The organism is Planomonospora sp. ID91781, assembly GCF_015711595.1.
GTDB classification, from domain to species: Bacteria; Actinomycetota; Actinomycetes; order Streptosporangiales; family Streptosporangiaceae; genus Planomonospora; species Planomonospora parontospora.
The window spans coordinates 3323621-3380652 of record NZ_JABTEY010000001.1 but is presented as its reverse complement, the minus strand read 5'-3'; the positions used below and the strand labels follow the sequence as shown (position 1 = coordinate 3380652).

Here is a 57032-nt window from a genome sequence, read left to right as displayed (position 1 = left end):
CCTGGACGGCCGCGCCCGCGGAGGACCCGCCCGCCGGGCCGCTGTCCTGCGTCTACGAGCTGACCGTGACGGGCCGGACCGTCGACGCCGTACGGCGTCCGCTCCCCGAGTCCGCGCAGGAGCGGGTCCTGCGCCGGATCCTCGACAACGCCCACGGCAAGCTCGCCAACACCTGGCGCGAGGCCCTCATCAGGGAGCGGGGCGACCTGACCAAGAAGCAGGCGAAGGCCGTCGTCGCGGAGGCCGCTCCCTGGTCCGCGGACGTCACCGTGCTGGAGCTGCCCGCCTGCCGCCTGGCCGGGCTGCCCGCCGCGGTGGCGGCCTCCCTCGCCGCGTCGGCCGCCGACGGACCAGCCCGGATGCCGCTGACGGACGACCCGCGCTGAGGCCGCCGACGGACCCGCAGGCGGGACGGCAGGATCACACCAGCCGCTGCTGGACCGCGAAGCCGAGGCCGTCGACGGCCAGTTGCGGGTGGGTCAGGTCCACTCCGGCCCCCGGTCCCGCGGGCGCGACCCAGCTCACCGTGACGTAGTGGCCCAGCGCCCTGGCCTGGGCCCAGCCCCGGGCGCCGTCGAACGCCTCGGGGAGGCCGGACGCCGGCCGGACGAAGCCGTCGCGGCCGAGCGCGGTGACGAGCCGGTCGGCGGCGGCGGAGTCGGCCAGGTTGAAGATGAGGAACTGCCCGGCGATCCGGCCGTCCGCCGAGGTGTAGCCGGCCCGCAGTGCCTGGGTGCATCCGGCGACGGCCGCCTCGGCGCTCCCCCACACGGCCGAGGCGCAGTCGGCCAGGGACTCGGGGCTCCCGCCCGTCAGCGTGATCCCGCCGGAGGCGACCTGCCCGGCGGCGAAGACCTCGGCGGCGGTCAGCGGCTCCGGGTCGAGCGCGCGGGTGGCGATCGGGGCGTAGTGGGCGGTGTTCAGCTCGCTCCGGAAGGTCGCCGGCCGCACGCCGTCCTCCTCACGCAGCAACCACCAGGACGCCGTCCCGGCGGCGGCGACGACGGCTGCGGCGGCCACGGCGATCCACTTGCGCATGGGCACCGAGCTTACCGGGGTGCGGGCGGCCTGCGGCGGCGGTCCTCGGACGCCTCCGGACCGGGCCGCCGGCGGGCCCGGCCGTTCGCCGTGCCCGCGAGAGGCCGGCGCCGCCGCGACCACTGCGGCGGCGAGAGACCGGAGTCACCACGACGACACGCCGTCGGGAAGCAGGAGCCACCGCGACCGCTGCGGCGGCGAGGGCCGGCCCACCGCGACGACGCGCCGTCAGGGAGTCGGCGCCACCGCGACGACGCGCCGGAACACGGCCTTCTCCGCACCCCTGACCGCCAGGGACAGGGAGACGAAGTCGTCCTTGGCGTCGGGTTCGGCGCCGTCCGCGCGCCCGATCCAGACCAGCCCGGCGTAGTGCCCCATCGCGTGGCCGCTGCCCTCGCTGTGCCCGTCCGCCGTGAAGAGCGGCCGGGCCGGATCCACCGGCCGGACCCAGCCGCCCCGGTGCAGGGTGGCCAGAGAGCTCACCAGCCCGTCGGCGGAGGCGGCGTCCCGGAGCTTGAACAGGGTGTACTGGGCGACGTAGCGCCGGTCCGCGCTGGTGTAGGTCCCCCGCAGGGCCTGGGTGCACCCCGCCTGGGCCAGCCGGTCCGTCAGGGTCCGTCCCCACACCGCCTCGGCGCAGGCGGCATCGAGCTTGGTGCCCGTCAGCCTCAGCGTGATCCGCCCCTCCGTCAGGGTCTTCTCGGCGAAGACGTCCTTCAGGGGCAGCAGCAGCGGGTCGGCCTTGCTCTGCGCGATCGGCGCGAACACCTTCGAGGAGGGCCAGCCCCGGTAGGCGGCGGGCCTGGGCTGGGACGCGGCGGTCCCGGTGTCGGCGGCGGGCGGCTCGGGCACGTAGTCGTTGCCGATGGCGGCGATGGCGAGCAGCAGTGCGCCGATGACCGCCGCCGCGGCCGCCGTCCAGGCACCGCCCAGCACCAGCTTCTGCTGGACGGGACTCAGGCCCCAGGCCTCCAGCCGGCCGAGGATCCCCTCCGGCTCCTCGGCGGAGTCGCGTCTCGGGGACGGCTTGGACGGCTTGGACGGCTTGGACGGCTTGGCGGACCGCTTCGCCGAGCGCCTCGCCGAGGAGCGCCGCCCGGAGGATCGTTCGGCGGTGCCCGGCTCGGCCGAGCCGGGCTCGGCGGGGGCGGGGGCGGGGTCCGCCGGGGCGTGTCCGGCGGCGGGGTACTGCTCCGCCGGATACGGCGCGGCCGGGGAGTACGGTCCCGCGGCGGGGAACCGCTCCCCTTGCGGGAACGGCGCGGCCGGAGGGCGCCGCTCCGCCGGAGGCGCCGCGGGAGGCCCTGCGGGACGCTGCCCGGCGGGGGGATGTGCGGCGGGGAGGTGCTCGGCAGGGGGGTGCTCGCCGGGGGCGCGGCGGCCGGAGGTGCGGCGGCGCTTGCGGCCGGGAGCCGGAGTCGTCACAGTGCCATCCCCCCCAGGAGGTTGCCCAGGCCGAACGTCAGCACCGCGGCGACCGAGCCCACCGCGAACTGGCGCAGCCCGCTGTACCACCAGCTGCGGGCGGTGACCCGCGAGACCAGGACGCCCGCGCCGAACAGGGCCAGGCAGGAGACCACCGCCGAGGCCACCAGGCTGGTGACCCCCAGGAGGTACGGCAGGAGCGGCAGGAGCGCGCCCACGGCGAAGGACAGGAACGACGAGACGGCGGCGACCCACGGTGACGGCAGGTCGTCCGGGACGACGCCCAGCTCGGCGCGGGTGTGCACCACCAGCGCCCTGCCGGGGTCGCGTGAGACCTGCCGGGCCACCTGTGCGGCGAGCTCGGGGTCGACCCCCTGCGCCTCGTACATCTGCGCGAGCTCCTCCTCCTCGGCCTCGGGATGGCGCTGGAGCTCGCGCCGCTCGACGTCGATCTCGGCGAGGGCGAGCTCCCGCTGGCTGGCTACGGAGACGTACTCCCCTCCCGCCATGGAGAACGCGCCCGCCGCCAGTCCGGCGATCCCGGCCAGGATGACGACCCCCGTGTCGTCGCTGCCGCCGGCCACCCCCGCGATGAGGGCGAAGTTGGAGACGAGCCCGTCCATCACGCCGAACACCGACGGCCGGAGCCAGCCGCCGTTGACGTCGCGGTGCTCGTGGTGGATCTCGGCGCGCTTGCGCGAGCCGTCGCCGCTCACGATTTCTCTTTCTCCCGGCCGACCTCCCCGCCGGGCTCCCCGGCCGCCTCCTCGGCGGTGCGGCCGGTGGCCGGCGCCTCCGGGGACCTCCCGGGCCCCTGCGTCCCGCCGCTCTCCTCGTCCTCATCGGCCTGGTCGGAGGGGTGCGCCGGGTCGACCGGATCCTCCGGGTCCTTCGGGTCCTCGGCCCCGTCCCGCGCTCCGGACGCCGTCGCGAGATCGGCCCGCTCCGCCGGATCGCCGGCGGAACCGCCGTCCTCGTCGTCCTCGTCGTCCTCGTCGTCCTCGTCGTCCTCGTCGGCCTGGTCGGACGGGTGCGCCGGGTCCGCCGGCTCCCCACCGGTCGCCGCGGCCTCCGCGTCCGCTCCGGCCCCGGTCCCCACCAGCTCCTCGTCGGTCCTGTTCCGGGCCCACCAGAAGTAGGCGAGCGCGGCGAGGAACAGGACGATCGAGGTCCACTGGTTGAGCCGCAGACCCAGGATGTGGTGGGCCGTGTCGACCCGCAGGCCCTCGATCCAGAAGCGGCCGACGGTGTAGCCCGCCACATAGAGCGCGAACACCCGGCCGTGCCGGAGGGCGAACCTCCGGCCCGCCCAGATCAGCACGAGGGCCAGGCCGAGGTCCCAGATCGACTCGTACAGGAACGTGGGGTGGTAGGTGTCCTCGCCCGGCACCGTGCCCGGCCGGTCGGGGTCGATCTCCAGGCCCCACGGCAGGTCGGTGGGGCTGCCGAACAGCTCCTGGTTGAAGTAGTTGCCCCAGCGCCCGATGGCCTGGGCCACCGCGATGCCGGGGGCGACGGTGTCGGCCACCGCGGTCAGGGAGATCCCCCGGCCGCGGCAGCCGAACCACACGCCCAGGGCGCCGAGCGCGACCGCGCCCCAGATGCCCAGCCCGCCGTTCCAGATGAACAGCGCCTCGATCGGCTCGTTGGGCGCGTCCGGCGCGAAGTAGAGCTGCCAGTCGGTGATGACGTGGTAGAGGCGCCCGCCGACCAGGCCGAACGGCACGGCCCAGACGGCGAGGTCCACCATCGTGCCGGGCTCGCCGCCACGGGCGCGCCAGCGGCGTTCACTCATGATGACGGCGACGATGACGCCGAGCACGATGCACAGTGCGTAGGCCCGGATCGGGATTACGCCGAGGTGCCAGACCCCCTGGGAGGGGCTGGGAATCGAGGCGAGGGGCATGTCAGGTGACGTTACCGTGTCACGCGCTACTTGGCGGCATCGAGGATCGCCTGGCGCAGCTGCGACGGGTTGAACGCCTCGTTGCCGAGCGCCGTCCCGTTGAGCTTCAGCGTCGGCGTCCCCTGGATCTGCGCGCTCTCGATCTGCGCGTTCGAGTAGTCGGCGTGCGCCTTGGCGTGCTGCTGCGAGGTGACGCACTGCTCGAAGCCCGGGGCGGTGACCCCGGCCTCCTTGCCCCACTCGACCAGTTCGCCGGTCTTGAAGCCCTCGACCGTCTCCGGGGGCTGCTCCTCGAAGAGCTTGTCGTGGTAGGCCATCCACTGCCTGCCGTCGGGCACGCAGCGGGCCGCGGCCCCGGCACGCACGGAGTTGTCCCGGACGACGCCCTCACCGAAGATCGTGATGGGGTGGTACACCACCTTGACCTTGCCCTCGGCGGCCAGGTTCTTGACGGTCGGGCCGCTGGTCTTGTCCAGCTCCCGGCAGATCGGGCACTGGAAGTCCTCGTAGACGTCCAGCACCGGCTCGTCCACGCCGGCCTTGGCCATGACGACCGATCCGTCGCTCTGGACGGTGATCGGAGCCAGCGCCGTCGTGGTCTCCTCGGACTGACCGCTCTGGATGGAGTACCACCAGCCCGCGCCGACGGCGGCCAGCGCGACGACCACCACGGTCGCGATGGTCGTCATGCGCTTGCGCTGCTCCTGCTTCCGCTCCGCCTCGCGCTGCGCCTTGATCCGGTCACGGGCCGACTGGTCCCGTGCGGCCTTGCCCATCAGTGGTTCTCCTTCTGCAGGGGTTCGCCGTCGTCGCCCTCGATGCCGTCGCCCTCGGCGTCGTCGGTGTCGTCGGTGTCATCGGTGTCATCGGTGTCGTACGGATCGGACTCCCGCGCGGAGGTGACCCCGAGCACGGAGTCCAGCGCGAACCGGCCCGGCGGGAACCAGGCGATGACCACGCCGAGCGCGAACAGGCCGAAGTCCCGCAGGATGTCGACGAGGTAGCTGGGCTCCACGCCGGCCGCGAGCTGGCCGCCGCCGCCGAAGCAGCCGCAGTCGATCCGCAGCCCGCGCGCCCAGGCGGAGGCGATGCCGATCACGAAGGCCAGCATGAGCAGCGCGGAGATGACTCCCGCGACCCGCGTGAGCAGCCCGACGACCAGCAGCACCCCGACGACGATCTCCATGATGGGCAGGCCGTAGCCGACCACCGTGGCGAGCGATTCAGGAAGCAGGTCGTACGCCTTGACCGCCTGGACCGACAGGACAGGCGTGCCGATCTTCCCCCAACCGGCGACGATCAGCACGCCTCCCAGCACCAGCCGCGAGGCGGTCGTCACCCAGGGTAGCGCCGAACGGACGGCACGCGGCCCTGGGGACGCGGTCTTGTCAGAAGTCACGAGCACCATCGTCTCCTATTCCGGGTTCCGCCGTGACGGTCCTCCACGGATCTTCCGGATGTCCCGAGAAAGCCCATCATGAGCTCCATAAGCACTGTATAAGTCCTGGACATCGCCTTGATCACGGGCCCTGCCCCGAGCGGCTCCGGTCCTGGGCGGACGATCGGGACCCGGTGGATCCAGACTCCCCGGTCTCCCGTCCGGGAGGCGCCGGACGCGCCGTGCCGGACCAGGAGGTTCGGAACACGCCGGTGCCGGACGAGCCACGCCGGATGCGGAAAAGCGGCCGTCCCGGCGGACGGCCGCTCTTGCGGGCCGGAGACTCCCGGACGGGTCAGCCGCGCACGCCCGCCGCGAGTTCGGCGCCGAGCTCGCGGACCGCCGCCAGACCCGAGGCCTCGTCGGCAGCGTCCAGGAGGCGGCGGATGAACGCCGAGCCCACGATCACGCCGTCGGCGTAGGCCGCGACCTCTGCGGCCTGCCGGCCGTTGCCGACCCCCAGCCCCACGCAGACCGGCAGGTCGGTGTGGGCGCGGGTCCGCTCGACCAGGCCCTGCGCCGACGAGCTGACCGACTCGCGGGCACCGGTGACGCCCATCAGCGAGGCCGCGTAGACGAAACCGGTGCAGCACTCGACGACGGCCTTGATGCGCTCGTCGGTGGAGCTGGGCGCGACCAGGAAGACGGTGTCGATCCCGGCGGCGGCACTGGCCTCCCGCCAGGGACCGGCCTCCTCCGGGGTCAGGTCCGGGGTGATGGTGCCCACGCCGCCCGCACTCGCCAGGTCACGGGCGAACCGCTCGGCCCCGTAGCGGTCGATCGGATTCCAGTAGGTCATGACGAGGGTGGCCGCGCCCGTCTTGGCCACGCCCTCGACCGTGCGCAGCACGTCGGCGATGCGGGTGCCGTTGCTCAGCGCCCGGTGCACCGCGTCCTGGATGGTCGGACCGTCCATGAGCGGGTCGGAGTAGGGCAGGCCGATCTCGATCACGTCGCAGCCCGCCTCCACCATGGCGGTGGCGGCCGCGATCGCGCCGTCCTTCGTCGGGAATCCGGCGGGGAGGTATCCGACGAGGGCTGCGCGGTCGTCCGCCTTCGCCTTGGCGAACACCGTCTGGAGAGTCGTCATGTTGGGTTCCGTTGCGGATCGGGGCCCTGGGCCCCCTCCGGACCGGGCCGGAGGGGAGGCGGGTCGGTCGTCAGAGGTCGAAGTACTTCATGGCGGTGCCCATGTCCTTGTCGCCGCGGCCCGAGAGGTTGACCAGGATGGTCGCCTCGGGGCCCAGCTCGCGGCCGAGCTTGAGGGCTCCGGCCAGGGCGTGGGAGGACTCGATCGCCGGGATGATGCCCTCGGTGCGGGCCAGGAGCGCGAAGGCCTCCATCGCCTCGGCGTCGGTGACGCCGTGGTAGACGGCGCGGCCGCTGTCCTTCAGCCAGGCGTGCTCGGGGCCGACACCCGGGTAGTCGAGCCCGGCGGAGATCGAGTGCGACTCGATCGTCTGCCCCTCCTCGTCCTGCAGGACGTAGGTGCGCGAGCCGTGCAGCACGCCGACCGAGCCCGCGGTGAGCGTGAGCGCGTGCTCGCCGGTCTCCAGGCCCCGGCCTCCGGCCTCGTAGCCGTGCAGCGCGACGCCGGAATCCTCGATGAAGGCGTGGAAGACGCCGATCGCGTTCGAGCCTCCGCCGACGGCCGCGCAGACGGCGTCCGGCAGTGCGCCGGTCAGCTCCAGCATCTGGCGGCGGGCCTCGACCCCGATGATGCGGGCGAAGTCGCGCACGATCTCGGGGAACGGGTGCGGCCCGGCGATCGTGCCGAACAGGTAGTGGGTGCGGTCGACGTTGGTGACCCAGTCGCGGAACGCCTCGTTGATGGCGTCCTTGAGGGTCTGGCTGCCGTTGGTGACCGGGACGACCGTGGCACCGAGCAGCTTCATCCGCGCCACGTTCAGCGCCTGGCGCTCGCAGTCGACGGCGCCCATGTAGATGACGCACTCCAGGCCCATCAGGGCGGCGGCGGTCGCGGTGGCGACGCCGTGCTGACCGGCGCCGGTCTCGGCGATCACCCGCGTCTTGCCCAGGCGCTTGGTGAGCAGGGCCTGGCCGAGCACATTGTTGATCTTGTGTGCGCCGGTGTGGGTCAGGTCCTCGCGCTTGAGGATGATCCGGGCGCCGCCCGCCTGCTCGGCGAAGCGCGGCACCTCGGTGAGGGTGGTCGGCCGGCCGGCGTAGGTGCGCAGCAGATGGTCGAACTCGCGCAGGAAGGCGGGGTCGTTCCTGGCCCGGTCGTACTCGGCGGCGACCTCGTCCAGCGCCGGGATGAGCGCCTCGGGCACGTAGCGGCCGCCGAAGATGCCGAACTTGCCCTGGGCGTCCGGGTCGTCGCCGTGGACGCCGTGGCCTGCCAGGTCCGCCGCGGTGAGGATGGGCTCTTGCGTCGCTGTCACTTGTCTTACTGCCCCTCGGGTCGGGATGCGGGGTGGGCTCCGGCGGTGACCAGGTCCACGACGGCGGCCCGGGGGTCCTTGCCGGTCACCAGGCTCTCCCCGACCAGGACGGCGTCGGCGCCGGCCCGGGCGTAGGCGAGCAGGTCGTGGGGGCCGCGCACACCCGATTCGGCGATCTTGATGATGCCGTCGGGGATCTCCGGCGCCAGCTTGGCGAACACCTCCCGGTCGACCTCGAGGGTCTTGAGGTTGCGCGCGTTGATGCCGATGATCCGGGCTCCGGCGTCCAGCGCCCGGTCGAGCTCCTCGGCGGTGTGCACCTCCACCAGCGGGGCCAGCCCGATCGACTCGGCCCGCTCGATGAGGGAGACCAGCGCGTTCTGGTCCAGCGCGGCCACGATCAGCAGCGCCAGGTCGGCGCCGTGGGCACGGGCCTCCCAGAGCTGGTAGGAGGTGACGATGAAGTCCTTGCGCAGCACCGGGATGTCGACGACGGCGCGCACGGCGGCCAGGTCGTCGAGGCTGCCGCCGAAGCGGCGCTTCTCGGTCAGCACGCTGATGACGTGCGCGCCGCCGGCCTCGTAGTCGGCGGCCAGGGCGGCCGGGTCGGCGATCGCGGCCAGCGCGCCCTTCGAGGGACTGGAGCGCTTCACCTCCGCGATGACGGCCACCTGGTCGCCGCCGAGCGCCTTGTAGGCGTCGCGGGGCGCCGGCGCCCGCTCGGCCCGCGCCTTGAGCTCGGACAGGGCCACGGCCTGCTGCCGCTCGGCCAGATCGGCGCGGACGCCGTCGATGATCTCGTCCAGAACGCTCATGAGGCCTCCCCGTGAGGCCCGGAGGCCACGTCCGTGATCATCCCCGCACCCGTGGTCCACTCGCTCACCGGGCCCCCTCCGTCGCCCTCGTTCGCAAGCTGCTGCGTCTGGTGGCTCGCTCGCTCCGCTCGCTCACGGGTCAGGTCCCTCCCGATCGATTGCCCTTGTCCTGCCGATGCTATCGGCCTTGCCGAGGTCACCCCGCCACCGGGTGACGGGCGTGGTCGCTATGGCGCCAGGAAGTCCCCGAAAGGTAGATTCCGTCCTATCCAAAAAACGATCATCACGCCGAGCAGCCACCACGCGTGCACGGGACGGAGCCCCGCCGCGTCGAACGGCAGGCCCCGCCAGGACCGCACCGCCCAGCGCGCCCAGAGCACCGCCAGGAGCGGCGCCGCGGCCACGAGGAGCGGATTGAGGCCGAGGGCCGCGGCGGGATCACCGTGGGCGAGCGCGTGCACGGCCCGCAGGCCGCCGCAGCCGGGGCAGTAGAGCCCCGTCAGCGTCAGGAAGGGGCAGGCGGGGTAGTGGCCGGGCTCGTTCGGGTCGACCGCGCCCACCAGGGCGACCGCGGCCCCCGCCGCCAGCGCCACGCCCAGGGGCGCCGCCAGGGCCCGCGCCCCGGACCGCCGCGCGCCCGCCGTCTCCTCCGTCACCCCGCCCCGGCCTCCCCGCCGTCCCGGCCCGCCCGGGTCCTCCGCCGGCGGCCGTCCGTCACCCGGTCACGATACTCAACGCGCGCGGGGACACCCGTCAGCACACGCGGGTGTCCGTGCACGAGGGTGTCCGTCAGAGGCCGTAACCCGAGGTGGCCGCGACTCCCAGCCCCCACCAGCCGAGCATCAGCGCGAAGACGAGCAGGAGGAGCCACCCGGCGATGCCGAAATAGGACAGGATCAGGCCGGCGATGCCCAGGCCGCGCCCCTCCTCTCCGGTCCGCTTGATCTGGTTCAGCGAGACGTGCCCGAGCACGATGCCCACCAGCGAGGTGACGCCGCAGGTGAAGAGCCCGATGATGCCCATGATCAGCGAGGCGATCGCCATGCCGTTGTTCCCGCGGGGCGGGGGCGGCCCGCCGTAGCCGTAGGGGTCGTAGCCGCCTCCGGGCGGCGGCCCGCCGTAGCCACCGGGAGGACCGTATCCTCCGGGAGGCCCGTAACCGCCCGACTGATTCCCGTAGCTCATGAATCACTCCCCTTTATCCGAGTTGCGGGCGGCAGCCTAGCGACAACGTACCTGTTCCAGGCGGGTACGGCCGCCCTGTGGGCAAGTTGTGATCCGGCGATCGGGACGATCCGGACGGCCCGGGTCAGCGCTCCCCGCGCACGGGCTCCTCGGCCGGGTCCCGGCCTGCGCCGGCGGACGATCCCGCGACCGGGTCTCCGGACGGATCACCGGCCCGGCCGGCCGGCCGCGCGCCGGCAGGGCCGTCGGTCGAACCGTCGGTCGAGCCGCCGGTCGGGCCGTCGGTCGGGTCGGTCCCGCGGTCGATCGCGTCCCACAGCGCCCGCTCGGTGACCGGGCCCGCGGCGGGGCCCGCCGTACCGGGCGCCGGACGGTCGTACCGGTCGGACATGCCGGGCCACCGGCGGCCCCGTAGCGCGGCCGCCGCTCCGGCGGCCACCAGGACCAGCCCGCCGGCCGCCGCCGTCAGCGGCCAGATCCAGTGGACGGTCCAGGAGGCCGAGGCGGCCAGGGCGCCGGCGCCCCCGCCGGTGACCGCCTTCCCCTCCGACGCGGCGGCCAGCGCCTCCTCCCCGGTCGCCAGCAGGGCGCCCGCGGCCGCGCCCGCCCCGCAGAGGGAGATGACCGCTCCGATGACCGCGCGCAGCGCGCCTCGCGTGGCGAGCACGGAGACCACCGCGGCGAGGGCGGCCAGCGCCACCGGGCTCAGGAAGTGCGCGAGTTCGCCACCCGGCAGGGCGAGCGTCCCGGGGCCGGCGCCCGGGACTCCGCCGACGTCCCGGGTGGCCCAGTCCTGCGCGGCGACCGGCAGGACCAGGCCCGCGGCCGCCGCGCTCACGGCCGCCCAGGTCCACAGCTCCCGTCTGGCATTCACGCCGGGGCCACCGTCAGCTCGTCCGCGTCGAAGCAGGTGCGGTCGCCGGTGTGGCACGCCGCGCCCACCTGGTCGACCTTGAGCAGGATCGTGTCCCCGTCGCAGTCCAGGGCCGCGGACTTGACATGCTGGACGTGGCCGGAGGTGTCGCCCTTGACCCAGTAGGAACCGCGGCTGCGCGACCAGTAGGTGGCCCGGCCGGTGGTGAGCGTGCGGTGCAGGGCCTCGTCGTCCATCCAGGCGAGCATCAGCACCTCGCCGGTGTCGTACTGCTGGACGATGGCGGGCACCAGCCCGTCGGCGGTGCGCTTCAGCCGGGCGGCGATGGCGGGGTCAAGGGACATGCGGCAATTGTGCCGCAGCCGGGAGCGTGCGGCGGCCCGCGCATCCCCGCCGGACGGCCCGTGCATCACCGCCGGACGCCGGACGGTCCGTCCGCCACCCCGGAACGGCCCGCCCGGCCCGACCGGAACGGCCGGCCGCCGTGCCGGAACGGCGGCCGGCCACCCGTCCACCGCACCGGGCGGCCGCCTAGCGCACGCGGTCGTCGTCCAGCACGTCGGCGGCCTTGACCACGATCTTCGGGTCAGGGGTCCCGACGATCTCGTGGTCCTTGTTCTCGTACTCGAACAGGCTCAGCACGTGCCGCATGGCCTCGATCCTGGCCCGCTTCTTGTCGTTGCTCTTGACCACCGTCCACGGCGCCTCGTCCGTGTCGGTGTGCAGGAACATGTCCTCCTTGGCCTCGGTGTACTCGTCCCACTTGTCCAGCGACTCCAGGTCCATCGGCGAGAGCTTCCACTGCCGCACCGGGTCGACCTGGCGGATCAGGAAGCGGGTCCGCTGCTCCTTGCGCGACACCGAGAACCAGAACTTCACCAGGTGGACGCCGTCGCGGACCAGCATGCGCTCCAGCTCGGGGGTCTGCCGCATGAACTCGAGGTACTGCTCCGGGCTCGCGAAGCCCATCACCCGCTCCACCCCGGCGCGGTTGTACCAGGAGCGGTCGAAGAAGACCATCTCCCCCGCGGCAGGCAGGTGGGCGACGTAGCGCTGGAAGTACCACTGGGTGCTCTCGCGCTCGCTGGGCTTCTCCAGCGCGACCACGCGCGCGCCGCGCGGGTTGAGGTGCTCCATGAACCTCTTGATCGTGCCGCCCTTGCCCGCCGCGTCGCGTCCCTCGAACAGGATCACCAGCCGACCGCCGGTGTCCTTGATCCAGTACTGCAGCTTGAGCAGCTCGATCTGGAGCAGCCGTTTGACCCGGTCGTACTCGTCCCGGGTCATGCGCTCGTCGTAGGGGTAGTGCTCCCGCCAGGTGTCCACGGGACTGCCGTCCCGCCGCCTCAGCACGGGATCGTCGTCGTCATCGTCGTCGACCAGGAAGTCGTCCAGGTCGTCCATCAGATCACTTTCGGCCACGGCCGAGCGCACTCCCGGGGGCAGCAGGTTCGCGTCCATACCCGCCCTCTGCCACCAGAAGCACGCTTTAACCCTGAGATATGTCCCTTTTATGGGGATTTATTTCGCTGGCCGCCCGCCGTGCGACCGCCCGTTCACGACCGGGCGGCCGACACCCAGGACGCGTGCAGGTCGGCGTAGACCCCGGGCCGCGCCACCAGCTCGGCGTGCGGCCCGCGCTGGACGATCCGGCCCCGGTCGAAGACCAGCACCTCGTCGGCCGCCTCCGCGGTGGACAGCCGGTGCGCGATGGAGACCGCGGTACGGCCCCGCGTGACGCCCTCCAGCGCGCGTGCCAGCCGTACCTCCGTCGCCGGGTCCACCGCGGAGGTGGCCTCGTCCAGCAGGAGCAGGTCGGGGTCGGCGAGGTAGGCGCGGGCCAGCGCGACGAGCTGGCGCTCGCCCGCCGAGAGCGACTCACCGCGCTGGCCGACCGGGGTGTCCAAGCCCGCGGGCAGCCCTTCCAGCCAGTCGGCCAGGCCCAGCTCGGTCAGGGCCAGCCCGATCTCCTCGTCGGTCGCCGGCGGGCGGCCGAAGCGGATGTTGTCGGCCAGCGTGCCGTCGAACAGGAAGCCGTCCTGCGGGACCATGACGATCCGCTCGCGCAGCGAGGAGAAGCGCACCCTCCGCAGGTCCTCGCCGTCCACGGTCACCCGTCCGGAGACGGGGTCCATCAGCCGGGTGAGCAGTTTGGCGAAGGTCGTCTTGCCGGAGCCGGTCTCCCCCACCACCGCGATCCGCGAGCGCGGCGGGATGTCGACCGATACGTCGCTCAGCACCGCGGGCCCGCCGGGGTAGGCGAAGCCGACCTCCTGGAAGGAGACGGAGATGGGCCCGCGCGGCAGGTCGACGCCGTCCTCTTCCGGGTCGGCGACGTCGGGCGGGGTGTCGAGCACGCCCAGGATCCGCCGCCAGCCGGCGATCGCGTTCTGCGCCTCGTTGAGCACCTCGGTCGCGATCTGCAGCGGGGAGATGAACAGCGTGATCAGGAAGAGGAAGGCGACCAGCCGCCCCTCGGAGATGTCGCCGTCCACGCCGAGCCGCACGCCGAGCAGCACCACTCCGGCCACCGCCACCGCGGCCACGATCTCGGTCAGCGGGAAGACGGTCGCGACGATCTTCTGGGTGCGGGCCTGGGCGGTCTTGTTGGCCTCGATCGCGGTGTCCAGCCGCTCGGACGTGCGGGCCTCGGCGCCGTAGGCGCGGATCACCGCCGCGCCGACGACCGACTCGCCGACCGCGGAGAGCATGTCGCCGGTCCGCTCGCGGACGCGGGTGTAGGCGGCCGACAGCCACCGCTGGAAGCGCGGCATCGCGGCCATGAGCGGCAGGAAGCAGAGCCAGACCAGCAGCCCGAGCTGCCAGGAGTAGACGAACATCAGCACGCTGGCCACGAGCAGCTGGCCCAGCGCGACGATGATCATCAGACCGCCCCACTGCATGAAGGCGCTGATCTGGTCGACGTCCCCGGTGACCCGCGAGACCAGCGCGCCGCGCCGCTCGGAGTTCTGGGTGAGCACCGACAGGTCGTGCACGTGCCGGAAGCCGCGCACCCGGAGCGTGGCCAGCGAGGACTCGGTCGCCTTGTAGAGGCGGACGTTCATGAGGTAACCGCAGAACGCGGTGAGCAGCACCGCCGCGGCGCAGACCGCCACGACGGCGCGGATGTACGCCACGTCGGGCACGGGGCCCTCCAGGCCCCTGTCCATGGTCTGCTGCACGGCGATCGGCACGATCACCTTGCCGACCGTGGCGAGCACCGCGAGCGCGAACGTGCCGGCCAGTCCCTTGCGGATCTCGGGGGTGAGGGACAGCCCGTGCCGCACGGTCGCGATCGCGGACCGCTCGACGCCCCGCAGGCCCTGGGTCCCGGGGGTCTCCTGGAGTGTCGTCACGCGCTGATCTCCTCGTCGGTGCTGATCTCGCCGGCGCCGAGGTCCCCGCCGGACCTCCCGGCGGCCTCCCCACCGGGAGGTCCGGCGGTCTCCTCGTCGGCGCCGAGCGCCTCCCGCTCGGCCTCCTCGCGCTCGTAGGCGGTGACCAGATTGCGGTATCCCGCGCAGCGGGCCAGCAGCTCGTCGTGCGGTCCGCGGTCGACGACGCGGCCGTGCTCGAGGTAGACGACCTCGTCGGCCAGGGCGATGGTGGCCATCCGGTAGGCCACGACCACCACGGTCGAGGCCGCCGGCGTGGCGGCGGCGTCCCGCAGGCCGTACAGGATCTTCGCCTCCACCTGGGGGTCGACACTGGAGGTCGCGTCGTCCAGGACGAGCAGCCTCGGGCGGCGGACCAGCGCGCGGGCCAGCGCCAGGCGCTGGCGCTGGCCGCCCGACAGGGTGGTGCCGCGCTCTCCGACCTTGGTGTCGAGCCCGGCCGGCAGGGCGCTGACGAAGCCCTCGGCCTGGGCCAGGCGCAGCGCCGCCCAGACCTCCTGGTCGTCGACCGGCAGCCCCAGGGTGATGTTGCCGCGGACCGTGTCGTCGAACAGGAACGTCTGCTGCGGCACCAGCGCCACCACGTCGCTGACCGCGCCGCGCGCCGCCTCGCGCAGGTCCGTGCCGTCGACGAGCACGGCCCCCTCCGCCGGGTCGACGAGCCGGACGAAGGTCTGCACGAGCGTGGACTTGCCGGAGCCGGTGGGCCCGACCAGTGCGGTCGTACGGCCCGGCTCGACCTCGAAGTCCACCCCCGACAGGACCGGGGCGTCCCCGTAGGCGTAGCCGAGGCCGCGCACCTCCAGCCGGGCCGGGGCGTCCCCGGCCAGGGCGGCGGTGCCGTACTCCATGGAACCGGTGGCCGACAGCACCTCCTGGACCCGCTCGTAGCCGACGACGGCGCGGGGCAGCTCGGCGAGCACCCAGCCGAGGGCGCGGATCGGGAAGGCCAGCAGGGTGAACAGGTAAGCGACCTGGACCAGGGTCCCGGCGGTGATCGCGCCGCCCTCCAGCCGGGCCGCGCCGACCAGCAGCACGGCCAGCACGCCGAGGGTGGGCAGGGCCTCCAGCATCGGGTCGAACAGCCCCCGCACGCGCCCCACCGCGATGTTGGCGTCGCGCAGCCGCTCGGCCCTGGCCCGGAACCTGGCGGTCTCGGCGTCCTCCCGACCGAGGGTCTTGACGACCAGCGCCCCGTCGAAGCTCTCGTGCGCGATCTCGCTGACCTCGGCGCGCAGCTGCTGGGCGCGGGTGGCCAGCGGGCTGAGCCTGCGCTGGTAGACCAGGTTGAGCAGGGCGATGGCCGGGAAGACCAGGAAGCCGACGAGGGCGAGCGGCAGGTCGGTCAGGACGAGCGCGACCGCGGCGGTGACCAGCATGACGACCACGCCGACGGCCATCGGCAGCGGGGCCAGCGGCGCCCAGGCGGCCTCGGCGTCGGCACTGGCGTTGGAGAGCAGCTGGCCGGTCGGGTGCCGGTGGTGCCAGGCCAGCGGGAGCCTGAGGTACTGGCGGGTGACGTCCCGCCGGGAGCGGGCCTGCATGCGGTACTGCATGACGCCGGCGAAGAACCGGCGGCCGGCCACGCCCAGCGCCTTGAGCAGCGCGGTGCCGACGATGAGGAGCACGCCCGCCACGAGCGCGCCGGTGCCGACCTCGCCCTGGCGGAACGCGGGCAGCACGACGTTCTCGGTGGCCCAGCCCAGTGCCCACGCCGACGCGACCGTCATCGCGCCGTAGACGGAACTGGCCAGCACCGCGGCGGTGAAGACCGCCTTCTCCGCCCGGATGGCCACCCCCAGAACGCGGAGCCCTTTGCGCATGACGGCGGACGTCACCTTGCTCGCCACTCGGAGGGTGTCCTTTCGCCGGAGATGTCGTTACCTATGTGACTATCACGCCGGACCGACACGTTATTCCCGCCGCGGCCGCCCTTCCATGATCGGCGGGCCGGCTCCTCGCCCGTTGCTCGCGCAACGGCCTTGTTAGGATCACACCATGAACCACGCCCGTGCCGAACGCGCTGAGCTCAGCGACCTGCTCGTCCGGCTCGGCCCGGACGCCCCCACGCTCTGCGAGGGCTGGACCGCCTTCGACCTCGCCGCCCACCTCGTGCTGCGGGAGCGCCGCCTCGACGCCGCCCCCGGCATCGCCCTGGCCCCGCTGGCGGGATACACCGCCCGGGTGCAGGAGTCGCTCAAGGCCGATCGCGGCTTCGGCGGGCTGGTCGAGCTCGTCCGCTCCGGGCCCGGCGGCGTCTACGGGCTGGTTCCCGGCCTGGACTCCGCCGTGAACACCATGGAGATGTTCGTCCACCACGAGGACCTGCGCCGGGCGCAGCGCGTGTGGGAGCCCCGCGAGCTCCCCGCCGACCTGGAGGAGCTGTTCTGGAAGCGGGTCCGGGCCGGCCGGGGGCTGTTCCTGCGCAGGGCCCCGGTCGGCGTCGTCCTGCACCGGATCGGCGGCGGCGTCGCCCTCGGCGGCGCCAAGGAGGGTCCGAAGGTCGAGGTGACCGGCCCGGCGAGCGAGCTGCTGCTGTTCTGCTTCGGCAGGCAGGCCCACGCCAGGGTGAGCCTCAACGGCGACGAGGGCTCCGTGGCCCGCCTGATGGACGCCTCCCTGGGCGTCTGAACGGCCTCCCCGCGGCGGGGGACCCGGATCCGCCGGGCCGCCTCCCCGGACCCCGCGGCCGAGGCCCCGGAATCACCGGGCGCCGGGCCCGGAGCCGACGGGCGAGGACCCGGAGCCCGCTCCTGCCGTGACCCGCGGGCCCGGCGCCGTTCCGGGCCGCCGGCCCGCTGTCCGGAACCGGACGGCCGGCCCCGTTCCTGCGGCCCGAGCCGGGGATCCGTCCGCTGGTCACGGCACCGGCCCCGGCTTCGCGCTCCCGCCGCCGCCGCTCGCCCTTCCGCCATACCTTGCACTCCGGGTTGGACAACGGCGGCGCTCCCTGCGCACCATGACGGGGAGGGGACCGACCATGCCAATCCTGCGATCCGGCCATGGCTCGCCCCGGCGCGCCAGGTATGATCATCAAGATCCGGGAGCCACCCGGGCCGAAGATGCCAGAGATCCTTAAAATCAGGGTATATACGGCTGGGAATGGAACTGCAGGAGGCCCCCATGCAGGTCAAGAAGATCGCCACCTACGCAGCGGTGGCGTTCGTGGCCTTTTATCTGTTCAGCCGACCCGCCGAGGCCGCCGCAGCGGTCAGCGGGGTCTTCGACGGCATCATCGAGGGGGCCGACCGGTTGGCCCTGTTCTTCACTAACGTACTGAGCTGACCGCCGGCGAAGGTCCGCTTCGCCCCGATCCTTTTCGCTCCTCCCCGCGCTCCCGAACGGTTCCATCCGGGAGCGCGGCACCCCGAACCCCGTGACGTCAGTCGCCGTCCCCGTCGTTGTCCGTCTCGCCGTCGTTCTCGACGCCGGGCGCCGAGGTCTCGACCACGTCGGGGCTGTCACCGTCGTCATCACCACCGCCGCCGCAACCACCGAGCAATCCGGTGAGGGCGGCCATCGCCAGTGCGGCCGCCGCCGTCCGCCGGGCAGATGTTCCGAGCATTCCCGACCTCCTGGTCATCTCACTCTCCGTCGTCTCACGCGGCGCACCGCCGCGCCGTGCGTGAACCTCTCCCCGTGCCGCCGACGATCAAACACCGCCCCCGCCGCGGCCCTGCGCTCCTGCGGCGGCCATCGGCAGCGCGACCCTGCCGACCGGATGCCGACCGGATGCCGACCGGATGCCGACCGGATGCCGACCGGATGCCGAACGGATGCCGAACGGATGCGGACCGGATGCCGAACGGCCGGACGGCCCGGCTCACCCGGCCGTCTCGTCGGGGACGTCGGCGGCGGGCAGCGTGAAGTGGAACCGCGACCCCCCGCCCGGTTCGTCCTGCACCCCTATCGTGCCGCCGTGCCGCTCGACGATGCGCTTGCAGATGGCCAGGCCGAGCCCGCTGCCGCTGTAGGAGCGGCCCTCGTGGGCCCGGCGGAAGCTCTGGAAGATCGCCTCGTGCTGTCCCGGCGGGATCCCGATGCCCCGGTCGGCGATCTCGACGCGGACCCAGCCCGGCCGCTCGGTCGCGGAGGTGACGGTGATCTCCGGCCGCTCGCCCGGGGCGGTGTACTTCACCGCGTTGCCGATCAGGTTGTCCAGCAGCTGGCGCAGCAGCACCCGGTCGGCCCGGACCGCGGCCAGCTCTCCGATGTGGAACACCGGGGCCCGCCCGCGGGCCGCCGCCTCCGGGAGGTCGCCGCGGGCCGCGGTGACCTCCCGCACGGCGCGCCCGAGGTCGATCGGGACGGGGGTGATGGGCGCGTCCCGCGCGGCGGTGTGCGCCAGCAGGTCCTGGATCAGCTCCCGCATCCGCGCCGAAGCCTGCCGGATGCGGGCGACGCCGTCACCGGCCCCGTCCGGCGCGGCGCCTCCGGGGGCCGCCTCGGCGGCGTCGGCCAGGATCTCCGCCCAGCCGTCGATGGTGCCCAGCGGGTTGAGCAGATCGTGGGCCACCACCCCGGCGAACGCCGCCAGCTCGTCGCGGTGCCGCCGCTCGTCGGTGACGTCGTGGAAGACCACGACCGCCCGCGGCGGATCGGAGGGCAGCCGGGTGGCGCTGACGTTGAGCATGCGGTTCCCGGCCGTGCCCGGGAGGCGGAGCAGCACGTCCATGCCGCGGACCTCGTGCCCTGCCAGGGCCAGCATGTACGGCAGCTGCCGCCTGCCGACGGGCGTGCCGTCGGGATGCAGCAGATCATAGGCGTCGGCGACGGTCAAGGGGCCGGCGGCGCCCAGCAGCCACCGGGCGGCCGGGTTGCTCATGACGAACCGCCCGGCCTCGTCGACGACCGCCAGTCCGTCGTGCATCGACTCGACGATCGCCGAGAGCATCCCGGCCTGGGCGATCACCTCTTTCTCAGCCGCGGCCCGCTGCCGTTCCAGCTCGTCGCGTTCGTCCCGGCCGAGTGCCAGCGCCAGGCCGACCACGGTGATCACCCCGACGAAGACCTGCGCCACCAGCACCCGGGCCACCAGCGAGGCGGCCGTGGTGAACGGACCGCTGCCGTACACGGTGAAGACGATCGCCACCGTGCCGGTGACCAGGCTGTGCAGGGCCACGAGAGCGGTACTGAAGCGCACGGCGGCCCAGACCGTCACCGCGATCAGCAGGAACGCCAGCGGCAGATCGTGGCTGACACCGAACGTCACGAGGTAGGCCGCCGCCGATGCCGCCGGCAGGGCGCAGCACTCGGCGATCCGCCGGCCGCCGGCCCGGCCCGCCGCCTCCCGCACCGCCCGCCACGGTGCGGTCCGCCGCCGGGTGCGGGCCCGCCGGTCGAGCAGCCTCCCCAGGCACAGGCCCAGCGCGGGGATCGCCGTCATGCTCACGACGTTGCGCGCCCACCACGCCACGGCGCCCGGGACCGACCACCGGCCGGTGAGCACCCCCAGGACGGTGGGGACCACCAGCGCGCCGATCGCCGCCCCGGCGGCCGCGGCCGCCAGCAGGCCCCACAGATGCCGCACCCGCTCGAAACCTCCCCACGGGCGGGAGGTCCGCAGATCGGGGCAGACCGAGATGATCACCTTCAGGAACACCAGGATCTGCGCCAGGTTCACCGCGGTGAAGAAGACGGCGGACGGGAGGGCCGCGCCGGTCAGCAGGTTGACGACGAGGAAGATCGTCACCATGGTCAGCGCGTCCAGCCACCGGGACCGCTCGTGCCGCTGCACCAGCAGCCACAGCGCCCCCACCCCGGCCGCCGGCCACACCAGGCCGAAGACCTCCCCGCCGGCCAGCTCCAGCCGCCCGGCCAGCATCGCGACCACGTGCAGCACGGCGAACCCGGCGGTACGGCGCAGCGCCGCGCCCCTACCGGACATCAGCGGACCGCCCGCGGTGCGGGCTCCTCACGACCGGCCCTCACGACCGGTGCCACCGCACCGGCCGCCACACCGTCAACGTCGTCACAGACGTCTCATCCCCGCCGAGGCGGGGTGCTATCCGACTCGATGTCCGATATCCGCCGAGGCCGACCCGGTGGTCCCGTCAGCGGACGGGGTGGCCCGCGGTGCGGAGGGCGTCCTTCACGTCGGCGATCTTGAGCTGGCCGAAGTGGAACACCGACGCCGCCAGGACCGCGTCCGCCCCCGCCTCCACCGCCGGGGCGAAGTGCTCCACGGTCCCGGCCCCGCCGCTGGCGATGACCGGGACGGAGACCGCCGCCCGCACGGCCCGGATCATCTCCAGGTCGTAGCCGTCACGGGTGCCGTCGCCGTCCATGGAGTTGAGCAGGATCTCCCCCACGCCCAGTTCCTCGCCCCGCCGCGCCCACTCGACCGCGTCGATGCCGGTGCCCCGGCGGCCGCCGTGCGTGGTCACCTCGAACCCGGACGGGGTGGGCGGGCCGTCGACGACCCGGCGCGCGTCCACCGAGAGCACGACGCACTGCGCGCCGTACCGCCGCGAGGCCTCGGTCAGCAGCTCCGGCCGGGCGATGGCGGCGGTGTTCAGCGAGACCTTGTCCGCCCCGGCGCGCAGCAGCCGGTCGACGTCCTCGACCGCGCGCACCCCTCCGCCGACGGTCAGCGGGATGAACACCTGCTCCGCCGTACGGCGCACCACGTCATACATCGTGGACCGGTCGGAGCTGGACGCGGTGATGTCCAGGAACGTCAGCTCGTCGGCTCCCTCGGCGTCGTAGCGCCGGGCCAGCTCGACCGGGTCGCCGGCGTCGCGCAGGTTCTCGAAGTTGACGCCCTTGACCACCCGCCCGGCGTCCACGTCCAGGCAGGGGATCACTCGCACCGCGACGCTCACGCGCGGGCTCCTTTCGCTAGAGGGGTCCCAGGAGAGACCGGAGGCCCCGAGGGTCCGGGCCGCAGAGGGCCCGGAGGTCCGGGGTCCGGAGGCATCAGGAGACCGCGGCCAGGGCTTCCTCGAGGGTGAACGCCCCGGCGTACAGGGCCTTGCCGACGATCGCGCCCTCCACCCCCGCCGGGACCAGCGACGCCAGGGCGCGCAGGTCGTCGAGGGAGGAGACGCCGCCGCTGGCGACGACCGGCTTGGCGGTGCGGGAGCAGACCTCGCGCAGCAGGTCGAGGTTGGGGCCGGTCAGGGTGCCGTCCTTGGTGACGTCGGTGACGACGTAGCGGGAGCAGCCGTCGGCCTCCAGCCGCTCCAGCACCTCCCACAGGTCGCCGCCCTCCTTGGTCCAGCCGCGGCCGGCCAGGGTGGTGCCGCGCACGTCCAGGCCGATCGCGACGCGGTCGCCGTACTCAGCGATGATCTTCGAGCACCAGGCGGGGTTCTCCAGGGCCGCGGTGCCGATGTTGACGCGGCGGCAGCCGGTGGCCAGGGCGAGCTCCAGCGAGGCGTCGTCGCGGATGCCGCCGGACATCTCGACCTTGACGTCGACCGCCTTGACCACCGAGGCGAGCAGCTCCCGGTTGGAGCCCCGGCCGAAGGCCGCGTCGAGGTCGACCAGGTGGATCCACTCTGCCCCGGCCTCCTGCCAGGCGAGCGCGGCCGAGAGCGGGTCACCGTAGGACGTCTCGGTTCCGGCCTCGCCCTGGACCAGGCGGACCGCCCGGCCGTCGGCGACGTCCACGGCGGGCAGCAGCTCTAGCGACATCTTGTTCAGGACCTCCGGTCGAATACGACGGTGACGAGCACCGGGACGAGCAACAGGGACAGCAGGAGCGCACCGAGCCTCGCGGCCCACGAGGACCAGAGCAGCCATGCGATCACCTGGACGATGAGGAACAGCACCGCCACCACGCCGTTCTGGGTGCGGCGGCGGCGGGCGATGATGCCGCGCTGCCCGGCGATCCGCACGGGCCGGCGCGGCAGCAGCGCGGCGGCGGGGGCCGTCACCCGCTCCAGCAGCCGCCGCCGGCGGGCGAGCCGGGCCTGCCGCTCGGCGCGCAGCGCGGCCTGCCGGGCCTGCTCGGCCTCGCGTTCGGCGCGGCGCCGGGCCCGCTCCTTGCTCACCGGCGCCCCGCCGGGCGCTCACGAACGCCCCGCCGGGCATCACGGGCACCTCGCCGGACGCTCGCGGGCACCCCGCCGGACGCCTGCGGAACGCCCCGCCCGGCGCGCCGCGGAACATCCCGGGGAACGCCCCGCACGGAGCCGGGCGGGGCGTTCACCCGAGCGTTCCGAGCCAGTTGGCCAGCAGGCGGGCCCCGGCGTCGCCCGACTTCTCGGGATGGAACTGGGTGGCCGTGAGCGGCCCGTTCTCCACCGCCGCGACGAACGGCACGCCGTGCTCGGCCCAGGTCACCAGCGGGTCGGTGAACCCGGGCCCGGCCTGCAGCTCCCAGGAGCGCACCCCGTAGGAGTGCACGAAGTAGAACCGCTCGTCGGCGTCGATCCCGTCGAACAGCACCGTGCCCTCGGGGGCCTTGACGGTGTTCCACCCCATGTGCGGCAGGACCGGGGCGTCGAGACGCTCGACCGTGCCGGGCCACTCGCCGCAGCCGGAGGTCGTCACCCCGTGCTCCACCCCCGTCTCGAACAGGATCTGCATGCCGACGCAGATGCCGAGCACCGGCCGGCCGGCCGACAGGCGGCGGGCGACGATCCGGTCGCCGACCACCGACTTCAGCCCGGCCATGCAGGCGGCGAACGCGCCGACGCCGGGGACGACGAGGCCGTCGGCCTCCATCGCCGCCTGGTAGTCGGAGGTCACCGTGACGTCCGCGCCGACCCGGGCCAGGGCGCGCTCCGCGGAGCGCAGGTTGCCCGAGCCGTAGTCGAGGACCGTGACGTTCTTGCCCATCAGAGCTTCACCACCAGAGCACCGCCGCTGTGGTCGCCAGGGCAGCGAGGGCGGCCAGCAGGAGGGCGCCCTTCTTCAGTCCCTGTTTGAGGAAGGAGACGATGCCGCCCACCAGGAAGAGGGCGACGAAGGCCATCGCAACGGCCGTCCAGTTATCGGTCATCGCCCCTCACAGGACGCCCTTGGTGCTGGGCACCCCGGTGGAGCGGGGGTCCGGCTCGGAGGCCTCGCGTAGCGCTCGCGCGAGCGCCTTGAACTGGGCCTCCACGATGTGGTGGGCGTTGCGGCCGTACGGCACGTGCACGTGCAGGCAGATCGCGGCGTGCGCGACGAACGACTCCAGGATGTGCCGGGTAAGCGTCGTGTCGTAGTCGGGGCCGATCATGGGGGCCATGTTCTCCGGCTCGCTGTGCACGAGGTACGGCCGGCCGGACAGGTCCACGGTCACCTGGGCGAGGGACTCGTCCAGCGGGCAGGACGCGCTGCCGAACCTCCGGATGCCCGACTTGTCGCCCAGCGCCTCGCGGAACGCCACGCCCAGCGCGATCGCGGTGTCCTCGATCGTGTGGTGCGAGTCGATGTGCAGGTCGCCCTCGGTCTTCACGGTGAGGTCGAACAGGCCGTGCTTGCCGAGCTGGTTCAGCATGTGGTCGTAGAACCCCACGCCGGTGGAGACGTCGACGATCCCGGTGCCGTCGAGGTTCACCTCGACCAGCACCGAGGTCTCCTTGGTGGAGCGCTCGACGCGACCGCGGCGCTGCCCGCGCTCGCCTCCGGCGGGACCGCCGGGTCGGTCTTCGGTGAGACTCATCGCAGAATTCCTTCCAGGGCGGCGCGGAACGCCGCCATCTCCTCAGCCGTTCCGATGGACACCCTCAGCCACCCGGGCGGGCCGACCTCGCGGATCAGCACCCCCCGCTCCAGCAGGCCCTCCCAGACCGCGCGGCGGTCGTCGAAGACGCCGAAGAGCACGAAGTTGGCGTCCGAGTCGGCCACCTTCAGCCCGTGCCCGCGCAGCCACTCCACGGTCGCGTCCCGCTCGGCGCGCAGCGTGTCGACGGTGCCGAGCAGCTCGGCCCGGTGCGCGAGCGCGACGCGCGCCGCCGCCTGGGTGAGCGTGGACAGGTGGTACGGCAGGCGCACCAGCAGCAGCGCCTCGATCACCGCCGGATGGGCGGCGAGGTAGCCGAGCCGGGTGCCCGCCATGGCGAAGGCCTTGGACATGGTCCGGGTGACGATCAGCCGCGGGTTGTCCGGCAGCAGGGTCAGCGCGGACGGCGTGCCGGTGCGGGCGAACTCGAAGTAGGCCTCGTCCACCACGACCATGCCGGGCGCCGCCTCGACGATCCGGGCGATCACCGCCGGGTCGAGGGCGGTGCCGGTGGGGTTGTTGGGCGAGGTCAGGAAGACGACGTCGGGCCGGTGCTCCTCGATCGCCGCGACGGCCTTGCCCGGGTCGATCCCGAAGTCGTCCTCGCGCGCCCCGGGGATCCACTCGGTCGAGGCGCCGGTGGTGATGATCGGGTGCATCGAGTAGGACGGCTCGAAGCCCAGCGCGCTGCGGCCGGGCCCGCCGAAGGCCTGCAGGATCTGCTGGAGCACCTCGTTGGAGCCGTTGGCGGCCCACACCCGGTCGGCGGTCAGGCCGTGGCCGAGGTAGGCGGCCAGGTCCTCGCGCAGGGCGACCGCGTCGCGGTCGGGGTAGCGGTTGAGGTCGGCCGCGCCGTGCCGTACGGCCTCGGCGAGGCCGGCGACCAGGGACGCGGAGGGCCCGTAGGGGTTCTCGTTGGTGTTCAGCCGGACCGGGACGTCGATCTGCGGGGCGCCGTACGGCGTGCGGCCCCGCAGGTCGTCGCGGACGGGCAGGTCGGCCAGCGTCACGCGGGGACCGCCGGATCCCGCGCCGGGAGCGTCGCCGGGCCCCGCGCCCGATGCGTCGCCGGGCCTCGTGCCGGGACCACCGGTCGGCGTGCCGGTCGCGTCGTCGGGCCTCATGCGGGGGTCTCCCAGTCGGTGAGCGCGGACAGCTCGCCCGGGGCGAAGCGGGCGCGGACGGCGGCGCCGTGCGCGGGCAGGTCCTCGGCGTCGGCGAGCACGGAGACGTGGGCGGCGGCCCCGGCCAGCGCCTCGCGGTCGTACTCGACCACGTGGATGCCGCGCAGGAAGGTCTGCACCGACAGCCCGGAGGAGTGGCAGGCGCAGCCCCCGGTGGGCAGCACGTGGTTGGAGCCGGCGAGGTAGTCGCCGAGCGAGACCGGCGCGTAGGGGCCGACGAAGATCGCCCCGGCGTTGCGGACCCGGGCGGCGAGCGCCGCGGCGTCGGCGGTGTGGATCTCCAGGTGCTCGGCGGCGTAGGCGTCCACGACGCGCAGGCCGGCCTCCAGGTCGTCGACGAGGAGGATGCCGGACTGGCGGCCGGACAGCGCCTCGGCGATGCGCGCCGAGTGCTTGGTCGCGGCGACCTGTCCGGGCAGCTCCTTCTCCACGGCGTCGGCGAGCTCGGGCGAGTCGGTGACCAGGACCGCCGCGGCGATCTGGTCGTGCTCGGCCTGGCTGATCAGGTCGGCGGCGACGTGCGCCGGGTCGGCGGTGGCGTCGGCGAGGATGGCGATCTCGGTGGGCCCGGCCTCGGAGTCGATGCCGATGCGGCCCTTGAGCAGCCGCTTGGCCGCGGCGACCCAGATGTTGCCGGGGCCGGTGACCAGGTTCACCGGGGCGCACTCCTCGGTGCCGTAGGCGAACATCGCCACGGCCTGGGCGCCGCCCACGGCGTAGACCTCGTCGACGCCGAGCAGCGCGCAGGCGGCCAGGATCGCCGGGTGCGGCAGCCCGCCGAACTCCTTCTGCGCGGGCGAGGTGACCGCCAGCGAGGCGACGCCGGCCTCCTGGGCGGGCACCACGTTCATCACGACGCTGGAGGGGTAGACCGCCTGGCCGCCGGGGACGTAGAGGCCCACGCGCTCGACGGGCACCCAGCGCTCGGTGACGGTGCCGCCGGGCACGACCCGGGTGGTGACGTCGGTGCGGCGCTGGTCGCGGTGGACCAGGCGGGCGCGGCGGATCGACTCCTCCAGGGCCGCGCGGACCCTGGGGTCGAGCCCGGCCAGCGCGCGGGAGATCGCCTCGGCGGGCACCCGGGTGGAGCCGAGCTCCACGCCGTCGAACCGGGCCGTCCACTCCCGTACCGCCGCGACCCCGCGATGATGCACGTCCTCGCAGATGGGCCGGACCTTCTCCAGGGCGGCTTCGACGTCGAGTTCGGCACGGGGCAGCACGTGGCGCAGGTCCTCGGGGAGGGCACCGCGCAGGTCGGTACGGGAAATCACCTGAACAGTCTACGGAGCCCCGGGACCCGCTCCCGTCCGCATTCCACCATGCGGACGACCTTTACGCTGTAGATTCCGCTGAGTCGCTACGCTTCCCGCCATGGGCAAGCCGAAGAACGCCAGAGGCCAGGGCACCCCGGCGACGGTGGCGCTGAGCCAGGCCGGAGTGGATTTCACCCTGCACCCCTACGAGCACGACGCGGGAGCGCAGGCCTACGGCGAGGAGGCCGCCGACGCGCTCGGCGTGCCGTACGGCCGCATCTTCAAGACGCTGGTGGCCGAGGTCGACGGCGGCCTGGCGGTCGCGGTGGTGCCGGTGGCGGGCAAACTGGACCTCAAGGCGCTGGCGGCGGCGCTGGGTGGCAAGCGCGCCGCGATGGCCGACGCGGCCAAGGTCGAGCGGGTCACCGGTTACGTGGTGGGCGGGATCAGCCCGCTGGGGCAGCGCAGGCGGCTGCCGACCGTGGTCGACGCCTCGGCGCTCGGGTTCGAGACGGTCTACTTCTCCGCCGGGCGGCGCGGGCTGCAGATCGAGACCTCCCCCGCCGAGCTGGTACGGCTGACGCAGGCGGTCACCGCCCCCATCGGCAGGAGCGGATGATGCACTACCTGACCGCCGTCGAGATGCTGGAGCTGCTGCGCGCCCGGCAGGTCAGCGCGGTGGAGCTGCTCGAGGCCCACCTGCGGCGGATCGAGGAGGTCAACCCGGCGGTCAACGCGATCGTCACGCTGGCGGCCGAGCGCGCCCGCACCGAGGCGGAGGCCGCCGACCGCGACCTGGCGCGCGGGGTCTGGCGCGGGTCGCTGCACGGGCTGCCGGTCGCGCACAAGGACCTGACCGACACCGCGGGGATCCGCACCACGTACGGCTCGCCGATCTTCGCGGGCCACGTGCCCGCGCACGACGCGCTGATCGTGCGGCGGATGCGCGAGGCCGGGGCGATCACGATCGGCAAGACCAACACCCCCGAGTTCGGCACCGGCTCGCACACGGTCAACGAGGTCTTCGGCGCCACCCGCAACCCCTACGACCTGTCGCGGTCGGCCGGCGGGAGCAGCGGCGGGGCCGCAGCCGCGCTGGCCTGCGGGATGGTCCCGCTGGCCGACGGCTCCGACATGGGCGGCTCGCTGCGCAACCCGGCCTCGTTCTGCAACGTGGTGGGGCTGCGGCCGACGCCGGGACGGGTGCCGTCGCCGTCCCCGACGGCCGCCTGGTTCACCCTGGGCGTGTCGGGGCCGATGGCCAGGACCGTCGCCGACCTGACGCTGCTGATGAGCGTGGTGGCCGGGTTCGACCCCGCCTCGCCCCTGTCGGTCGCCGAGAGCGGCGCGGTCTTCACCGAGCCGCTGGACCTGCTGGACCTGACCGGGCTGCGGGTGGCCTGGAGCCCGGACCTGGGCGGCCTTCCGGTGGACGCCGAGACGGCGCGGGTCACCGCGACGGCCCCGGCGGTGCTGGAGGGGCTGGGCGCGCGCGTCGAGCGGGTCGACCTCGACCTGTCCGGCGCCGAGGAGGCGTTCCGCACCTACCGCGCCTGGTACTACCTGCTCTCCTACGGCGACCTGCCGCCCGAGCGGCTGGGCGGCAACGTGCGCTGGAACGTCGAGCGGGGCCGCGAGGTGACCGGGGCGGACCTGGCCCGCGCCGAGCGGCTGCGCAGCCGCCTGTACCAGCGGATGAGCGCGTTCTTCGACGTCTACGACTTCCTGCTCGCGCCGGTCAGCCAGGTGCCCCCGTTCCCGGTGGACGCGCCGTACGTCACGGAGATCGGCGGCGAGCCGCTCCCCGACTACCTGGCGTGGATGCGCTCGGCCTACTGGGTCAGCGTGCTGCACGCCCCGGCCGCCTCGGTGCCGTGCGGGTTCACCTCCGGCGGGCTCCCGGTCGGCGTGCAGATCGTCGGGCGGCCCTTCGCCGACCTGCGGGTGCTCCGGCTGGCGCACGCCTTCGAGCAGGCCACCGGGCACGGGTCGCGCAGGCCGGACTGCCGCTGACGGCCGCTGGCGGCCGCCGCCGGGCGTCGGCGGCCGGCGGCGGGGCTCCTACCGCACCGGCCCGCCGCCGCTGATGTCGTAGGAGGAGATCGGCCCGTAGGGGTCCCGGCCGCCGAAGGGGCGGCGCAGCGGCGAGTCCCGGTAGCCCGCCAGGCCCTCCAGCGCGGCGAAGAGCCCGGCGGCCAGCATCGGCCAGGCCACCAGCACGCCCTGCGCGGTCAGCTCCAGCGGCCCGGCGACCGTCGGCAGGTTCCGCCCGGCGGCGGCCACGCTCACCGCGCCGAGGTTCACCGCCCCGCCGACCACCGTCGCGAGGTGTCCGGCCAGCAGCCCGCCCGCCGCCAGGCCGGTCACCACGGCCAGCGGGCGGCCCCGGCGCGAGAGGCTGTAGCCCGCGGCGCCGCAGGCCAGCCCGAACGCGCCGGTGACGACGGCGAACCAGCCGTCGGCCGCGATGAGCGCCTGGGTGGACGGGTCGGCCAGGACGGGGCCCCGCCCGGTCACGACGTACGGCGGGCGCGGGGCGAGGATCGACCACAGGATGCCGGCGACGACTCCCAGCGCCGCCAGGGCCAGCACGGTGACGGCGAAGTCGCGCGCGTGGCGCAATCCGCACCTCCCCCACTATGTGATGCTCTGCCCGATGTTACCGAGTCATCCAGAGTCATCCAGTTGTCTAGACCAAAGCACCGGTTCGAATCCCGTTACTCTGTCCAGGTGAACGAAGAGGTATGGCTGATCGAGCCCTCCGGCCCGCTCCGCGGTGACGTCGAGGTCCGCGGGTCCAAGAACGGCGTCTCCAAGCACATGGTGGCCGCCATGCTGGGGGCCGGCGAGAGCATGATCCAGAACGCCCCCGACGTGGGCGAGGTCGGCATCACCGCGCAGATGCTGCGGGCGCTCGGCATCGAGGTGGAGATCACCCCGCGCGAGATCGTCATCGCCCCCGGGGCCGAGATCAACCCGCACGTGCCCGCGGCGTTCACCGGTCTCAACCGGATCCCCATCCTGATGCTCGGCCCGCTGCTGCACCTGGCCGGCGAGGCGTTCGTGCCGCTGGTCGGCGGCGACCCCATCGGGCGGCGGCCGGTCGACTTCCACGTCGAGGCGCTGCGCGCGATGGGCGCCGAGATCGAGGTGAGCGACACCGGCATCCACGCCAAGGCCAAGCGGCTGCGCGGGACCCGGATCGAGCTGCCGTACCCGAGCGTCGGCGCCACCGAGACGATCCTGATGTCGGCCGTGCTGGCCGAGGGCAAGACCGTGCTCAAGGGCGCGGCCACCGAGCCGGAGGTCGTCGAGCTCGCCCTGTTCCTGCAGCGCATGGGCGCGCTCATCGAGCTCAGCCCGGACCGGCGCATCGTGATCGAGGGCGTGGAGAAGCTGCACGGCGCCTCCACCTGGCTCAACGGCGACCGGATCGAGGCGTTCTCCTACCTCGCGGCCGGCCTGATCACCGGCGGCCAGGTCCGGGTGCACGGCTGCCCGCAGGACCGCCTGGTCACCGCGATCACCACGCTGGCCAGGATGGGCGCCCAGCTGGACATCACCGACGACTACCTGTCGGCCTCGGCCCCCGACGGGCTGCGCGCGGCCGCGGTGCAGACCGACACCCACCCCGGTTTCATGACCGACTGGCAGACCCCGCTGATGGTGCTGTTCACGCAGGCCAGGGGCATGTCGGTGCTGCACGAGACGGTTTTCGAGAACCGGCTGGTGTACGTGCCGGCGCTGCAGAAGATGGGCTGCGAGATCGAGGTCTTCGACGTGTGCCTGGGCGGCCCGGCGTGCCGCTACCACGACACCAACGCCAAGCACTCGGCGGTCGTGCGGGGCGTGTCCAAGCTGCGCGGCGCCGACGTGACGCTGCCCGACATCCGGGCCGGCTTCTCCGCCGTCCTCGCCGCCGCGGCCGCGGAGGGCACCTCCACGCTGCGCGGCGTCCACCACATCGAGCGCGGCTACCACCGGCCGTTCGAGCAGTTCGCCTCGCTGGGACTGCAGATCAGTCGAGAGAAGGTGCAGAGCGGGTAAGGATTCGCGATCGGGGGGTTTGGGGGTGATCGTCCGATCGCACCTTACTCTCTGTGACATCGCGACGTGACCGGAGAGACGACGACGCCAGGCGCGGCCCCGTCGTGTGCCTGTGCGTCCTGGCGGTCTGCGGGCTGCTCGCGGGGCTGCTGACGACGGCGGCGGCGCTGCCCCTGGTCGGCGCCGCGGACCTCGCGGCGGAGCAGGCGGCGGGCGTCTTCGCCGACCTGCCGTCCGGGCCGCGCGAGGACCCGCTCCCGGAGCGCACCGTGCTCCTGGACTCACGCGGCCGCCCGTTCGCCCAGTTCTACACGGAGAACCGGACGGTCGTGGGCCTGGACGCCGTGGCGCCCGTGATGCGCAAGGCGATCGTGGCCGTCGAGGACGCCCGGTTCTTCGAGCACGGCGGCCTGGACGTCAAGGGCACCCTGCGCGCGCTGATCACCAACACCCAGGCGGGCGGGGTGCGGCAGGGCGGCTCCTCCCTCACCCAGCAGCTGGTGAAGAACATCCTGGTCGCGAACGCCGAGACGGACGCCGAACGGGCCCGCGCCCAGGCGCCGAACCTGCGGCGGAAGATCACCGAACTGCGGTACGCGCTGGCGCTGGAGAAGAAGTACACCAAGCCGGAGATCCTGGAGCGCTACCTCAACATCGCCTACTTCGGCGCGGGGGCGTTCGGGGTGGAGGCCGCCGCGCGGCGGTTCTTCTCGGTCCCGGCCTCCCGGCTGACCCTGCCGCAGGCGGCGGCGCTGGCCGGGGCGGTGCGCACGCCGTACGGGACGGACCCGTCGCTGGGCGAGCGGCAGCGGCGGCGGCTCAAGCAGCGCAGGGACCTGGTGCTCGACCGGATGGCCGAGGTCGGGGCCGTCACCCCGGCCGCGGCCCGCGCGGCCCGCGCGGCCCCGCTGGGCATCCGCCTGCGGCCGGAGCCGGGCGGCTGCGCCGCGAGCGCCTACCCCTACTTCTGCGTCTACGTCCACCGGGAACTGCTGACCAACCCGGCCTTCGGGCACACCCGCGCCGAGCGCGAGCGCCGCCTGGCCCGGGGCGGCCTGGTGCTCCGCACCACCCTGGACCCGGTCGCCCAGCGGGCGGCGGAGCGGGCCATCCGCGCGCGGGTCTCCCCGCGCGACACCGAGGTGGCGGCCGAGGCCATGGTCGAGCCGGGCACCGGGCGGATCCGGGCGCTGGCGGCGAGCAAGGAGTACGGCCGCAATCCCGGCGACCGCAGGAACGGCCCCCGCACCACCTTCAACCTGCCCGCCGACGCGGCCCACGGCGGCGGGATGGGCCTGCAGGCCGGCTCCACGTTCAAGGTGTTCACCCTGGCCGCCGCGCTGCGCCAGGGCTGGCGGTTCGGCCGGGGCTTCGTGACCCCGGGCCGGTTCGTGCCCCGCCAGGGGTTCGCCGACTGCCGGGGCCGGCCGGTCAACGACCCCCGCGCCAGGGTCTTCAACGCCGACGGCGGCGGGCGGGGCGGCGCGTTCAGCCTCTCCACCGGCACGTGGAAGTCGGTGAACGTCTTCTTCATGATGCTGGAGCGGCGGGTCGGCCTCTGCCCGGTGGTGCGGACCGCCCGGGCGCTGGGCGTCGTCCGGGCGGACGGCACCCCGCTCCGGGAGGTCCCGACGTTCACCCTCGGGATCAACGAGATGGACCCGCTGACGGTCGCCGCGGCGTACGCCGCGTTCGCCGCGCGGGGCCGGTACTGCCGCCCGGCGGCGATCACCTCGATCACCGACCGGGACGGCGGGCACGTGCCCGTCCCGCCCGCCTGCCACCAGGCGATCGACCGCGGGGTGGCCGACGCGGTGAACCGCGTGCTGAGCGGGGTGTTCAGCCGGGGCACCATGCGGGGCCAGGGCATCGGCCGGCCGGCGGCGGGCAAGACCGGGACGAACAACGGCTACACCTCGGCCTGGTTCGCGGGCTACACGCCCCAGCTGGCCGCGGCGGTCAGCGTGGGCGACATCCGCGGTTCCTACCGCCACCCGCTGCGGAACGTGGAGATCGGCGGCCGGTACTACGGCAGCGTCCAGGGCGCCTCCCTGCCCGGCCCGATCTGGACGGCCTCCATGTCCGCCGCCCTGCGCGGCCGGCCGGCCCTCCCCTTCCGCGCCCCGGACCTGAAGCGCTTCGGCGGCGGGAGCATCCCCGGCTACGTCCCGCCGTCGGCCGACGGCCCCCGGGAGCGGGGCGCGGGGCGCGGGCGGGGCCGCGCCGGGACCTGGCAGCCGCCGGGCCGCGCCTGGAAGCGCGACCGCGGCTGGCACCGCCCCGACCGGGTGCGCAAGCGCGACCGCGGCTGGCAGCGGCCCGGCCGCAGGTGGCAGTTCCCGGAGCGGCCGTGGAAGCGCGGCCGGGGATGGCGCGATCCCGACCGCTGACCCCCGTCGCGCCCGCTCCTGAAGTGCAGAAGCCCGTTTTCTGGGCAAAGGCCGGTCAATCTTTGGCAAACCTGTGCACTTCAGGAGTGGTCACCATGGCGGGTCTCGCGGAGCCGATCGCGGTCGGCGTCGAAGAGGAATTCCACGTCGTCGATGCCGGGACCCGGCGCCTGGTCCCCCGGGCGGGCCTGCTGCTGGAGCAGTTACCCGAGGACCGCTTCACCCACGAGCTGCAACGCTCGGTGGTGGAGGCCAACAGCAGGCCCTTCGTCCGGCTGGAGGACCTCGGCCACGACCTGACCGCGCTGCGCCGCAAGGTCATCCGCGCCGCCGACGGGGTGGGCCTGGGGATCGCGGCGGCCGGGACCGTGCCGCTGGTGGACCTGGAGGCGCTGAAGATCTCCCCGGACCCGCGTTACGAGCAGATGCTCGCCGACTACCAGCTGCTCACCCGCGAGCAGCTGATCTGCGGGACCCAGGTGCACGCCGAGGTCGCCGACCGGGACCTGGCGGTCGCCGTGGCCCACCGGCTGGCCCCCTGGCTGCCGCCGCTGCTGGCCCTGAGCACCAGCTCCCCGTACTGGCTGGGGTCCGACACCGGCTACGCCGGCTACCGCCCGCTGGTCTGGCAGCGCTGGCCCACCGCCGGGCCGGTGGCCGCCTTCTCCTCCGCCGCGGAGTACGACCGGGTGATCGAGGAGCTCGTGCGGTCGGGGGTGATCACCGATCCCGGCATGGTCTACTTCGACGTCCGGCCCTCGGCGCACGTGCCCACGGTCGAGCTCCGGCTCTGCGACGCCTGTCCCCTGGTGAGCGACATCGTGCTGATCGCGGGCCTGTTCCGGGCGCTGGTGGCCCGGGAACTGGAGGCGGCCGCCGACGGGACGGGCGGCCGGGTCCGGCTGGAGATGGTGCGCGCCGCGACGTGGCGGGCGGCGCGCTCGGGTCTGGAGGGCGAGCTCGTCGACCCGGTCGGCGGCCTGCCCCGGCCGGCCGCCGAGGTGGTCCGGAGCATGGTCGCCGGGCTGCGGCCGCAGCTGGAGCAGACCGGCGACTGGGAGCTCGTCACCTCCCTGGCCGAGGAGGCGCTGGCCCGGGGCAGCTCCGCGGCCCGCCAGCGCGCGGCGTTCGCCCGGAACGGCCGGCTGTCCGACGTGGTCGACCTCGTGCTCGCCGAGACCCGCTCGCAGGAGTGGGAGACCGCCTTCGGCGGGCCGTCGCCCCGGATGCGCACCAGCCTGCTCGACGGCTACGAGGCCCCCGGCGACGAGGTCGTCATCGAGGGCACGGTGCGCGAGCCGTACCAGCCGGTCCTGCGGGTCCTGGACCGGCTGGGCCCCGGCGGCCTGCGCGAGCGGGAGCAGCGGCGCGACCGCCACCAGCGGGAGCACGGCATGACCTTCCAGGTGGAGGGGGAGGGCTCGCGCCGGATCTTCCCCTTCGACCTGGTCCCGCGGCTGGTCCCGCCCGGCGAGTGGGCCGAGCTGCAGCGGGCCCTGCCGCAGCGGGTGCGCGCGCTGGAGGCCTTCCTGCACGACGTGTACAGCGAGCGCCGCGTCATCGCCGACGGCGTGCTCCCCGCCTGGGTGGTCGACGAGTCCCCCGGCCACCGGCGGGCCGGGCGACGGGTGCCGCGCGACGCCGTGCGCTGCTCCGTGGCCGGGCTGGACCTGGTCCGCGACGACGTCGGCCGGTGGATGGTGCTGGAGGACAACCTGCGGGTGCCCTCCGGCCTCGGCTACGCCGTCGCCAACCGGCGGCTGATGGACGAGGTCCTGCCCGAGCTCGTCCCCGGCGGGGAGTTCGCCGACCCGGCCGGCGCGCTGCGCCTGCTGCGGGAGACGCTGGCGGCGGCGGGCGGGGGCGGTTCGCCGTCCCTCGCCGTGGTCTCCGCCGGCCCGGGCGACTCCGCCTTCTACGAGCACCGGATGCTCGCCGAGGAGCTGGGGGCGGTCCTGGTCGGCCCGGGCGACCTGGAGGTCCGCCGCGGCCGCGTCGAGGCGGCCGGACGCCCGGTCGACGTGCTCTACCGCCGCATCGACTCCGACGAGCTGCTGGCCGGCCCCGCCGGGGAGGCGATCCTGGACGCGGTGGAGCGCTCGGCGCTGGTCCTGGCCAACGCGCCGGGCAACGGGGTCGCCGACGACAAGTCCCTGTACCGGTACGTGCCCCGGCTCATCGAGTACTACCTGGGCGAGCAGCCGCTCATCGGCAACGTCACCACCTACCTGTGCCGGGACCCCGAGGACCGGCAGGAGGTGCTGGACCGGCTGGCCGAGCTGGTCGTCAAGCCGGTCGACGGGTTCGGCGGGCAGGGCGTGGTGATCGGCCCCGACGCCTCCCCGGAGGAGCTGCGCGGGGTCCGCGAGCGGATCCTCGCCGACCCCGACCGGTGGGTCGCCCAGGAGACGGTCCGGCTCTCGACCCACCCGGTCTTCGACGGGGAGCGGCTGAGCCCGCGCGTGGTCGACCTGCGGGCCTTCGTCTGCCTCGGCGAGACGGCGCAGGTGCCCCCGGCGGCGCTGACCCGCGTCGCCCCGGCCGACAGCATGATCGTCAATTCCTCGCAGGGCGGGGGTACCAAGGACACGTGGCTTCCGAGGGGGAACGATGTGCGGACTGAGCGGTGAGATCCGCTTCGACGGGCGGACCGCCGACATCGGCGCCGTGGACCGGATGACCGGCACGATGCACGACCGCGGCCCCGACGGCTCCGGCCTGTGGTCGCTGGGACCCGTCGCGCTCGGCCACCGGCGCCTGAAGATCATCGACCTGTCCGACAAGGCCGCCCAGCCCATGGTCGACGGCGACCTCGGCCTGGCCGCGGTCTTCAACGGCTGCCTGTACAACTACCGGGAACTGCGCGCCGAGCTCATCGCCGCCGGCTACCGCTTCTTCTCCACCTCCGACACCGAGGTCCTGGTCAAGGCCTTCCACCACTGGGGCGCGGCCTGCGTCGAGCGCTTCGCGGGCATGTTCGCCTTCGCCGTCGCCGAACGCGACACCGGACGGCTCACCCTGGCCCGCGACCGGCTCGGCATCAAACCCCTGTACCTGGCGCACGACGGCGCCCGGCTGCGCTTCGCCTCCACCCTGCCCGCGCTGCTGGCCGCCGGCGGCCTCGACACCGAGATCGACCGCGTCGCCCTGCACCACTACCTGACCTTCCACTCGGTGGTGCCGGCCGAGCGCACGATCCTGGCCGGCGTGCGCAAGCTGCCCGCCGCCACCGTGCGCACCGTCGAACCCGACGGCACCATGACCGACCGCCGCTACTGGGACCCGCCGCACACCCGCGCGGCCCTGCCCGGAACCGCGCGGTGGCCGGCCGGCGAGTGGCGCGAGGCCGTGCTGGAACGGCTGCGCACGGCCGTGCGCCGGCGCATGGTCGCCGACGTGCCGGTCGGCGTGCTGCTCTCCGGTGGCCTGGACTCCAGCCTGATCGTCGCCCTGCTGGCCGAGCAGGGCCAGAACGGCCTGTCGACCTTCAGCATCGGCTTCCACTCCGCGGGCGGCGAGCCCGGCGACGAGTTCGCCTACTCCGACCTGGTGGCGCGCGAGTTCGGCACCGACCACCACCGCATCCTCATCGACGACGCCCGGCTGCTGCCCGGCCTGGAGCGGGCCGTGGCGGCGATGAGCGAGCCGATGGTCAGCCACGACTGCGTGGCCTTCCACCTGCTGTCGCAGGAGGTCGCCCGGCACGTCACCGTGGTGCAGTCCGGGCAGGGCGCCGACGAGGTCTTCGCCGGCTACAGCTGGTACCCGCCGCTGGCCGGCCTGCCGCGCGAGCGGGCGGCCGAGGTGTACGCCCGGGAGTTCTTCGACCGCCCGCACGACGCGCTGGCCCGGATCCTGACCCCCGCCTACCGGACGGACACCGACGTCAGCACCGCGTTCGTCCGCGACCACCTCGCGCGGCCGGGCGCCGAGACCGCGCTCGACGCCGTGCTGCGCCTGGACACCTCCGTCATGCTCGTCGACGACCCGGTCAAGCGGGTGGACAACATGACGATGGCCTACGGGCTGGAGGCCCGCACGCCGTTCCTCGACCACGAGCTGGTCGAGCTGGCCGCGGCCTGCCCGCCCGAGCTCAAGCTCGCCTCGGGCGGCAAGGGCGTGCTCAAGGACGCCGCCCGCACGCTGCTGCCCGCCGCGGTCATCGACCGGCCCAAGGGCTACTTCCCGGTCCCGGCCGTCCGGCACGTGCAGGGGCCGCTGCTGGAGCTGGTCCGCGACGCGCTGACCGGGCAGGCGGCGCGCTCGCGCGGCCTGTTCGAGCGGGCCTACGTCGACCGGCTGCTGGCCGCGCCCGACGAGCACCGCACCACGCTGGGCGCCAGCGCGTTGTGGCAGGTCGGGCTCCTGGAGATGTGGTTGCAGACCCAAGGAGTCCGATGACGGAGATCCTCGGCGTCCGGGCACGGCCGCCCGCGGACACGAGCCTGACCGTCCCGCACTGCCGGACGCCCGCCCTGGCCCCGGACGGGAGCGCCGTCGCCTTCGTCAGTGACGAAGGCGGCTCGCCGCGTGTCTGGATCCGGCCCCTCCGGCCGGAGACTGCGTCGCCGTCGCCGCCGCCGGGGGCCCCGGCGGACCGGCCCGGCCCGGACGCGCGACCGGTCGACACCGGGCCCGAGCCCGTCGCCGACGTGAGCTGGTCCCCGACCGGCGGGCGGCTGGCCGTTCTCGTCGTCCCGGGCGGCGGGGAGCACACGCAGGTCTGGACGGTCCGGCCCGACGGCGGCGACCTGCGCCCGCTGGCCGCGCCCGAGGGCGGCTCCGCGTCGTTCGTGCGCTGGACCGGGCGGGGCGAGATCCTCCTCGTCACCGAGATCTCCGCGGCGGGCCGGGCCGACGCGGTGCTGGTGGACGCCGCCACCGGTGAGCGGGAGGTCGTCGCGTCGGGACCGCTGACGCACCCGGCCGCGATCAGTCGCGACCACGCGCGGCTGCTGCTGCGGCGCGGCCCGCGCGGCGTCCGCCGGATGCACGTGGTCGACCTGCCCGCGGGCCCCGCGGGCCCTCCCCCGTCCTCCGGCTCAGGCCTGCCCTCCGGCTCCGCGGGCCCGCGCCCGGCCGCCGGGGAGCGGCCGCTGCTGGCGGGCCTGCCCGGCTCCACCGACCACGGCGTGCTCTCCCCCGACGGGCGGACCGCCTACCTGCTCACCGACGCCGGCCGCGACCGGGCCGCGCTGGTCGCGATGCCGGCGACCGGGGAGGGCGGGCCGGTCGTGCTGGCCGAGCGCCCCGACGCCGAGCCGGACCGGTTCGCGCTGAGCGCCGACGGCCGCCGCGCCGTCCTGCTGTGGAACGCCGGCGGCCGGTCGGAGCTGGAGGTGGTCGAACCGGACACCGGTGCGGTCCTGCCGCTCCCCCCTCCCCCGGCGGAGGTGGTCACCTCGATCCGGGTGTCCCTGGACGGCGGGTCCGCCGTACTGGCGGCCGAGGGGCCCGGCCACCCCTCCCACGTGCTCCTGTGCGACCTGGCCACCGGCGCCTACCGGCAGGTCGCGGGCTCCGGCCCGCTCGCCGGGGCGGCCGGGGCCGAGCCGGTGCGCCTGACCGCCCGCGACGGCCTGGAGCTGACCGGCTGGCTCTACCGCGTCCCCGGCGCCGCCGGTCCCTCGCCCTTCGTCGTCTACCTGCACGGCGGCCCCGAGAGCCAGGAACGGCCCACCTTCAAGCCGCTGTTCCAGAACCTGGTAGCCGCCGGGATCGGGGTGTTCGCCCCGAACGTCCGCGGCTCGGCCGGTTTCGGGCGGGCCTTCCGCGACGCCGACAACCACGCGCTCCGCTTCCGCGCGATCGACGACGTGGCCGACTGCGCCGCCGAACTGGTACGGCTCGGCGCCGCCGACCCGTCCCGCATCGCCTGCATGGGGCGCTCCTACGGCGGCTATCTGACGCTGGCCGCCCTGGTCACCCATCCCGGAGTCTTCCGGGCCGGGGTCGACGTCTGCGGGATGGCCGACTTCGCGACCTTCTACGCGCGCACCGAGCCGTGGATCGCCGCGGCGGCCGTCAGCGAGTACGGCCACCCGGTCGCCGACCGCGACCTGCTGCGCGCCCTGTCGCCCCTGCACTCCTTCGACCGGCTGGCCGCGCCGCTGCTGGTGGTGCACGGCACCCGGGACACCAACGTCCCGCTGCAGGAGGCCGAGCAGGTCGTCGAGGCGGCCCGGGCCCGGAGGGTCCCCTGCGACCTGCTGCTGTTCGAGGACGAGGGGCACGAGATCCGGCGGCCCGCCAACCGGGTCGCCTTCGTCAGGACCGTCGTCGACTGGCTCACCCGCCGCCTGGGCGTCCCCGCCCCGGCGTGACGGCGCCCGGGGCCTCAGAGCAGCTCGGCGAGGACCTCGTCGACCGGCGCGGCCGTGACCCCGAGGAGCTTCTCGGTCTCGGTGAAGTCCGAGACGAACGGCAGGCCCGGCGTCTCCAGCACCTCGGTGAACTCCGCCCAGAGCGGGTCGGTCAGCGCGAGCAGCGCCAGGTCCCGCTCGGTCAGCTCCTCGATCCGGGGGGCGGGCGCGCCCGCCAGCCGGGCCAGCCGGGCGGACAGCTCGCGGAGCGACGGTGTGACGACCGGCACGTGCCAGGCCCGCCCCCAGGCCCGCTCGTCGCGGCTCGCGGCGACCAGGGTGCGAGCGGTGTCCCCGATGGAGGAGTAGCTGTGCGGCAGGTCCGGCTCCTGCGCCACGAGGGCGAGCGCACCCGCCAGCACCCGCGGCTGCACCATGAGGCTGAAAGGCGAGACCGCACCGGCGCCGTAGAACTGCGCGGCCCGCACCTCCGTCACCCGGGCCCCCGAAGCCGCGGCCTCCTCCCAGATCCGCGCCCGCAGGCGCCCCTTGGGGCCGGTCGCCCGCAGCGGGAGCCCCGGGTGGACGGGGCCCTCCACCAGGCCGTAGCCGTACAGGTTGCCCAGCATGACGTAGGGCACGCCGGTGCGCACCGCGGCGGCCAGCAGCCCGGCCGCCAGCGCCGGGAACTCCTGCGTCCAGCGGTGGTACGGCGGAGCGGCGCAGTTGAACAGGGTGGCCGCCCCCTCCAGCAGGCCGGTGAGCCGGTCGGCGTCGGCGGCGTCGGCGGCCGCCTTCTCGACCAGCGGATGGTCGGGACCGCCGCCGCTCCGGCTGACGATCCGGACGCGCTCGCCCTCGGCGGCGAGCAGGAGGGCGGTGCGGGCGGCGGTGGCGCCGGCTCCGGTGATCACGTGAAAGGTCATGGTCACAGCGTGCCGCCGGGGCTAGGATCCGGGCAGTGGCCCGAATGCCAATGATCCGGAGGATCCGGCCAATGCATCGTGTCGTGCTCGTCGTCGTCCCGCCCGTCATGAGCTTCGACGTCTCCATCCCGTACATGGTCTTCGACGGCGTCGAGTCCGGCGGCTCCCCCGGCTACGCGGTCCGGGCGTGCGCGGCCGAACCGGGCAGGACGGCCACGGTCGGCGGCCCCGACCTGTTCGTCCCCGACGGCCTGGAGGCGGTGCGCGAGGCCGACACCGTGATGGCGGTCGGCAGCGGGGGCGAACCGGCGCGCCCCCGGGTGCTGGAGGCGCTCCGGGAGGCGGCCGCCGCCGGGACGCGGATCGCCTCGCTGTGCACCGGCGCCTTCGTGCTGGCGCAGGCGGGCCTGCTCGACGGCCGCCGCGCCACCACCCACTGGGGTCTGGCCGCCGAGCTGGCCGCCCGCCACCCGGCGGTCGACGTCCGGCCCGACGTGCTCTACGTCGACGACGGCCGGGTGCTGACCTCGGCCGGCGCGGCCGCCGCCATCGACCTGTGCCTGCACCTCGTCCGGCTCGACTACGGCGCGGCCGCCGCCAACGCCGCGGCCAGGGCCGCGGTCGTCTCTCCGGTACGGCCCGGCGGCCAGGCCCAGTTCATCGAGACGCCGCTGCCCCCGGAGCGCGGGGTCTCGCTGGCCCCGACGAGGGCGTGGGCGCTGGCCCGGCTGGACCGCCCGCTGGCCCTGAAGGACCTGGCCGCGCACGCCGGCACCAGCGTGCGGACCCTGACCCGCCGCTTCCACGCCGAGACCGGGCTCAGCCCGCTGCAGTGGCTGCTGCACCAGCGGATCGACCGGGCCCGCGAACTGCTGGAGACCACCCGCCTGCCGATGGACCGGGTCGCCTGGGAGAGCGGGCTGGGCAGCGCCGACTCCCTGCGCAAGCACCTGGTCGACCGGGTGGGGCTCACCCCGACCGCCTACCGCGCGGGCTTCCGCCGTACGGGCCCCTGACCGGGGGGCTCACGCCCCCAGGCAGGCCGGGCCCAGCAGCTGCTTGAGGTCGCCCATCAGGGCCGGGGACGGCGAGACGCGCAGGCGGTCGTCCAGGCGCATCACGGTGGTCCGCGGGCCGTTGTGGATCTGCAGGCGGACCTCGGTGGTGCCGGGGTGGGTGGTCAGGACCTCCTTGAGGCGGCCGACCACCGGGGGCGTGCAGCGGTTCAGCGGCATGCTCACCAGCAGCGGCCCGCCCGCCTCGGTGGTCAGGTCGGGCGCGGTCACCTCCATCGCGATGATCTTCCCGACGTCCTCGCGCTTGTCCAGGCGGCCCTTGACGAAGACGATGGCGTCCTCGGCCAGGATCGTCGAGCAGAGCTGGTAGGCCGACGGGAAGATCATCACCTCGATGGCGCCCTCCAGGTCCTCCAGCATGGTCAGGACCCAGGTGTCGCCCTTCTTGGTGACCTTGCGCTGGACGCCGGAGAGGATGCCGCCGACCGTCACGATCTGGCCGTCGGGGCGGCCGTCGTCCTGGAGCGCGGCGACCGAGCAGTCGGCTCCGGCGGAGAGGATGTGCTCGACGCCGAAGAGCGGGTGGTCGGAGACGTACAGGCCGAGCATCTCCCGCTCGAACGCCAGCAGGGTGGTCTTGTCCCACTCCCCCGGCGGGATCTGCACGTCGAAGGTCTGGTCCTCGGCCCCGTCGACCGCGCCGAACAGCGAGTCCTGGCCGATCGCCTCGTTCTTCTTGATGTCGATGATCGCGTCCACGGCCTGCTCGTGGACCATCACCAGGCCCTTGCGGACGTGGCCGAAGGAGTCGAACGCACCGGCCTTGATCAGCGACTCGATCACCCGCTTGTTGCAGACGGTCGCCGGGACCTTGCGCAGGAAGTCCTTGAAGTCGGTGAAGCGCCCCTTCTCCTTTCGCGCGGAGATGATCCCGTCCACGACGTTGCCGCCGACGTTGCGGATCGCCGACAGGCCGAAGCGGACGTCGGTGCCGCGCGCGGTGAAGTCGAAGTCGGACTCGTTGACGTCCGGCGGGAGCACCTTGATGCCCATCCGGCGGCACTCGTTGAGGTAGAGCGCCGACTTGTCCTTGTCGTCCTTGACCGAGGTCAGCAGCGCGGCCATGTACTCGGCCGGGTAGTTGGCCTTGAGGTAGCCGGTCCAGTACGCGACCAGGCCGTATCCCGCGGTGTGGGCCTTGTTGAAGGCGTAGTCGGAGAACGGCAGCAGGATGTCCCACAGGGCCTTGATGGCCGCGGCGGAGAAGCCGTTGTCCTTCATGCCCTTCTCGAAGAACTCGAACTGCTTGTCCAGTTCGGACTTCTTCTTCTTGCCCATCGCGCGGCGGAGCAGGTCGGCGCCGCCGAGGGAGTAGTTGGCGACCTTCTGCGCGATCGCCATGACCTGCTCCTGATAGACGATCAGGCCGTGGGTCGTGTCGAGGATCTCCCTGAGCGGCTCCTCCAGCTCCGGGTGGATCGGGGTGATCTCCTGCTGGCCGTTCTTGCGCAGCGCGTAGTTGGTGTGGGAGTTGGCGCCCATCGGGCCGGGGCGGTAGAGCGCGAGGGCCGCGGAGATGTCCTCGAAGTTGTCGGGGCGCATCAGGCGCAGCAGCGAGCGCATGCCGCCGCCGTCCAGCTGGAACACGCCCAGCGTGTCGCCCCTGGCCAGCAGCTCGTACGTCTTGACGTCGTCCAGGGGCAGGTCCAGCAGCTCGATCATGGTGCCGGTGTTGGCCTCGATGGCCTTCAGGCAGTCGTCGATGATCGTCAGGTTGCGCAGGCCCAGGAAGTCCATCTTCAGCAGGCCGAGCGTCTCGCAGGTCGGGTAGTCGAACTGCGTGATGATCGCGCCGTCGGAGTCGCGGCGCATGATCGGGATGTAGTCGGTCAGCACCTCCGACGACATGATGACGCCGGCGGCGTGCACGCCGGTCTGCCGGATCAGGCCCTCCAGGCCCTTGCCGAGGTCGATGGCCGCCTTGACGTCGACGTCCTCGTCGTACAGCTTGCGCAGCTCACCGGCCTCGTTGTAACGCGGGTGGTCCTTGTCGAAGATGCCCGAGAGCGGGATGTCCTTGCCCATCACCGCCGGCGGGAACGCCTTGGAGACCTTGTCGCCCAGCGCGTACGGATATCCCAGGACGCGGGCCGCGTCCTTGATGGCCGCCTTCGCCTTGATGGTGCCGAAGGTGGCGATCATGGCGACCTTGTCGGCGCCCCACTTCTCCGTCACGTAGCGGATCACGTCGCCGCGCCGGCGCTCGTCGAAGTCGATGTCGACGTCGGGCATGGAGACGCGCTCGGGGTTGAGGAAGCGCTCGAAGATCAGGCCGTGCGGGATCGGGTCGAGGTCGGTGATGCCCAGGGCGTAGGCGACCAGGGAGCCCGCCGCCGAGCCTCGGCCCGGCCCCACCCGGATGCCGTTGCGCTTGGCCCACATGATGAAGTCGGCGACCACGAGGAAGTAGGACGGGAACCCCATCTGGACGATGACGGCGAGTTCCTTCTCGACCCAGGCCCGGTGCTCCTCGTCCACGCCGCCGGGGAAGCGGCGCTTCATGCCCTCCCAGACCTCCTGGCGGAAGAACTCCTCCTCCGTCATGCCGTCCGGGATCGGGAAGGTCGGCATCAGGTTCTTGAACCCGAACATGCCCTCGGGCTCGACCTTCTCGGCCACCAGCAGCGTGTTGCGGCAGCCCTCGGCCCACAGGTCGGAGGAGTCGACGGCGCGCATCTCGTCGGCGGTCTTGATGTAGTAGCCGCTGCCGTCGAAGCGGAACCGGTCGGGGTCGGACAGCTGCTTGCCGGTCTGGATGCACAGGAGCGCGTCGTGGGAGGCCGCGTCCGACTCGTAGGTGTAGTGCGAGTCGTTGGTGACCAGCGGCGGGATGCCCAGTTCCTTGGAGATGCGGGTGAGCCCGTCGCGGACCCGGCGCTCGATCTCGAGGCCGTGGTCCATGATCTCCAGGAAGTAGTTCTCCCTGCCGAAGAGCTCCTGGTACTTCGCGGCGGCCGCCACGGCCTCGTCGTACTGGCCCAGGCGCAGGCGGGTCTGCACCTCGCCCGACGGGCAGCCGGTCGTGGCCATCAGGCCCTCGGCGTGCTCGGCGAGGATCTCCGCGTCCATCCGGGCCCACTTGCGGACGAAGCCCTCGGTGTAGGCGCGGGAGCTGAGCTTCATGAGGTTCTTCAGGCCGCGCTCGTTGCGCGCCCAGATCGTCATGTGGGTGTAGTAGCCACCCGCCGACACGTCGTCCTTCTTCTGGTGCGGCTCGCCCCACAGCACCGGCTTCTTCTGGTGCCGGGACGCGGGGGCGACGTAGGCCTCGATGCCGATGATCGGCTTGATCCCGGCCCCGGTGGCCTGCTTGTAGAAGTCGTACGCGCCGTGCATGTTGCCGTGGTCGGTGATCGCGATGGCGGGCATGCCCAGGTCGCCCACCTGCTTGAACATCTGCTTCAGACGGGCGGCTCCATCGAGCATGGAGTACTCCGTGTGAACATGCAGGTGCACGAACGAGTCTGACATGCGGCCCCGCCTCTCCCCTTGTCCCGCGCCGGCGAAGGGAAGCTTACGCGCGTTCGCCCGGCCTCGGGGTGCTCCCCGCGCGCCCCTCGCCGGAACCCGGCGCCCGCTCCCGGAGACCGTCCGCGACCCGCTCTCCGGCGGGCGGGACCGTCCCGCCGCGGGACTCCCCGGCGCGGCGCTCCTCGGCCAGGTGCAGCCCCGCCTCGATGACGGCGTTCATGATGGGCGCCAGGCGCGCCTCGCCCAGGGACGGGGCCCGCCGGGCCATCTCCGCGACCAGGCGGCGCTCACGCTCCATGTCGCGCCCGGCGAAGCCGCCGACCGGCTTGAGCCGCTGGACCGTCCCGGCGAGCTCGGCGCGGCGCTCCAGCAGCACCGCCAGGGCCGCGTCGACGCGGTCGATCGCGCCGCGGGCGGCCGGCACGGAGCCCGGCTCCTCCCGGCGGGTCAGCGCGCCGACGACCCGCACCGCCTCCTGGGCGGCGGCGGTGGTCCGCCGCGACGGGTCGGGGGAGAGCAGCAGCCCGTCGGCCCCGGCCGCGACCGCGGCGGCGGCCAGCGCCGGGTCGTCGCCCAGTCCCGCCAGGACCGGGCGGCCGGACCGCTCCCGGGCCCCCCGCATCAGGGCCAGGTCGGGCGGGGCCGCCGGCGAGCCCGCCCGCCCGCGCCCGCCGCCCTCGCAGAGCACGACCCGGTCGCCGGCGTCGGCGGCGCAGTAGTCGGCGACGGCCAGCCACTCCTCCAGGGACGTGGCCGGGCCGCGCTGGACGACCACCGGCAGGCCGAGCCGGGAGACCGCCCTGACCAGCCGCAGGTCACGCGTCCAGGCCGCCCCGACCACCACTCCGTCGGCCCCGGCGGCGATCCCCGGCAGGTCGTCGGCGGAGGACGGCTCCACCAGGACCGGCCCGGCCCAGCAGGCGCGGACCTCGGCCAGGGCGTCGGCGGTGCCGCCGGCAGGCCTCCCCCGGCGCTCGCGCAGGTCGATCCAGCGCGCGTCCGCGCCGGGCCCGCCGATCACCACGGCCGGGCCGGCGCCCAGCGTGAGGGTCCCCAGGCGCACGGCTCCGCGCTCCGCCCGCTCGGTCGGCTGTACGGTCAACGACATCTCGGCTCCCAGATGCTCAAGCCGGCGCGCGTCCCGCGAACCGGCGAGGTGCAAGAAACAAAAAAGGCAGAGACGGGTCGTCTCTGCCTGCGCCGGCTCAGGAGGGTCGCTGGGTCACACGTCGGGCGACCGGCTCTCCGGAGCCGGCCTGATAAACGCGGAACAGCGGTTCATACCGCCGAGTCTAGGCCACCTGCGCCCGATTCGCCACGGGACGGGACGACGGTCTCAGATGGTGGACAAGCCGCGGGGCGGCCGGGCACTCCCGGCAGGTAGGGCACTACAGCCGCGCGGAGGGTCGGGGCGGATCCCTGTTTATGGGAGGATCTTCTCCACTGTGAGGGAGGTCAACGCGGGTGATGCAGTCGGAGGGGAATCAGGAAGGGCGACGCGTCGCCGGCCGCTACCATCTCCTGGAGCCCATCGGGCGGGGCGGGATGGGCACGGTCTGGAAGGCTCACGACGAGCTCCTCGACCGGACCGTCGCCATCAAGGAGGTCCGCTACTCCGCCGCCCTCGGTGAGGACGTCCAGACGCTCAACCAGCGCCTGCTGCGGGAGGCCCGCGCGGCGGCCCGGCTGACCCATCCGAACGTCGTGGTGGTCTACGACGTGATCGAGGAGAACGAGCAGCCCTGGATCGTCATGCAGCTCGTCCAGTCGCGTTCGCTGGGCCAGGTGCTCCGCGAGGACGGGCCGCTGCCTCCCCGGCGGGTCGCCGAGATCGGGCTGGCCCTGCTGGGGGCGCTGCAGAGCGCGCACGACGCCGGGGTGCTGCACCGCGACGTCAAGCCGGAGAACGTCCTGCTCGCCCAGAACGGCAGGGTCGTGCTCACCGACTTCGGCATCGCCAAGCTGGACTCGGAGAGCACGCTGACCATGACCGGCGTGGCGGGCACCCCCGCGTTCATCGCGCCGGAGCGGCTGCGCGGCCTGCCGGCCCGCCGGGAGTCCGACCTGTGGTCGCTCGGCGCGACGCTGTACGCGGCGGTGGAGGGCAGGTCCCCGCACGACCGCAAGATGCCGCTGGCCACCATGCACTCGGTCATGACCGACCCGCCCGACCCGGCGCGCAACGCCGGTCCGCTGCTGCCGGTGCTGGAGGGGCTGCTCCGCAAGGAGCCCGTCCAGCGGCTCACCTACGCCGAGGCCTCCGCCATGCTGCGGAAGGTCACCGAGGGCCGTTCCCCCACGCAGCCCTCGTGGATGATCCGCCCGGCCTCCTCCCCGTCCTCCCCGGCCGGCGCCGCGCCCGCCGGAGACGGCCCGCCCGCGGCCGCCGAGCGCCGCAAGCCCTACGGGGCCCCGGCGCCCCGCAAGCCCGCGACGCCGCCCCCGCCCGCCCGGCCCGCCGGAGGCCCGGCCGTGCCGCCCGCCCGCGAGAAGCCCGTGACCCCGCCCGAGCGGGAGAGGCCCGTCGTCCCGCCCGCGGGCGGCGGACCCGTCCCGCCGTCCGGCGGTGACCGGCCGGACGCCCCCTCCCCGCGGGGGGAGGCGTCCCGGAACGACGGCAGGAGCGCCTCCGCCGAGCACGGCGCGCCGGCCGCGCACCGGGAGGCGGCCGCCGCGCCGGAGAGCGGCGCGGCCGTGATCCCGCAGACCGGGCAGGTCTCGCCGCCGCCGTCCGCCGGCGGGGCCGCGTCCTCCGGCGGAGAGGCCGTGCCGCCCGCCGGTGACGCCTCCCCGTCCGTGAGCGGGACCTCCGCGGCCTCCTCAGGCGGCGCGCCCCCGTCCGGCGGTGCCGCCGGGGATGACCCGGCGGCCTCCGGCATCCCGTCCGCCGCCTCCTCGTCCTCCGCCCCGTCCCCGTCCCCGTCCCCGGACATCAGGAAGTACGTCAGGAGCCTGGTCCCCGAAGAGCCCGCCGAGCCGCCGGCCGTACCCTCTCCCGCGCCCGCGCCGAGGACCCAGCCCGCACCGGTACGGCGGGGCGGGCCCGCGCCCGGCCCCGCCGACCAGGAGCGGACCCGGCTGGGAACCACCGTGTTCGCCGGGGGCGGTCTCACCGCCCCGCCCGGGGTCCGGCGCGCCCTGCCCATCGTGGTGGGCGCCCTGGTCCTCGTGGGCGGCGTGGGCGTCTGGATCGGCATGAACAGCGGTGACGGCGGCGAGGCCGGCACGGCCGGGCAGAGCCGGCCGAGCGCGTCCGCGCCCGCCGGGAGCCCCACGGAGCCCGGCGGGTCCGGCGAGTCCGGCGAGTCCGGGGAACCCGGCGGCGGGGATTCCTCGCCGGACCCGTCCTCTCCCACGCCCTCCCCGTCGGAGAGCGAGAAGAAGGCCGAGGACAAGAAAGACAAGTCGAAGCTCCCCTCCGGCTGGCGCATGCACAAGGACCCCTTCGGGTTCTCGATCGGCCTGCCCAAGGGGTGGAAGGTCAAGAAGCGTTCCGGCACCTCTGTATGGTTCCGCGGACCCGGCGAGCAGTTCAGCTACCTCCTGGTCGAGTACACGAACGATCCTGGTCCCGATTCCAAGAAGGACTGGGAGAACCTGGAACCCGGCACCCGTGCCAGGCTCGCCGGCTACAAGCGCGTCCGGATCGAGAAGGTCGACTACATGGAGGACGCCGCCGACTGGGAATTCACCTGGCAGGCCAGTTCGAAGGCGCGCGTGCTCAACCGGGGGTTCATCACCAAGGGCGGCCGGGGATATGCGATCTACTGGCATACCTACGCCTCGAAGTGGAAGAAGAACCTGAAGCTGTTCGAGGGCTTCGCCGCGACCTTCTCGTCGAAGAAGTAAGGTCCCCAGACCGCCGGAATTCCCGTGAAGCCGACTCGGCCTGTCTCCTCGCACCGGCTCCGAGGCCCCCGCAGGCCGGCGTACTGAGCGGATTCGTTCACAGACGTACGGCGCCGCGGACCGGCAACGCCCGGCCGCCGGATGGGGAAAGGCACGGCTCGCAGGCGGCAGAGGGGTCCGAAGCCACCCGAACCGAAGAGGAGCCGTGCCCGTCACGCCGTCGTCGCTGAACCCTCTTCATCCTGAGCCGTGGTCCGCTCCGGCGCCTGCGGGCGCGGCCCGCACGATCGCCGCGACACCGCCGGGACGGCCACGGCGATCGCCTGAGGCTTTCCCTGTCCCCGGATCCCGGCGGCGCGCTCACCGAGGGCGCGGACACCGGAGAGGCCACCGCTCAAGAGGAACAGCGGTCAGTAGATCTGCTGCCACCCACTGCACGAGACGTTGTTCTCGCAGATCCGGGCCCGAGTCATCCTCTCGATGTTGGCCTTACCGCAGTCACCGCCTTTTCCGTCCGGATCCCACAGTTTCCGGGTGTACGGAATCGCATAGGTCTGGTATTCCAGATAAACTCCGTTTCCCGCCTCCCCGTCGCAGACCTCGACATATGTCAAGGTGCTGGAGGTGAGAAGATCCGCATAGTCACTGCCGTGGTACAGGGTTATCGACCCGGCAGCCCCGGCGGACGGCGAAAAGAGGATGAGAGAGCAGATCGCGGCGAATACCGTGAACAGCAGAGCGCTAATACGATTCCTCATGATCCGAGCGTACCGATGACTCAATCGGTGATCAACGTCTGGTAACTTATGGAGCATTTTCGGTCCGACGGATCCGGTCGACGCGGAAGAACCGGCCGGATCGGGGTGAGACGAGGCTCCGGTGAGACGACGCCCGGCGGGAGCCTCGCCGCGATTCCGCCGCCGGCCGCACGCCTGTCCGCACTCACCGGACCCGTTCCAGCGGGCTCCCGGCATGTCCTCGCCCACGGTCCGCAGCCGACCGGGCGGAGGTCGGATGCGCGGTGAGGGCCCGGTCGCCGACACCGTCCCGCCGGAGATCCCTCCTCGGATGCGTCGACCGCCCATCGACGGGCCGCCGTCGACGGCTCCCGCACCGGAAAGTGAAGTCCCGCCCGACCGGCTACGATTCGTGAGCCGGGGAGGGAGTCGAGGACATGACCGAACGGAGGGTCGCGGGCCGGTACCACCTGCTCGAACCCATCGGTGAAGGCGGGATGGGCGTCGTCTGGCGCGCCCACGACGAGCTTCTCGACCGGGTCGTCGCGGTCAAGGAGGTCCGCTACCGCGGAGTCGACGAGAAGGCGCGGGCCGACCTGAACCAGCGGACCGTCCGGGAGGCCAAGACCGCCGGCCGGCTCGACCACCCGTCCGTGATCATCGTGCACGACGTGGTCGAGGAGGGCGGGCGGCCCTGGATCGTCATGCAGTTGGTGCGCTCGCGCTCGCTGGGCGAGACCGTCCGCGAGCGGGGGCCGCTCCCCCCGGACCGGGTGGCCGCCGTCGGGCTGAGCGTGCTGGGCGCGCTGCGGGCCGCGCACGCCGCCGGCGTGCTGCACCGCGACGTCAAGCCGGAGAACGTCCTGCTGGCCCACGACGGCCGGGTGGTGCTGACCGACTTCGGCATCGCCTCGACCTCCCACGAGCCGGGGATCACCCGGACCGGAGGGATGGTCGGCACCCCCGCCTTCCTGCCGCCCGAGCGGCTGCACGGCCTGCCCGCCACGCCGGAGTCGGACCTGTGGTCGCTCGGCGCCACGCTGTACGCGGCGCTGGAGGGCCGCCCGCCCTTCCACAAGGCCACGCCCGCCGCGACCATGATGGCCGTCCTGGCCGGCGAGCCGCCGCCCCTGACCTGCACCGGCCCCCTGGCTTCGGCCGTCCTGGGGCTGCTGGCCAAGGAACCGGCCGCCCGCATGGGCGCCGACGAGGCCGAGGCCCTGCTCACCCTCGCCGCCGCCGGCCGCACCGTGCCCGACGGCGCGCCCCCGCCTCCGCCGCCCTCCGTGGAGCCGCCCTACCCCGCCTCCCTGGCGGCTCCGCCCGCTCCCGCGCCGCAGGCGCGCCCGCCGCGCGGCGGGCGCCCGTCGCGGTCCGGTGCGGCCGCCGGGCGTCCTTCCGGCTCGGCCCGGCCCACGCGCGCCGAGGCGGCGGCACCGTACGGCACGCCGCCCGCGCCCGCGTACGGCGGCACTCCGCCGGAGGCCGCCCACGGCCATGCGGCGTACGGCGCGGCCCCGGACCCCCGCGGCCGCACGGCGTACGGTTCGCCGCCGGACACCGTGTACGGCACGCCCGCGTCCGCTCACCCGGCCGGTCCGGGGCAGCCGCCGCACCCCGGCGGACCGGCGGTCCACCACGGGCCCGCGCCGTACGGGGACGGACCGGTGCACCCCGGACGCCTGCCGGTCCATCCCGGCGGCCCGGCGGAGCCCGGACACGCCGGGCACCCCGGTGGGCCCGCCTACCGGGCCCAGCCCACGCGTTCCGGCGGACCCGGCCGCCGGGGACGCCGGGGACTCGATGAGGACCTCGTGCCGGTCGCGCGGCCCGCGGCCGGGCGGATCGCGCTCGTGGTGGGCGTGCCGGTGCTCGCGGTGGTCCTCGGCGTGGGCGGCTGGCTGGTGTTCCAGGACGGCCGGGCCCCGGCGGCGGCGACCCGGCCCACGGGCCGCCCCGCGGAGTCCGGCGGGGCCACCGCACCGGCCACCGCACCGGCCACCGCGCCGCCCGACGAGCCGACCGACCGGCCCACGGCGACTCCCACCCCCTCCGCGCGGCTGCCGAAGGGCTGGCGGCTGTACGAGGACCCGGAGATGGGCTTCAGCATCGCGATCCCCAAGCACTGGACCGCCGTCCGCGCCACCGACCGCGACCGGGTGGAGTTCCGGGCTCCGGGAGCGGCGAGCTTCCTGTGGATCGAGTCGACCGACGACCCCGAGCTCGATCCGGTCAGGCACTGGGAGAAGGTCGAGAAGGTCATCAGGAAGATCCGGCCGGGCTACCGGCGGATCGCCATCAGCCCGCTCAACTACCGGGGCATGGCCGCCGCCGACTGGGAGTTCACCTACACCAGCAAGGGCGTGCCGACCCGGGTCGTGGACCGGGGGTTCCGCACCGTGGACGGCACGCCGTACGCGATCTACTGGGAGAGCCCGGAGGCGCGGTGGGACCGGACGTACTTCGACCGGTTCACCGAGACGTTCCAGCCGTGACCCCGGCGGACCCGGTGGTGCCCGCCTCCGCGAATCCGGCCGGCCCCGTTCCGGCGGAACCGGCGGCCTCCGCGGGTCCGGCGGAACCGGTTCCCGGAACGGCCCCCGCGGAGGCGGCGCGCTTCTGGCGGAGCCCGGCGCTGCCCGGGGTGGACCTGCTCAAGGCCCGATACGTCACGCACCGGTTCACCCGGCACGTGCACGAGCAGTACGCGATCGGCGTGATCCTGTCCGGGGTCGAGGAGTTCGACTACCGGGGCGCCCGGCACCGCGCCGGGGCCGGTTCCCTGGTCCTGGTCGATCCGGAGCAGGTGCACGACGGCCACGCGGGCGTGCCGGGCGGCTGGACCTACCGGATGCTCTACCCGTCGGTGGAGGTGATCGCCGCCGTCGCGGCGGAGCTGCTGGCCGGGCGGGGCACGCCGTACTTCCCCGAGGCCGTCGTCCCCGGGGCGCCGGGGACCCCCGGCGCGCACGCCGCCGCCCTGCTGCGCGCCGCCCACCGGGCCGCCGAGCTCGGTGACGACCTGGCCTCCTCCACCCTGGCCCGCACCGCCTTCGGCGCGCTGGTCCGCGACCACGCCGCCCGCCGCCCGCCGCGGCCTCCCCTGCCCGCGGGCGACCGCGCGGTACGGCTGGCCCGGGAGATCCTGCACGAGCGCCTCGTCGACCCACCGACCCTGGAGGACCTGGCCCGGGCTGTGGAGGCGCGGCCGTTCGCGCTGCTCCGGGCCTTCAAGGCGGCCACCGGCCTGCCCCCGCACACATATCTGAACACGCTCCGGGTACGGCGGGCGCGCGCCCTGCTCGACTCCGGCGCATCCGCCGCGCGGGTCGCCGCCGAGGTCGGGTTCACCGACCAGGCCCACCTGAACCGGCACTTCAAACGGATCGTGGGCGTGCCGCCGGGCGCCTACCAGCGTGCAGGAACGTACAAGAACCATCGCTGAGCCGCACATAGCCTCACGTGCATGGAGACAACCACTCGTTCCCCGGCGATCCGGGACGGGCTGGGCGTGGGGATCGCGGTCGGGCTCTCCGGGGTGGCGTTCGGCGCCGCCGCCGTCACCGCCGGGCTGAGCGTGGCCCAGGCGTGCGTGCTGAGCCTGTTCGCCTTCACCGGCGCCTCGCAGTTCGCCCTGGCCGGAGTCGTCGCGGGCGGCGGGAGCCTGGCCGCGGGCGCGGTGGGCGCGCTGCTGCTCGGCGTCCGCAACGGCCTGTACGGCCTGCGCCTGTCCGGCCTGCTCGGCGCCCGCGGCTGGCGCCGTCTCCCGCTGGCCCACGGGGTGATCGACGAGACGACCGCGGTGGCCCTGGCCCAGCCGGACGCGGAGTCGGCCCGGACCGGGTTCCTCGTCACGTTCGGCAGCCTCTACCTGACCTGGAACGCCACCACCCTGCTCGGCGCGCTGGGCACCTCGCGGGTGGCCGACCCGGCGGTGTTCGGGCTGGACGTGGTGGGCCCGGCGACGTTCCTGGCGATCCTCTGGCCCCGGCTGACCGGTTCCGGCCCCGAGGCCCGCGAGCTCCGGATGATCGCGGCGGGCGGCGCGGCCGTCGCTCTGGCCGCCACCCCGTTCACCCCCGCCGGCGTGCCCGTGCTGCTGGCCGCCGCGGCCGTGCTCGCCGTACTGCTGAGGAGGCCGAGATGATCCGTGTCCCCCCGTCCCGCCGTCCCGGCGGAGAGGGTCCCCCGCGGTCCGGTGGCGGGAGGCGCCGATGAGCGTGTGGCAGGCGGTGGCGGCCGTCTGCCTGGGCTGCTACGCGCTGAAGCTGGCCGGGCTCTCGGCGCCGCGCCGGGTGCTCGACCACCCCGGCGTGCAGCGCTTCGCCGCGCTGGTCCCGGTGGCGCTGCTGTCCGCGCTCATCGCGGTGCAGACCTTCACCGCCGGCCGGGCGCTGGACCTCGACTGGCCGCGCACGGCCGGGCTGGGTGCGGCCGTGGTCGCGCTGCTGCTGCGCGCGCCGTTCCTGGTGGTGCTGGTCGCGGCGGCGGCCGTCACGGCCCTCCTCCGCCACGCGGGGCTGTGACCGGCCGGTCCCGGTCACCGCTCCGGTCCGCCTCCCGGCAGGCCGGCGGCCGGGACCGTACGGCGGCTCGGAGGCGGCGGGCGGATCAGCCGGCGGGCAGCGTCATCCGGAAGACCGCGCCCTTCCCGGGGCCGGAGTCCGCCTCGGCGCGGCCGCCGTGGGCGGCGGCCACCGCGGCCACGATCGCCAGCCCGAGCCCGGCCCCGCCCCGGCGTCGATCCCCGCCGCGGGCGTGGTCGGCGCCGCGAGTGTGTTCGACGCGGTAGAAGCGCTCGAAGACGAGCGCCCGCTGCTCCTCGGTCAGTCCCGGACCCTCGTCGGCGACCTCGATGACCGCCTCTCCGCCGTCCCGGCGCACCCGGACGACGGCCGGGGTGCCCGGCGGGGTGTGGGCGAGCACGTTGGCCAGCAGGTTGCCCACCGCCTGGCGGATCCTGGCGGCGTCGCCGGGCACCTCGACCGGCCCGGGATGCTCGGCCCGCAGCGGCCGGTCCGGCTCGATGGCGAGGGTGTCGGCCACCGCGTCGGCCACCAGGGAGGCCAGCTCGACCGGGGCGCGCTCCAGCGGCCGCGCCCGGTCCAGGCGCGCGAGCAGCAGCATCTCGTCCACCAGCGCGCCCATCCGGATCGCCTCCGCCTCGATCCTGCTCATCGCCTTGGCCAGGTCCTCGGGCCGGGAGGCGGCGCCGCGCCGGAACAGCTCGGCGTACCCCCGGATGGTGGCGACGGGCGTGCGCAGTTCGTGGGAGGCGTCCGCGACGAAGCGGCGCAGCCGTTCCTGCGACTCCTCGCGCTCCCGGAACGCCCGTTCGAGCTGCCCGAGCATCGCGTTGAGCGCGTGGCCGAGGCGGCCCACCTCGCTCCCCGCCGGGCCCGTCTCGATCCGGCGGTCGAGGTCGCCCGCGCCGACGTCCGCCGCCGCCTCCACGATCCGGTCCAGCGGGCGCAGGCCCCGTCGGACCAGGTGCGCGGCGAGCAGGGTCAGGCCCGCCAGTGCCACCGCCGACGAGACGGCCAGGACGCGGGCGACGCGCTCGGTCAGCTCGTCGGAGGCGGCGAGCAACGCCTCCGGGGTGTCCAGGGCGAGCAGCCGGGCGCCGTGGTGCCCGCGCCAGTCCTGCAGCGCCCCGAAGACGGCCCCGGCGACCAGGCCGAGGGCCAGGGCGACCAGGCCGGCGACCGTCACGACCAGCCGGGCGCGCAGGGACACGGGCAGCGACACGGGCAGCGACACGGGCAGGGGCACCGCCCGGGACGCGACCGGACGGGAGCGCGGGCCTGCACGCCCGCCGCGGTCGGCACGGCCGGAGCGGTCGGCACGGCCGGAGCGGTCGGCACGGCCGGAGCGGTCGGCACGGCCGGAGCGGTCGGCACGGCCGGAGCGGTCGGCACGGCCGGAGCGGGAGGGCATCAGTCCTCCCGGGGCAGCCGCAGGACGTAGCCCACGCGGGGCACGGTGTGGATGAGGGGCGGCCCGCAGGAGTCGACCTTGCGGCGCAGGTAGCTGATGTACGTCTGCACGACGCCGTCGTTGCCGCCGAAGTCGTACTCCCACACGTGGTCGAGGATCTGCCGCTTGGACACCAGCCGGCCCGCGTTCGCGGTCAGGAAGCGCAGCAGCTTGAACTCGGTGGGGGTGAGGTCGATGCGCCGGTCGTCCCGCCGGACCTCGTAGGCGTCCTCGTCGATGACCAGGCCGGCGAAGGCCAGGCGGCCGGTCTCCGGCCCGGCGCGCCGCGTCCGCCGCAGCACCGCTCGGATCCGGGCGATCAGCTCCTCCAGGCTGAACGGCTTGGTGACGTAGTCGTCCCCGCCCGCGGCCAGCCCGCCGATCTTGTCCTCGGTGGCGTCGCGCGCGGTGAGGAACACCACGGGGACCTCCGACCCGGCCGCCCGGATCCGCCGGCACACCTCGGTGCCGGGCACGTCGGGCAGCATCACGTCCAGCACGACCAGGTCGGGGCGGAAGGACTCCGCCAGCGACACCGCCGCCGCGCCCGTCCCCGCCGTCTCCGTCTCGAACCCCTCGTAGCGCAGGGCGGTCGCCACGAGATCGGCGAGATAGGGCTCATCGTCCACGACCAGTATCCGGCTCACCCCGCCAGTCTCCCCCAACCGGTCTTCGGAAGTCCTGGGAGAACTCTTTGACATCCTCCTCCGCATGAAGGCGGAGGATTCCAACCTGATCCCCGAGGAGGGAACCATGTTGAGGTTCGCGGTTCACCGGCTGGGCAACCCCGAAGCCTCCCCGCGCAGCCACCCCATGTCCTGGGGCAGTCGTGCTGGTGGTGGCTTGGTTATCGCCACCGAGCGAGACGTTACCAGAACGCGGCGCTCGGGGGTCCGGATTCCTCCCCGGTCTGAAGCCCGGAGCCTCCTCCAGAGGATCTGGTGAAACCGGATTCGCAGAGTCCTCCCAGAACGGCCGCACGGCCGTTGAAGATCATCCTGCTGCACTGGGGCCATGGAGAGACTCTCGGCATTCGTCCTGCGGCGCAGGCGGCTGGTGACGCTGCTGGCCGTGTGCGCGTTCCTGGCGGGCCTGGCCGCCACCCCCTTAGCGATCCAGCGCCTGTCCGAGGAGTACGCCCACCCCGGGATGCCCGCCTTCGACGCCAACCAGGAGATCGTCCGCCTCTACGGCAACGGCGGTTACCAGCGGCCGTTCGTCCCGGTCGTGGTCCTGCCCGGCGGCATGCGGGCGGAGGAGCACAGGGAGGTGATCGGCAGGGCGTTCGCGGCCGTCGCGGCGGAACTGCCCGAGGCCCGCGTGGTCTCCTACGCCGACACCGGCGACGCCCGGCTCGTCGGCGCGGACGGCCGCACCACCTTCGGGCTGGTCTTCCCCGGCACGTACTCTGACGGCAGCCCGCCGGGCGGCGGCCTGGGCGAGACGCCCGACGAGAGCCCGGTGATCATCGCGGCCATGGCCCCGGTCCTGCCGGAGGGCAGCACCGTCCACGTCACCGGGCTGGACGCCCTCGCGCCGAGCGCGGACGCCGGCGGCGTGGACGTCCCCGCCAAGATCGGCATCGGTGCGGCCGCCGCCGTGGTCGTGCTGTTCGCCGTCTTCCGCTCCGCCCTGGCGCTCGTGCCGCTGCTGATCTCGGTGCTGGCGGTCTCCGTCTCGTT

At 74.1% G+C, this 57032-nt stretch carries 49 protein-coding genes and 2 pseudogenes (2 of these 51 running past the window's edge); 17 read left to right on the top strand and 34 right to left on the bottom strand.

Features of this window, described 5'->3' with window-relative positions:
• Positions 1–386 carry the 3' end of a bis-aminopropyl spermidine synthase family protein gene (locus tag HS048_RS15360; RefSeq protein WP_196467287.1) on the top strand. Its footprint begins 1213 nt before the window's first position, so the window shows 386 of its 1599 coding nt (coding positions 1214–1599); its start codon lies off the left edge, out of view; its stop codon occupies positions 384–386.
• A 34-nt stretch (positions 387–420) separates the two neighbouring features.
• On the opposite strand, the gene HS048_RS15355 is transcribed toward HS048_RS15360, so the two are convergent.
• The 16 genes from HS048_RS15355 to HS048_RS15280 all read right to left on the bottom strand — a co-directional run bounded on the left by HS048_RS15355 (position 421) and on the right by HS048_RS15280 (position 16304).
• Positions 421–1038 (bottom strand): hypothetical protein, encoded by a 618-nt coding sequence (locus HS048_RS15355; RefSeq protein ID WP_068894109.1) that lies wholly within the window; start codon positions 1036–1038, stop codon positions 421–423.
• Positions 1039–1266: 228 nt separating this feature from the next.
• Complete coding sequence (locus HS048_RS15350) at positions 1267–2463, bottom strand: hypothetical protein (protein WP_196467286.1); 1197 nt, start codon at positions 2461–2463, stop codon at positions 1267–1269.
• A complete protein-coding gene (locus tag HS048_RS15345; protein WP_196467285.1) occupies positions 2460–3179 on the bottom strand; it encodes a VIT1/CCC1 transporter family protein in 720 nt (239 codons plus the stop codon). The genes HS048_RS15350 and HS048_RS15345 overlap by 4 nt, the downstream gene beginning before the upstream one ends.
• Positions 3176–4369 (bottom strand): prolipoprotein diacylglyceryl transferase, encoded by a 1194-nt coding sequence (gene lgt, locus HS048_RS15340; RefSeq protein WP_196467284.1) that lies wholly within the window; start codon positions 4367–4369, stop codon positions 3176–3178. The genes HS048_RS15345 and lgt overlap by 4 nt, the downstream gene beginning before the upstream one ends.
• Before the next feature lie 26 nt (positions 4370–4395).
• On the bottom strand, positions 4396–5145 hold the full coding sequence (locus tag HS048_RS15335; protein WP_068894113.1) for a thioredoxin domain-containing protein: 750 nt from the start codon (positions 5143–5145) through the stop codon (positions 4396–4398).
• Entirely contained in the window at positions 5145–5708 is a 564-nt protein-coding gene (locus HS048_RS15330) for a MauE/DoxX family redox-associated membrane protein (RefSeq protein ID WP_307832485.1), read from the bottom strand. The genes HS048_RS15335 and HS048_RS15330 overlap by 1 nt, the downstream gene beginning before the upstream one ends.
• Before the next feature lie 394 nt (positions 5709–6102).
• Positions 6103–6897: a tryptophan synthase subunit alpha gene (trpA, locus tag HS048_RS15325; RefSeq protein WP_068894114.1), complete on the bottom strand. Its 795-nt coding sequence runs from the start codon at positions 6895–6897 to the stop codon at positions 6103–6105.
• Between the two features lie 70 nt (positions 6898–6967).
• A complete protein-coding gene (gene trpB, locus HS048_RS15320; protein ID WP_068894439.1) occupies positions 6968–8173 on the bottom strand; it encodes a tryptophan synthase subunit beta in 1206 nt (401 codons plus the stop codon).
• 44 nt (positions 8174–8217) lie between these two features.
• Positions 8218–9027 carry an indole-3-glycerol phosphate synthase TrpC gene (gene trpC, locus HS048_RS15315; RefSeq protein ID WP_068894115.1) on the bottom strand — a complete coding sequence of 270 codons (810 nt, stop codon included), beginning with the start codon at positions 9025–9027 and terminating at the stop codon, positions 8218–8220.
• Positions 9028–9254: 227 nt separating this feature from the next.
• Positions 9255–9683 carry a DUF2752 domain-containing protein gene (locus HS048_RS15310; RefSeq protein ID WP_068894116.1) on the bottom strand — a complete coding sequence of 143 codons (429 nt, stop codon included), beginning with the start codon at positions 9681–9683 and terminating at the stop codon, positions 9255–9257.
• 133 nt (positions 9684–9816) lie between these two features.
• Entirely contained in the window at positions 9817–10212 is a 396-nt protein-coding gene (locus HS048_RS15305; RefSeq protein ID WP_068894117.1) for a DUF4190 domain-containing protein, read from the bottom strand.
• Positions 10213–10336: 124 nt separating this feature from the next.
• A complete protein-coding gene (locus tag HS048_RS15300; RefSeq protein ID WP_196467282.1) occupies positions 10337–11086 on the bottom strand; it encodes a Trp biosynthesis-associated membrane protein in 750 nt (249 codons plus the stop codon).
• Positions 11083–11430 (bottom strand): phosphoribosyl-AMP cyclohydrolase, encoded by a 348-nt coding sequence (gene hisI / locus HS048_RS15295; RefSeq protein ID WP_068894440.1) that lies wholly within the window; start codon positions 11428–11430, stop codon positions 11083–11085. The genes HS048_RS15300 and hisI overlap by 4 nt, the downstream gene beginning before the upstream one ends.
• 187 nt (positions 11431–11617) lie before the next feature.
• Positions 11618–12547, bottom strand: coding sequence for a polyphosphate kinase 2 (gene ppk2, locus HS048_RS15290; RefSeq protein WP_084007926.1), 930 nt, complete (start codon positions 12545–12547; stop codon positions 11618–11620).
• A gap of 95 nt (positions 12548–12642) precedes the next feature.
• The gene (locus HS048_RS15285; RefSeq protein WP_196467281.1) at positions 12643–14442 is read right to left on the bottom strand and encodes an ABC transporter ATP-binding protein; all 1800 of its coding nucleotides are present in this window, start codon (positions 14440–14442) and stop codon (positions 12643–12645) included.
• On the bottom strand, positions 14439–16304 hold the full coding sequence (locus HS048_RS15280) for an ABC transporter ATP-binding protein (protein ID WP_196467920.1): 1866 nt from the start codon (positions 16302–16304) through the stop codon (positions 14439–14441). Before HS048_RS15280 ends, HS048_RS15285 begins: the two co-directional genes overlap by 4 nt.
• A 175-nt stretch (positions 16305–16479) precedes the next feature.
• On the opposite strand from HS048_RS15280, the gene HS048_RS15275 reads away from it, so the two are divergent.
• Together HS048_RS15275 and HS048_RS15270 are read left to right on the top strand one after the other, a co-directional pair.
• The gene (locus HS048_RS15275; RefSeq protein ID WP_068894120.1) at positions 16480–17112 is read left to right on the top strand and encodes a TIGR03085 family metal-binding protein; all 633 of its coding nucleotides are present in this window, start codon (positions 16480–16482) and stop codon (positions 17110–17112) included.
• A 471-nt stretch (positions 17113–17583) separates the two neighbouring features.
• Complete coding sequence (locus tag HS048_RS15270) at positions 17584–17766, top strand: hypothetical protein (RefSeq protein ID WP_153054047.1); 183 nt, start codon at positions 17584–17586, stop codon at positions 17764–17766.
• Positions 17767–17863: 97 nt separating this feature from the next.
• On the opposite strand, the gene HS048_RS15265 is transcribed toward HS048_RS15270, so the two are convergent.
• The 10 genes from HS048_RS15265 to hisD form a co-directional block, all read right to left on the bottom strand.
• A complete protein-coding gene (locus HS048_RS15265) occupies positions 17864–18046 on the bottom strand; it encodes a hypothetical protein (RefSeq protein WP_068894121.1) in 183 nt (60 codons plus the stop codon).
• 258 nt (positions 18047–18304) lie between these two features.
• Positions 18305–20368 carry an ATP-binding protein gene (locus HS048_RS15260; RefSeq protein WP_196467280.1) on the bottom strand — a complete coding sequence of 688 codons (2064 nt, stop codon included), beginning with the start codon at positions 20366–20368 and terminating at the stop codon, positions 18305–18307.
• Between the two features lie 166 nt (positions 20369–20534).
• Positions 20535–21305 (bottom strand): imidazole glycerol phosphate synthase subunit HisF, encoded by a 771-nt coding sequence (hisF, locus tag HS048_RS15255; protein ID WP_068894123.1) that lies wholly within the window; start codon positions 21303–21305, stop codon positions 20535–20537.
• Between the two features lie 94 nt (positions 21306–21399).
• Complete coding sequence (gene priA / locus HS048_RS15250) at positions 21400–22119, bottom strand: bifunctional 1-(5-phosphoribosyl)-5-((5-phosphoribosylamino)methylideneamino)imidazole-4-carboxamide isomerase/phosphoribosylanthranilate isomerase PriA (RefSeq protein WP_068894124.1); 720 nt, start codon at positions 22117–22119, stop codon at positions 21400–21402.
• Between the two features lie 5 nt (positions 22120–22124).
• A complete protein-coding gene (locus HS048_RS15245) occupies positions 22125–22478 on the bottom strand; it encodes a hypothetical protein (RefSeq protein ID WP_068894125.1) in 354 nt (117 codons plus the stop codon).
• A gap of 154 nt (positions 22479–22632) precedes the next feature.
• Positions 22633–23268 carry an imidazole glycerol phosphate synthase subunit HisH gene (hisH, locus tag HS048_RS15240; RefSeq protein ID WP_196467279.1) on the bottom strand — a complete coding sequence of 212 codons (636 nt, stop codon included), beginning with the start codon at positions 23266–23268 and terminating at the stop codon, positions 22633–22635.
• 7 nt (positions 23269–23275) lie between these two features.
• The gene (locus HS048_RS15235; RefSeq protein ID WP_189236620.1) at positions 23276–23431 is read right to left on the bottom strand and encodes a hypothetical protein; all 156 of its coding nucleotides are present in this window, start codon (positions 23429–23431) and stop codon (positions 23276–23278) included.
• Between the two features lie 6 nt (positions 23432–23437).
• Positions 23438–24079 (bottom strand): imidazoleglycerol-phosphate dehydratase HisB, encoded by a 642-nt coding sequence (hisB, locus tag HS048_RS15230; protein WP_068894127.1) that lies wholly within the window; start codon positions 24077–24079, stop codon positions 23438–23440.
• Positions 24076–25149, bottom strand: coding sequence for a histidinol-phosphate transaminase (locus HS048_RS15225; RefSeq protein WP_068894442.1), 1074 nt, complete (start codon positions 25147–25149; stop codon positions 24076–24078). Before HS048_RS15225 ends, hisB begins: the two co-directional genes overlap by 4 nt.
• A gap of 110 nt (positions 25150–25259) precedes the next feature.
• Positions 25260–26594, bottom strand: a complete 1335-nt coding sequence (hisD, locus tag HS048_RS15220) for a histidinol dehydrogenase (RefSeq protein ID WP_196467278.1) — start codon at positions 26592–26594, stop codon at positions 25260–25262.
• A 100-nt stretch (positions 26595–26694) separates the two neighbouring features.
• On the opposite strand from hisD, the gene ybaK reads away from it, so the two are divergent.
• Complete coding sequence (gene ybaK / locus HS048_RS15215; protein ID WP_068894129.1) at positions 26695–27195, top strand: Cys-tRNA(Pro) deacylase; 501 nt, start codon at positions 26695–26697, stop codon at positions 27193–27195.
• Positions 27195–28589 (top strand): amidase, encoded by a 1395-nt coding sequence (locus HS048_RS15210; RefSeq protein ID WP_196467919.1) that lies wholly within the window; start codon positions 27195–27197, stop codon positions 28587–28589. The genes ybaK and HS048_RS15210 overlap by 1 nt, the downstream gene beginning before the upstream one ends.
• 48 nt (positions 28590–28637) lie before the next feature.
• On the opposite strand, the gene HS048_RS15205 is transcribed toward HS048_RS15210, so the two are convergent.
• Complete coding sequence (locus HS048_RS15205; RefSeq protein WP_196467277.1) at positions 28638–29198, bottom strand: hypothetical protein; 561 nt, start codon at positions 29196–29198, stop codon at positions 28638–28640.
• 108 nt (positions 29199–29306) lie between these two features.
• On the opposite strand from HS048_RS15205, the gene murA reads away from it, so the two are divergent.
• The 5 genes from murA to HS048_RS15180 all read left to right on the top strand — a co-directional run bounded on the left by murA (position 29307) and on the right by HS048_RS15180 (position 39336).
• On the top strand, positions 29307–30623 hold the full coding sequence (gene murA / locus HS048_RS15200; protein WP_068894132.1) for a UDP-N-acetylglucosamine 1-carboxyvinyltransferase: 1317 nt from the start codon (positions 29307–29309) through the stop codon (positions 30621–30623).
• A 53-nt stretch (positions 30624–30676) separates the two neighbouring features.
• Positions 30677–33013 carry a transglycosylase domain-containing protein gene (locus HS048_RS15195; RefSeq protein WP_196467276.1) on the top strand — a complete coding sequence of 779 codons (2337 nt, stop codon included), beginning with the start codon at positions 30677–30679 and terminating at the stop codon, positions 33011–33013.
• A 95-nt stretch (positions 33014–33108) separates the two neighbouring features.
• Positions 33109–35643, top strand: a complete 2535-nt coding sequence (locus HS048_RS15190) for a carboxylate--amine ligase/circularly permuted type 2 ATP-grasp protein (protein ID WP_196467275.1) — start codon at positions 33109–33111, stop codon at positions 35641–35643.
• Complete coding sequence (locus HS048_RS15185; RefSeq protein WP_196467274.1) at positions 35624–37414, top strand: N-acetylglutaminylglutamine amidotransferase; 1791 nt, start codon at positions 35624–35626, stop codon at positions 37412–37414. The genes HS048_RS15190 and HS048_RS15185 overlap by 20 nt, the downstream gene beginning before the upstream one ends.
• Positions 37411–39336 (top strand): prolyl oligopeptidase family serine peptidase, encoded by a 1926-nt coding sequence (locus HS048_RS15180; protein ID WP_196467273.1) that lies wholly within the window; start codon positions 37411–37413, stop codon positions 39334–39336. The genes HS048_RS15185 and HS048_RS15180 overlap by 4 nt, the downstream gene beginning before the upstream one ends.
• Positions 39337–39350: 14 nt before the next feature.
• On the opposite strand, the gene HS048_RS15175 is transcribed toward HS048_RS15180, so the two are convergent.
• A complete protein-coding gene (locus HS048_RS15175; protein WP_196467272.1) occupies positions 39351–40241 on the bottom strand; it encodes an NAD-dependent epimerase in 891 nt (296 codons plus the stop codon).
• A 71-nt stretch (positions 40242–40312) separates the two neighbouring features.
• Between HS048_RS15175 and HS048_RS15170 the strand changes: the two genes are divergently transcribed.
• Positions 40313–41257 (top strand): GlxA family transcriptional regulator, encoded by a 945-nt coding sequence (locus HS048_RS15170; protein ID WP_196467271.1) that lies wholly within the window; start codon positions 40313–40315, stop codon positions 41255–41257.
• Between the two features lie 9 nt (positions 41258–41266).
• On the opposite strand, the gene dnaE is transcribed toward HS048_RS15170, so the two are convergent.
• The 3 genes and pseudogenes from dnaE to HS048_RS37175 form a co-directional block, all read right to left on the bottom strand.
• Entirely contained in the window at positions 41267–44788 is a 3522-nt protein-coding gene (dnaE, locus tag HS048_RS15165; RefSeq protein ID WP_196467270.1) for a DNA polymerase III subunit alpha, read from the bottom strand.
• 169 nt (positions 44789–44957) lie between these two features.
• Positions 44958–45239, bottom strand: a pseudogene (locus HS048_RS37180) (chorismate mutase); the annotation flags it as partial.
• Positions 45240–45404: 165 nt separating this feature from the next.
• A pseudogene (locus tag HS048_RS37175) lies at positions 45405–45896 on the bottom strand (hypothetical protein); the annotation flags it as partial.
• A 359-nt stretch (positions 45897–46255) separates the two neighbouring features.
• Here HS048_RS37175 and HS048_RS15155 point away from each other — a divergent pair.
• A complete protein-coding gene (locus HS048_RS15155) occupies positions 46256–48637 on the top strand; it encodes a serine/threonine-protein kinase (RefSeq protein ID WP_196467268.1) in 2382 nt (793 codons plus the stop codon).
• 410 nt (positions 48638–49047) lie between these two features.
• Here the strand turns inward: HS048_RS15155 and HS048_RS15150 are convergent, their stop codons facing one another.
• A complete protein-coding gene (locus tag HS048_RS15150; RefSeq protein ID WP_196467267.1) occupies positions 49048–49395 on the bottom strand; it encodes a hypothetical protein in 348 nt (115 codons plus the stop codon).
• Between the two features lie 416 nt (positions 49396–49811).
• On the opposite strand from HS048_RS15150, the gene HS048_RS15145 reads away from it, so the two are divergent.
• The 4 genes from HS048_RS15145 (at position 49812) to HS048_RS15130 (ending at position 53900) form a co-directional block, all read left to right on the top strand.
• Positions 49812–51869: a serine/threonine-protein kinase gene (locus HS048_RS15145; protein ID WP_196467266.1), complete on the top strand. Its 2058-nt coding sequence runs from the start codon at positions 49812–49814 to the stop codon at positions 51867–51869.
• A complete protein-coding gene (locus HS048_RS15140; RefSeq protein WP_307832483.1) occupies positions 51866–52819 on the top strand; it encodes an AraC family ligand binding domain-containing protein in 954 nt (317 codons plus the stop codon). The genes HS048_RS15145 and HS048_RS15140 overlap by 4 nt, the downstream gene beginning before the upstream one ends.
• A gap of 21 nt (positions 52820–52840) precedes the next feature.
• On the top strand, positions 52841–53521 hold the full coding sequence (locus tag HS048_RS15135; protein ID WP_068894140.1) for an AzlC family ABC transporter permease: 681 nt from the start codon (positions 52841–52843) through the stop codon (positions 53519–53521).
• Between the two features lie 67 nt (positions 53522–53588).
• Positions 53589–53900, top strand: a complete 312-nt coding sequence (locus tag HS048_RS15130; protein WP_068894141.1) for an AzlD domain-containing protein — start codon at positions 53589–53591, stop codon at positions 53898–53900.
• Between the two features lie 85 nt (positions 53901–53985).
• Here HS048_RS15130 and HS048_RS15125 read toward each other — a convergent pair whose 3' ends face one another.
• Positions 53986–55146, bottom strand: a complete 1161-nt coding sequence (locus tag HS048_RS15125; RefSeq protein ID WP_196467265.1) for a cell wall metabolism sensor histidine kinase WalK — start codon at positions 55144–55146, stop codon at positions 53986–53988.
• A 164-nt stretch (positions 55147–55310) separates the two neighbouring features.
• On the bottom strand, positions 55311–56051 hold the full coding sequence (locus tag HS048_RS15120) for a response regulator transcription factor (protein ID WP_196467264.1): 741 nt from the start codon (positions 56049–56051) through the stop codon (positions 55311–55313).
• Between the two features lie 313 nt (positions 56052–56364).
• On the opposite strand from HS048_RS15120, the gene HS048_RS15115 reads away from it, so the two are divergent.
• Positions 56365–57032: the start of an MMPL family transporter gene (locus HS048_RS15115; RefSeq protein ID WP_196467263.1), read on the top strand. It continues 1543 nt past the right edge of the window; 668 of the gene's 2211 nt are visible here — the first part of the coding sequence; the start codon lies at positions 56365–56367; its stop codon lies beyond the right edge, outside the window.

Bases quoted from the DNA above. Each gene is read 5' to 3' on its own strand.
- HS048_RS15355 (WP_068894109.1), bottom strand. From the start codon at position 1,038: ATGCGCAAGTGGATCGCCGTGGCCGCCGCAGCCGTCGTCGCCGCCGCC.
- lgt (WP_196467284.1), bottom strand. From the start codon at position 4,369: ATGCCCCTCGCCTCGATTCCCAGCCCCTCCCAGGGGGTCTGGCACCTC.
- HS048_RS15335 (WP_068894113.1), bottom strand. From the start codon at position 5,145: ATGGGCAAGGCCGCACGGGACCAGTCGGCCCGTGACCGGATCAAGGCG.
- trpA (WP_068894114.1), bottom strand. From the start codon at position 6,897: ATGACGACTCTCCAGACGGTGTTCGCCAAGGCGAAGGCGGACGACCGC.
- trpC (WP_068894115.1), bottom strand. From the start codon at position 9,027: ATGAGCGTTCTGGACGAGATCATCGACGGCGTCCGCGCCGATCTGGCC.
- HS048_RS15305 (WP_068894117.1), bottom strand. From the start codon at position 10,212: ATGAGCTACGGGAATCAGTCGGGCGGTTACGGGCCTCCCGGAGGATAC.
- hisI (WP_068894440.1), bottom strand. From the start codon at position 11,430: ATGTCCCTTGACCCCGCCATCGCCGCCCGGCTGAAGCGCACCGCCGAC.
- ppk2 (WP_084007926.1), bottom strand. From the start codon at position 12,547: ATGGACGCGAACCTGCTGCCCCCGGGAGTGCGCTCGGCCGTGGCCGAA.
- HS048_RS15280 (WP_196467920.1), bottom strand. From the start codon at position 16,304: ATGCGCAAAGGGCTCCGCGTTCTGGGGGTGGCCATCCGGGCGGAGAAG.
- HS048_RS15275 (WP_068894120.1), top strand. From the start codon at position 16,480: ATGAACCACGCCCGTGCCGAACGCGCTGAGCTCAGCGACCTGCTCGTC.
- HS048_RS15270 (WP_153054047.1), top strand. From the start codon at position 17,584: ATGGAACTGCAGGAGGCCCCCATGCAGGTCAAGAAGATCGCCACCTAC.
- HS048_RS15265 (WP_068894121.1), bottom strand. From the start codon at position 18,046: ATGCTCGGAACATCTGCCCGGCGGACGGCGGCGGCCGCACTGGCGATG.
- HS048_RS15260 (WP_196467280.1), bottom strand. From the start codon at position 20,368: ATGTCCGGTAGGGGCGCGGCGCTGCGCCGTACCGCCGGGTTCGCCGTG.
- priA (WP_068894124.1), bottom strand. From the start codon at position 22,119: ATGTCGCTAGAGCTGCTGCCCGCCGTGGACGTCGCCGACGGCCGGGCG.
- hisH (WP_196467279.1), bottom strand. From the start codon at position 23,268: ATGGGCAAGAACGTCACGGTCCTCGACTACGGCTCGGGCAACCTGCGC.
- HS048_RS15235 (WP_189236620.1), bottom strand. From the start codon at position 23,431: ATGACCGATAACTGGACGGCCGTTGCGATGGCCTTCGTCGCCCTCTTC.
- hisB (WP_068894127.1), bottom strand. From the start codon at position 24,079: ATGAGTCTCACCGAAGACCGACCCGGCGGTCCCGCCGGAGGCGAGCGC.
- ybaK (WP_068894129.1), top strand. From the start codon at position 26,695: ATGGGCAAGCCGAAGAACGCCAGAGGCCAGGGCACCCCGGCGACGGTG.
- HS048_RS15210 (WP_196467919.1), top strand. From the start codon at position 27,195: ATGCACTACCTGACCGCCGTCGAGATGCTGGAGCTGCTGCGCGCCCGG.
- HS048_RS15190 (WP_196467275.1), top strand. From the start codon at position 33,109: ATGGCGGGTCTCGCGGAGCCGATCGCGGTCGGCGTCGAAGAGGAATTC.
- HS048_RS15185 (WP_196467274.1), top strand. From the start codon at position 35,624: ATGTGCGGACTGAGCGGTGAGATCCGCTTCGACGGGCGGACCGCCGAC.
- HS048_RS15180 (WP_196467273.1), top strand. From the start codon at position 37,411: ATGACGGAGATCCTCGGCGTCCGGGCACGGCCGCCCGCGGACACGAGC.
- HS048_RS15175 (WP_196467272.1), bottom strand. From the start codon at position 40,241: ATGACCTTTCACGTGATCACCGGAGCCGGCGCCACCGCCGCCCGCACC.
- HS048_RS15170 (WP_196467271.1), top strand. From the start codon at position 40,313: ATGCATCGTGTCGTGCTCGTCGTCGTCCCGCCCGTCATGAGCTTCGAC.
- dnaE (WP_196467270.1), bottom strand. From the start codon at position 44,788: ATGTCAGACTCGTTCGTGCACCTGCATGTTCACACGGAGTACTCCATG.
- HS048_RS15155 (WP_196467268.1), top strand. From the start codon at position 46,256: ATGCAGTCGGAGGGGAATCAGGAAGGGCGACGCGTCGCCGGCCGCTAC.
- HS048_RS15150 (WP_196467267.1), bottom strand. From the start codon at position 49,395: ATGAGGAATCGTATTAGCGCTCTGCTGTTCACGGTATTCGCCGCGATC.
- HS048_RS15145 (WP_196467266.1), top strand. From the start codon at position 49,812: ATGACCGAACGGAGGGTCGCGGGCCGGTACCACCTGCTCGAACCCATC.
- HS048_RS15135 (WP_068894140.1), top strand. From the start codon at position 52,841: ATGGAGACAACCACTCGTTCCCCGGCGATCCGGGACGGGCTGGGCGTG.
- HS048_RS15130 (WP_068894141.1), top strand. From the start codon at position 53,589: ATGAGCGTGTGGCAGGCGGTGGCGGCCGTCTGCCTGGGCTGCTACGCG.
- HS048_RS15120 (WP_196467264.1), bottom strand. From the start codon at position 56,051: ATGTCAAAGAGTTCTCCCAGGACTTCCGAAGACCGGTTGGGGGAGACT.